The following is a 56,182-nucleotide window of genomic DNA, read 5'->3' as shown; positions in this document are numbered from 1 at the left end:
GCTGGTCCTTCTTCCGCTCGCGGCCCTGGCCGCGGGGTCGCACGACACGGGTGAGGCGTTCGCGCAGGCCCGAGGCGCCCTTGAGCTGGCCTGGCTGATCGCGGCCGGCGCCGCGGGGGAGGCGCTGCGGCAGGCCGAGCGGCGGGCGGACGAGGCCGAGCGCACCCGGGAGGAGACCGCGCGGCGCCGCGCAGACGAGGAGCGGCTGCACATCGCGCGGGAGTTGCACGATTCGCTCACCCACCAGATCTCGATCATCAAGGTGCAGGCCGAGGTCGCCGTCCACGTGGCCCGCAAGCGTGGTGAGCAGGTGCCGGAGGCCCTGCTGGCGATCCGGGAGGCCGGTCGTGAGGCGACCCGGGAACTGCGGGCGACCCTGGAGGCGCTGCGCGAGGAGGATCCGCCCCCGCCGCGCGGCCTCGACCATGTCGCGGAGCTGGTGGAACGGGCCCGGACGGGCGGTTTGCAGGCGACGCTGACGATCGAGGGGCGGCGACACGACGTACCGGCCGCGGTGGAGCGGACCGTCTACCGGATCGTCCAGGAGTCACTGACCAACATCACCCGTCACGCCGCCGCCGCGACGGCGTCGGTCCGGATCGACTACCGTCCCGACACCCTCGCGATACGCGTCGACGACGACGGAAAGGCCAGGTCGGACGCGGCCCCGGTGCCCGGTGTCGGTCTGCTCGGGATGCGCGAACGGGTCACCGCCCTCGGCGGGCACCTGCGGGCGGCACCGCGCGAGGAGGGCGGGTTCACCGTCCAGGCCGAACTTCCCGTGGAGCGGACGCCGTGATCCGGGTCCTGCTCGTCGACGACCAGCCGCTCATTCGCGGCGGATTTCGCGCGCTCCTCGACCTCGAAGACGACATCGAGGTGGTGGCCGAGGCCGCCGACGGGAGGCAAGGGCTCGCCCTGGCCAGGGAGCACCTGCCCGACGTCGCTCTCGTCGACATCCAGATGCCGGTCGTCGACGGCATCGAGGCGACCCGGCTCATCGCCGCGGACCCGGCCCTGGCCGGGGTGCACGTCGTCATCCTGACCAACTACGGCCTGGACGAACACGTCTTCAACGCGCTGCGCGCCGGCGCGGCCGGATTCCTCGTCAAGGACATCGTGCCCGAGGACTTCCTGCACGCCGTGCGCGTCGCCGCCCGCGGCGACGCGCTGCTCGCCCCCTCGATCACCCGCAAGCTCATCAACCGGTACATCACCCAGCCGCTCCACACCGGCACCGGCACGGGGCTGAAAGAGCTCACCAACCGCGAACGCGAGGCCGTCGCCCTGGTCGCGCGGGGTCTGTCCAACGATGAGATCGCCGACCGCATGGTGATCAGCTCGTTGACCGCGAAAACCCACATCAACCGGGCCATGACCAAGCTTCATGCCCGCGACCGCGCCCAACTCGTGGTCCTCGCCTACGAATCGGGCCTGGTGACCCCACGCGACTCCTGACCTTCACGATCACTCGTTGCGCGCGTGCCGTCGCCGGTGCGCGGGCCGTACCGGTGCAGCGCCTCGACCTGCTCGTAGGAGGGCACCTCGCCGATGACCGGTTCGCCCCGGGCCACCGCCAGCGCCGTGGTGACGGCCGCGCCCAAAGCCGCCCGAAACAGCAGCGACCCGTAGCTGACGCGGGCCACCCCCAGTTCGGCGAGCCGTCGCATCGGCACGCCGGGGGAGACGAGCACGTTCAGCGGTACCCCGACCCCGGCCACCAGCGCCTCGATGTCCCGCTCGGCACTCGCGCCCGGTACGAAGACCCCGTCGGCCCCCGCCTCGGCGTAGGCGCGGGTCCTTTCCAGCGCCGGAGTCAGGGCGTCGGGCAGGTCCAGCCAGAACGCGTCGGTACGGGCGTTGAGGAACACCTCGGGAACCCGTCTTTTGACCACCGCGACCAGCTCGGCCTGTGCCCGGAGGTCGGCCAGGCGGTCACCGCGCCCGTCTTCGAGGTTGATTCCCGCCACTCCCAGTCCGGCCAGCTCCGCCACCAGGTCGGCGACCCGCTCGGGCTCCTCGGCGAACCCCGCCTCGATGTCCATCGTCACCGGGACGCCCAGCCTCGTCATCGTCTGTGCCAACCGCAGTGTCTCCTCCCGCGTCGCCCGCCCGGCGTCAGGCTTGCCCGCCGCGGCGGCCACCCCCAGGCTCGTCGTCCCGATCGCGGCGAACCCCGCCTGCACCAGGGCCGCCGCGGAGGCGTGGTCCCACGCGCAGGGAAGCAGCAGTGGCTCGTCCGCGTGGTGCAGCGCCCTGAAGCGCGCGAACGTCATCGGGTCGCCGCCTCGATCGTCCCGGCCGCCAGGGCCAGCGCGACCCGCCTGCCCGGGCAGGCACGCGGCCCCGCACCGAACGTCAGATACTCCGTTTCCCCTCCTACACACGCGAGGTCCCGGCCGGCCGCCGTGACGTCGAGTATCACGAGCCTTCCGTCACCGGGCGCCCGGCGGCGCAGCGTCCGGACCGGAGGATCGTGGCGCAGCGTCTCATCCAGCAGTTCCTCCACCGTCCACGCCTCGGCCGGGTGCGGCCCCACAGGCCCGGCCCCCGCTCCCGCCGGAAACCGTGCCGCTGCGGCGGCCAGGGCGCTGCGGACCAGAGCGACCGTGGGAGCGCAGGCTTGGGCGAGCAGTCCCGCCAGCACGGCCAGCCGTTCAGGAGGCGGGTCACCCAGCAGGCGTGAGAGCTCCACCAGCCCTTTGTCGGCCACGTCCCCGCCCTCCTCCTCGCCAGGCCCGGCCCCGACGCCGGGCAGGTAGGCCGGGGCGATCGCCGCGACGGCCCGCACGGCACTCGGTCCGTCCTCGGCGCGTACGCCCAACGCGATGGCGAGGACCAGCACCGGAACCTGTTCCAGAGGGCAGGGGAGAGGGGCGATGTCCCGCGAGGCGAGCCGGAACGCCTCGGCGCGCAACGCGCCCGGATCCAGTCCTGCCAGTACCGCCACCCCCGCGGCCCGGCGCTCGGCGTGCATGGTCCCCTCGGCGAAGCGGCCGACCGCTCCGCGCAGCCACGCCACGGTCGGCGCGAACGGCGGGCGCGGTACGGGGGCGACGGTGAAACGGGAGTCGGACAGCACGGCCCGTATCTCGGCGGGATGGCTCACGACCAGCGGATCGGACGTCATCGGTTCTCCTTGAGGTGCGGCCTCCCCTCCCGGGTGGTGGACGAAGGAGGGGGGTGGAATCACGATCTCCGCCGGGAACCGCACGGTACGGGCCCTGCGACCCGGCGATCTTCAGAAGGTTAGACGCCGGACGTTTCGGCGCTCACCGAAGCGTCCGGGGGCAGGCGACGGTTCTTGAGCTGAGGGTGCCGGCCTCTCCTCGATCCGCACGCCTTCTGCTGCGAACCGTGTCTTCTTCCGTTCGCCGGATCGAGCACCGCGCACCGGACGGCTGTGGAGGCCGGCAACCACTTCGCGGATCTGGGGACGAACCTGCATTCGTTCTCTCTCGCGGTGCTGGCCGGCATGGTGATCACGTTGATGACCCGGATGCAGCACGCCACCGACGATCTCGGGGTCCGGTTGGTGCCCGCCGTGTTGTTCGGCGCTCTGCTGGCCGGTGGTCAGCTGTTCCACAGCGTGCTGGACTCGATCCTGATGTTCACCGCCCTGATCACCGGCCGGGCTCCGTTCGGTTACCTGGACTGGTTGGCGGCGTTGGGCTGGGCCGTCATGGGCAACCTCATGGGCGGTGTCGGTCTGGTGACCTTCCTGCGGCTGGCGCGGGTGCCGCACCGCCTCGCCGAGGAACGCGGCCACCGCAGCTGACAGCGTGACACGGCCGTTCTGGCCCTCGCAGCGGCCGGCGCCGCGAAGCCGTCGTCTCGCAGCGCATGACGCGGTCGGCGACAACGACGACCCGCTCGGCAACCCCTTCGACTCCCAGCCGATCGCGGAAAAACGCCCCCGCAAGCCGTTCTGGCCCGGTGCCTGGCCGTCGCCTGGCACCGGGCGAAAGCCCGGTGCGCCGAGGCCTCGTCGCCGCTCAGCCGCGCCAGCCGCCCTCGTCCACCCCGCCGGGCACCTCCGCCTGCGGGTCGTAGGGGGTACGGGTGAAGACGAAGGTGTTGAGGTCCAGGTGGCTGAGGGAACCGTCGGCCCTGCGGACCACGCGCAGAATCTCGCCCGCGTAGTAGCCGTCCAGCCCCAGCCAGGTCCCGTCGCCTTGGGCGGTGAACCGCGAGGCCCGGCCCGCGCCGCCGATCGGGGTGAGGGAGAGGCCGCCCTCGGGCAACAGCCGCAGCGCGTACGCGCTGGGCCCCCAGTACCACGGGCCGGTGAGCTCCAGCAGGCCCGCGGTGTCGGCGACGGGCTCCCACTCCTTGGGCAGGCGCGGTTCGTGCTGGTCGAGGATGGCCAGCAGGTCGGTCAGCAGGTTGCGGCTGACGCCCGCGGTGGAGTTGGCGGTGAACAGCACGCCGACCTTGTCGGCAGGGTCGGCCCACACCGTGGCCAGGAAGCCCGGCATGGAGCCGGTGTGACCGGCCAGGCGGCGGCCGCCCGCGCGCGTCAGCTGCAGGCCCAGGCCGTATCCGCCCGTCCAGGCGTCGCCGTCGTCGACGATCGCCGGCTCGCGCATCTCCGCCACGGTGTCCGGAGCGAGCACGTCCCCGGTGTCTCCGGCGACGAACGCCGCCCATCGGGCGAGGTCGGCGGGGGTGGACCACAGCTGCCCGGCCGGGGCCATGGCGACCGCGTCGTGCTCGGGTTCCGGCAGCAGTACGTCCGCCCAGGGGTGCACGGCGTAGCCGGTGGCGTGGGGCGCGCGCGGCCGGGGCGTGGTGTCACGCATGCCCAGGGGCAGCAGGATCTCCTCGTGCACGGCCTGTGCCCAGTTCACGCCGCGGTGGCGGGCCACCAGCTCACCCAGCAGGGCGAAGCCCACGTTGGAGTAGTGGTAGCGGCGTCCCGGCCGGTGCCTGGCCGCCTCGGGCCCGAGCGCGGCGACGAGTTCGGCGGCCGGCACGCCTGCGGTCCGCTCCCACCACTGGCCGGGGGACTCGGCGCTCAGCCCCGAGGTGTGCGACAACAGTTGGGCGACGGTCATCTCGCCGACCCGCAGGTCGGGAAGGTGCTTGGTGACCGGGTCGAGCAGGCCGACCTTCCCCTCGTCGCGCAGGCGCATCACCACGACGGCGACCAGGCTCTTGGTGATCGAGCCGATGCGGTACTGGGTGCCAGGGGTGGGGGCGGCCCCTTCAACCCGGCCCCGCGCGCCGAACCAGGCGAGCTCCCCGTCACGCACCACCGCGGCGGTCAGCGAAGGCAGACGTGCCTGGGACTGCTCGACCGCGATCCTGCGCAGCAGCGCGCGAGCCGTACTCTCCAGAACCGGCGACATCAGATGGCTCCTCACCCGACACGAAACCCAACGCGAAAAAGTGCCCCCAGGTTAATGCCGCCCGATCCGGGAGGGCATCGCCGTCGGCTCGGCGCGATGGGCGACGGTCAGTGACTCTTCCGGTTCCTTGAAACGAGCGGCTACCAGTGGCCCGTCTCCGAACGTCGACCGGGTATCACGACCGGGTGACCGGCTCCCTCCAGGTCTGGTTTTCTCGGCAAGATCGTGTGACGGCACACCGGTTTGGGCCGCTTGCGCGGCATGGAACCGTGGGCGGGGTCGAGCGTGGGGATGCTCATGTGGGTGTTCGCCCTTCCTGAAGCACTTGGTCGGCGTTTTCGGGGTGGGGCGTGTGGTCGTGCCGGAGGAGGAGTGAGGTCGTCAGGAGGAGGAGTCCGGCGATCGCGATCGCGGTGCGGGGGCCGGTGAGGCCGGCCAGCAGGCCCCACGCGCCGGTCATGGCCGCGATGGTGGCTTTACTCGTGATCGACCAGGCGGACAGGGTGCGGGCGACCCGGTCCGGCGGGAGTTGCTGGAGCCGGTAGGTGGCGAATACCGGGTTGAACACGCCCATGCAGGTGATCAGGCCGAGTTCGACGGTGATGACGAGGAGGAGCCCGGTGGGGCCGGGGTGGATGAATGCCAGTCCCAGTGGCCAGCACGCGCGCAGCGTCCCGGCGGTGAGCATGACCTTGTGGTGTCCGAACCGTGCGAGGAGCGGGCGGGCCAGTCGCGAGCCGATGAGGCCGCCGATGCAGGGGAGGCCGAAGGCGACGCCGTACTGCCAGGGGGCGAAGGCGAGGTCGCCGAGCATGAGGACGGCGAGCAACGGTGAGACCGCCATGATCAGGCCGTTGACCAGGACGGTGTTGAAGAACAACGGGCGCAGCGCCGGGCTGGCGAGGATGTGGCGCCATCCTTCCAGCAGGTCACCGGCTCCAGGGCGGGAGGAGGTGGCGGTCCGCGCGGGGCGTGGCTCCCGCCCGCCGATGGCGCGGATCCCGGCGGCCGACAGCAGGAAGCTGACCGCGTTGGCCGCGACACTCGTCACCGGGCCCACCAGCCCGATCGCGGCGGTACCGAGGGGTGGTCCGAGCGCGGTGGCGGTCCAGGCCGTGGCCTCCAGCCGCCCGTTCGCGACGAGCAGGTCCTCGGGGCGGATGAGCGCCTTCAGACACGCTCCGCTCGCGGCGGTGAAGGCGATGTCGGCCGCACCGACGACGACCGCCACGACCAGGAGTTGAGCGAGGCTCAGCCGGTCGAGCACGTAGGCGGCGGGAACGCTCATCAGCGCCGCGAACCGGATCAGGTCCATCGCGATCATCACCGGCCGTTTGCGCCGGAACTCCACCCACGGCCCGAGCGGCACCGCGACCATCGTCCCGACCGCGAGTCCCGCCGCGGCCAGCGCCGACACCTCGGCAGGCCCCGCGTCCAGAGCGAGAATCGCGATCAGGGCGAATGCGTCGAACGCGAGCCACGTGCCGAACGTGCTTGCCGCGTACGCGGCCCAGAACCATCCGAACCGCCACCCCGGCGACCTTCCCACCGCACGCCCTCGCTATCTCCACGAAACAAACAACCATTGTTCGAGAGATCAAAACGTGCAGACGAAAGGCGGGTCAAACAACCAAACGATCGAATCCATACAACTGTGAGTTGTGCCCTAAAGTCAGGTGGCGTGGATCTCGATGCTGTGCGCACATTCGTCGCCGTCGTGGACGCGGGCCGGTTCCAGGACGCCGCCGCGGATCTGTCGATCACCCAGCAGGCCGTCTCCAAGCGCGTCGCCGGACTGGAGAAGGACCTCGCGGTGCGGCTGTTCACCCGCACCGCGCGCGGGGCCCGGCTCACCATCGACGGGCAGGCGTTCCTGCCCCACGCCCGGGAACTGCTGCGCGTCGCCGAGCGCGCGGCCGCCTCCGTGCTGCCCGGCAGCCGTCGGCTGCGCGTCGACGTGATCGCCTCGCGCACCGCGACGTCGGGCCTGATGCGCGACTTCCACCGCGCGCATCCCGAGATCGAACTCGACGTGGTGATGCTGCTCGACGCCGAGACGGCCGTCGCCGCCATTCGGTCGGGAGCGATCGACGCGTCCTTCCGTGCCGTCGCGGTGCCCGGCCGGCCCCTTCCCGAGGACATGGAGTCCGTCCGGGTGCTCGACGAGTCGCTCCAGTTCCTCACCGGACCCGCCCACGCGCTGGCCGACGCCCGGTCGGTGACCGTCGCTCAGCTCGCCGGGCACCGGATCTGGATGCCCGGCATCGTCCCCGGGACCGAGTGGGCCGCCTACTACGACGACCTCGTCGCCGAGTTCGGCCTCACCATCGAGGCGACCGGCCCCAACTTCGGCTCCGACGCGCTCCTCGACACCGTCGCCGACACCCCGGCCCTGGCCACCTTCATCGGCGAACACACCCGCCTGGTCTGGCCCACCGGCCACGGCCTGCGCCGCATCCCGGTGACCGACCCGACGCCCGTCTACCCGCACTCCCTCCTGTGGCACCGCGACAACCCCCACCCGGGGCTGGTCACCCTCCGCGCCCACTTCGCCGCCACAGCGGCCGGCCGCGACGCCGCCGGGACCTGGACGCCGGCCTGGGTGATTCCGCGGCCGGCTTCTCAGCCCTGAGGAGCTGAGCTCGCAGCTCCCCGCCCTGGAACACCGCCGCGTCTGTGATCAGACTGGCCGGGCCGGCGGACGGTGCCTCGGGGGCACGGTGACGACGTACGCGGCGCGGCGCTTCGCGAGGGTCTCGTCCGTCCACGGCGGACGATGGGGAAAGGGGAATATCCACACCTTTCCACTCTTAACGTATAGCGCACCGGGGGGCTTGCCACAAGACCCGGGTCATGCCGCAGAATCGTCGGCCGAAGCCGGAACCTGCGGAAACGGGGGATGCGAAGTGAGTGTGTTGCCGCCGACGTATGAGGGGGCCGGGAAGGCCCCTCGTCCACCTCGGATCGGAGACGATGACGTGAACCCGCTGACCACCAGCGCGTTCGACCTTCCCGCTCACCTCGCTCCCAAGGCCGACCCGGCGCTGATCGCCGGTGACGAACGGCACTTCGTGGCCATCGCACAAAGCCTTGAGCACACGATCGCCGACCTGTCCGGCCGCCTCGACGCCGAGCGCAGGGCGCCCGGCGGCAAAGGCCGGCAGGCGCTGGACCGGGACCTGGAGATCCATCGGCTGTCGGCTCGTCTGCGTACGCTGCGTCGCTTCGGTCTGGACCTGTGTCTTGGACACATGGTCGGCGCGGACGATTCCGAACCCGTGTACATCGGACGGCTCGGCCTCACCGACAGCGCGGGCCGCCGTCTGCTGCTCGACTGGCGATCTCCCGCGGCCGAGCCGTTCTTCGGAGCGACCCACGCCAACCCGATGGGGCTCGCGAGCCGCCGCAGGTACCGCTGGAGCCGCGGCCGGATCAGCGACTACTGGGACGAGGTGTTCACCCCGGAGGGATTCGCAGGACACCACGCGGCCCTTGACGACCAGTCCGCCTTCATCGCCAGCCTGGGCGGTGACCGATCGGCCCGGATGCGAGACGTGCTCGGCACCATCCAGGCCGACCAGGACGCCATCATCCGCGCGGGATCTCGCGGGGCTCTCGTCGTCGACGGCGGTCCGGGGACGGGCAAGACCGTCGTCGCCCTGCACCGCTCGGCCTACCTGCTCTACTCCGATCCCCGCCTCGGTCACCACCGGGGCGGCGTGTTGTTCGTCGGCCCGCACCAGCCCTATCTGGCCTATGTCGCCGACGTCCTGCCCAGTCTCGGAGAGGAGGGCGTGCGAACCTGCACCCTGCGAGACCTCGTCGCCGAGGGAGCCGCCGCGACGGTCGAGACCGATCCGCGGGTGGCCCGTCTGAAGTCGTCCGCGGACCTGCTGAAGGCGATCGAGCCGGCCGTCAGGTTCTACGAGAACCCGCCCGCCAAGGGGATGACGGTCACGACCCACTGGTCCGACATCTGGCTGGGCCCCGACGATTGGGCCGAGGCGTTCGGGGCGGCCGAACCCGGTACCTCGCACAACGAGGCACGCGACCAGATCTGGGAGGAGCTGCTCAGGATCCTGATCGACAAGCACGACGGCGAGGTCTCGGCCGACCTGCTGCGCAGATCGCTGCTGCGAGACGAGGAACTGCTCACGACCTTCAATCGCGCGTGGCCACTGCTGGATGCGGCCGACCTCGTCGGAGACCTGTGGTCGGTGCCGGCCTACCTGCGGATGTGCGCTCCCTGGCTCGGCCTTGAGGACGTCCGGCGACTGCAGCGCGCCGACGCCCAGGCCTGGACGGTGTCGGACCTGCCGTTCCTGGACGCTGCGCGCCAACGCCTCGGCGACCCGGAGACGTCACGACGCAGGCGCCGGCAGGAAGCCGCTCTCGCCGCCCAGCGCGAGCGCATGGCCCAGGTCGTCGACAACCTGATCGAGGCCGACGACGACGGTGAAGGGCTCGTGACGCAGCTGCGCCGCGCGGACCTTCAGCGAAATCTGGTCGACGAGTCCGAGTTGCCCACCTTCGAACCGGACCTGCTCGCCGGCCCGTTCGCGCACATCGTGGTGGACGAGGCCCAGGAACTCACCGACGCGCAGTGGCAGATGTTGCTGCTGCGCTGCCCCTCGCGAAGCTTCACCATCGTCGGGGATCGTGCCCAGGCCAGGGGCGGGTTCACCGAGTCGTGGAGCGAACGGCTTGAGCGTGTCGGGCTCGACCGGATCAACCTGGCCTCCCTGACCATCAACTACCGGACGCCGAAGGAGATCATGGCGGAGGCCGAGCCGGTCATCCGGGCCGTGCTCCCGGACGCCAACGTGCCGACCTCCATCCGCGGCGGCGCTGTCCCCGTCGTCCACGGATCCGTCTCGGAGCTGGACTCGGTCCTTGAGGCCTGGCTCGCCGAGCATGCCGAGGGGATCGCCTGCGTCATCGGTGACCCCACGTTCCGGGCGACCTCTCGCGTCCGGTCGCTGACCCCGGAGTTGTCGAAGGGGCTGGAGTTCGACCTGGTCGTCCTCGTCGACCCGGAGGCGTTCGGCACGGGTGTCGAAGGAGCAGTCGACCGCTATGTCGCGATGACCCGGGCGACCCAGCGGCTCGTCATCCTCTCAACACCCTGATCAGCGCCCTGTCCGGCCGGGGCGCGGGGGATCTCCCGCGCCCCGGCCGGACCCTCCGCCGTGTCCGGCGCGGGGCCGGCGGAGGTCAGGCGTCGGGCTCGGGCACGGCGAGGTCGATCCGGCGAAGGCGGTCCGGCTCCGCGATCACGTCGATCTCGGTGATCCCGTCCTCGGTGATCGTGAAGCCGATTACCAGGCGCAGATGGCCGTACGGGGCCATCGCGAGCCCGATCGCCCCGTCGACCAGGGCGGGTCCGGTGAACCAGGCCCGTTCCATCGCGGCCATCGCTCCCTCGGCCACGGAACGGGACCCGCGGACCACGAAGGGCTCGGGGGTGGGGATGACCGCTCTGTCGGCCCGGAGCACCACGTCGGGATGGAGCAGGGCGACCAGCGCCTCGAAGTCCCCTCCGCGCGTGGCGGCCAGGAAGGCGTCGACGACCCGGCGCCGACGGGTCAGGTCGGTGTCGGGGGCCGCAGGCGCCCCTTTGACCCGGCGGCGGGCGCGGCTCGCGAGCTGTCTGGTCGCTGCCGGCGACCGCTCGAGCATCGGGGCGATCTCCTCGAACGGCACGGCGAACATGTCGTGCAGCACGAAGGCGAGACGTTCGGCCGGTGTCAGCGTGTCGAGCACCACCAGCAGCGCCACCCCGACCGAGTCGGCCATCAACACCTCCCGCTCGGGGTCGGCCCCGGCCTGCCGGCCGATGAGCGTGCCGGCCACCTGTGCGTCGATGGGTTCCTCACGCCGATGCTCGCGCGCGCGCAGCATGTTCAGGCACACCCGCGCCACCACCGTGGTCAGCCACCCGCCGAGGTTCTCCACGTCGCCGGCTCCTGCGCGGCTGACGCGCAGCCAGGCTTCCTGCACGGCGTCGTCGGCCTCGCTGAGCGAGCCGAGCATCCGGTAGCCCACCGACCGCAGATGGGGCCGATGCTCCTCGAAGCGCCCTGCCAGCCATTCGCTTTCGTCCACCGTGTCACATTCCTTCGCCGCCGGGGGTCAAAGCAGTAAATCCGAAAAACACCAGCCGAAAGTACCGGGAGGTCGACTCCCGGCCGAACGAACACTGGAGAAGTCATGACGGCACCCATCCTGGTCACCGGCGGCACAGGCACGCTCGGCGGCCACGTCGTCCCCCTGCTGCGGGAGGTCGGCCGCGAGGTACGGACCCTGAGCCGCCGTGATCACGGCCCCGGCAACGGCGTCGAGCACTTCTCCGCCGACCTGCTCAAGGGCGAGGGGGTCGAGCCCGCGGTGAAGGGCGTCGAGACCGTCCTGCACCTGGCGGGCGGCAGCAAGGGGGACGACAAGGCGACGTGGAACCTGATGGGCGCCGCTTCGAAGGCCGGCGTGCGGCACGTCGTGTACATCTCGGTGATCGGGGCGAACACGATGCCGCTGGGCTGGTTCAAGACCCAGCTGGAGGCGGAGCGGGCGGTGATGGACTCCGGCATTCCGTGGACGATGCTGCGCGCGGCCCAGTTCCACGACCTCGTCCTGAAGATCGCGGAGAAGATGGGCAAGATGCCGGTGGTCCCGGTCCCTGGCGGGCTGCGCTTCCAGCCGGTCGACTCGCGCGAGGTGGCGGCCCGGCTGGTGCAGCTGACGCTGGGGCGGCCGGCCGGCCTGGTCCCCGACCTCGCGGGACCTACGGTGTACGGGATGGGGGAGCTGGTCGGCGGCTACCTGCGGGCGCGCGGCAAGCGCCGGATGATGATGCCGATGCGGATGCCGGGGAAGGCCGGCAGGGCCTATCGGGCCGGGGAGAACCTGTCGCTGGACGGCGCCGATGTGGGCAGGCGGACCTGGGAGGAGTTCCTGGCGGAGCGGGTGCGCTAGCGCGTCGGCGTCTTCGTCCGTGACACGCGCGGCTTTCGGGATGTCCGGCTCCCTGCCACCCGCGCTGCCGGTCGTCCTGCTGGTCGGCCGGGACGCCGGCCGCCTCGGGGCGGCCCGCGTGCACGGAGCGACTGCGGTGACCGGGTCGCTAGGAGTGGGGGATGGAGCCGGTGAGGGGGTCCTCCGTCCGGCGGCGGTGGCGTGCCGCCGGGGGCGGCCGGTGCTCGGGGGCGGCCCGCCGGGCGCTGGCCAGCGCGGCCAGGGCCGTGGTGATCGGGACGGCCGCGATGAGCCCCAGGGTGCCCACCACGCTGCGGACGATCTCGGTGGCGATGACCGGGTTGGTCACCACCTCGCCGATGGGCTGGTCTCCGACGCTGACCAGCAGGAGCAGCGGCAGGGAGGCACCGGCGTAGGCGAGGATGATCGTGTTGATCACCGAGGCGATGTGGGCGCGGCCGACCCGGGCGGCGGCCCGGTACAGCTGGGCGAAGGTGTAGCCGGGGTTGGCGTGCGAGAGTTCGGTGACGGTGGCGGCCTGGGTGACGGTGACGTCGTCCAGCACACCGAGCGAGCCGATGATGATGCTGGCCAGCAGCAGGCCCTCGGTGTTGATCCGGTAGCTGACGTCCAGGTAGAACGAGCTCTCGTCGGTGATCCCGTTGAGCTGGGCGAGGCCGATGGCCGCGTACGACAGCACGCCGGTCAGGCTGAGGCTGACCAGGGTGCCGACCACGGCCATCGAGGTGGGGACGGTGAAGCCGTGGGTGAGATAGAGCACCGCGAGCATGATCGCCGCGGCGCCGACGATGGCGACCAGCAGCGGCTGCTGCCCGGTCAGGATCGCCGGGATGACGAACAGCAGGAGCAGCACGAAGGTGACGGCCAGTCCGATCAGCGCCATCACCCCGCGCCAGCGGCCAAAAGCGATCACCGCCGCGGCGAACGCGACACCGGCCAGCCACAGCGGCGAGGAGCGGTCGTGGTCGGAGATCTGGTACGGCGGCACCTCCAGCTCACCGTCACCGCCGGGGGTGTGGACCAGGATCACGTCGTCGCCCGCGGCGAACCTCTGCGAGCCGGGCCCGCTGGGAAGGCCGCTGGTGACGAAGTGGCCGGCCTCGGGCCCGCTGGTCAGCTCGACCTTGGCGTCGCCGCAGGTGGCGGGGTCGACCGGCCGCTGCTCGCCAGAGGGTTGCCCGTCGGCGGGCGGCTCCTGCGGACACGGGGTGAGGGTGATGGCGGTGATCGTCCCGGTCACCCGTTGCAGGCCGGCCGGTTGCTGCCCGCTGGAGGTGAGCTCTGCGGGCCACATCCAGATCAGGGCGATCAGCGTGGCCAGCGCCAGGGGGACGATGACGGCCAGCGTCGCCCACACCGTGCCACGGGAGCTGGGGGCGGCCGGGCCGTGCGAGTGGTTGGCACCCATGGTCGAAAAAGCTCTCCTCAGGGACGGTAAAGGCGAAAGTACCGCACCTGGGAGGTGACCGTGGCGCCGTGGCGGCTCAACAGAACCGGTGAGGGCCGCGAACGTGAGTGTCCTGCGCGTTTATCCTGATGGACGGCGCTTTCTGGTCATCGCGGAAGGCCGAAGTGGTGGGTGAGCGCAGCGCGCAGCGTGCCGGTGTCCCCGGCGGACCAGGCGACGAAGCAGTCGGGGCGCACGAGCAACGCGGTCGCGGTCGTGCCCTGCAGTGGGCCGGTGACCACGTCGACCCGGTCCCGCCATGGCGCGGTGACCCCGGCGTAGGCGCCCGTGGAGTCCAGCAGCAGCGGCCGGGCGGCACGGGTCAGTTCGGCGAGGCGTTTCGGGCCGTGCTCACCGTGCACGACCACGTCGGGGGCGCAGCGGCCGGCCAACGGGTCGGCGGGGTCGGCGGGGTAGTGGGTGTCCGCGCCGGACATCAGCGCCGCGATGTGCCCGGTCACCTCCGGCTTGCGCAGCAGTTCGGCGAAGAGTTCCCGCAGGCCGGTGATCTCGTCGCCGGGGCCGATGAGCGCCGCCTGTGCCTGGGTGGACATGACGACCCGTTCGGCGACGGGGCGGCGCTCGGTCTCGTAGGTGTCGAGCAGGCCCTGCGGTGCCCAGCCGCGCACCGTGGCCGCGAGCTTCCACCCCAGGTTGACGGCGTCCTGCAGGCCCAGGTTGAGGCCGGGGCCGCCCATCGCGGGGTGCACGTGCGCGGCGTCACCGACCAGCAGCACCCGGCCGGCGCGGTAGCGGGCGGCGATGCGGGTGTTGCCGCCGGTCAGCCGCCGCAGCAGACCGGGACCGTCGGGCGCACCGATGGGGATGTCGGCGCCGAGCACCCGGGCGACGCTGGCGCGTAGCTCCGCCAGGTTCATCGGGGTCTCCTCGCTCGCCGGCGCGTCGGGCCACTCATGCGTGCTCAGGATCGCCGGGCGGCCGGGGAACGGGGCCCAGGCGATGAGGCCGCGCGCGGTGCGGGTGTGCTGGAACGGCGGGACGACACCGTAGCCGGGGACCCGCAGGCCGCCGGTCTCGGGGTCGAGGAAGGAGTCTGGGACGGTCACGGTGGCGGTGCGGGAGATCGACCGGTCGTTGGTGAGGCCGGGGAAGTCGATGCCGGCCAGGCGGCGCACCGTGCTGCGGCCGCCGTCGGCGCCGACGAGGAAACGGGAGGTGAGCCGCCTGCCGTCAGCAAGGCGAACCTCGACCGTGTCGGGGTGTTGGCACAGGTCGACGACCTCGTGACCGCGGCGCAGGTCGACTCCGAGCTCGGCGGCCCGGGTGGCGAGGGCGGCCTCGAGCTGGGCTTGCGGCACGCCGAGCACGTAGTGCGGGTTCTGCGCGAGCATCGTGAGATCGAGCGGGAACGCGCCGAAGGTGAAGGCCGGCTGGGGTAACGGCGGAGTGCTCTCGCCGCTGAGCCGCGCGTAGAGGCCGCGCCGGTCGAGCAGGCGGACGACCTGCCCGACGAGGCCGTTGGCGCGGGACTCGCCGGTGGGCGCGGCGTGGCGTTCGAGGACGACGGGGTGGACGCCGGCGAGGGCCAGTTCGCAGGCGAGCATGAGGCCGTTGGGGCCGGCTCCGGCGATGAGGACATCGATCATGATCGTGTTCCTTTCTGGGCGTGCGTCATCGCCACGGCAGGCGCGGCACGCGGCCGGCCCGCCGCGGGGGTGTGACGCGGCTGGGGAGGTGGGTGAGGAGTGTGGGCTTTAGCGGAGCGGCGCCGGGAGGCCGGCGGCGACCTGGGTGAAGGCGTCGGTGATGAGGCGCTCGATCGGGGTGGGCGGGTCGGCGCTGTCGAGATAGTGCCGCATGGCGACGGCGATGGCGGCGCTGGCCGCGGCCGCGACGAGCCTCGGATACATGTCGGTGGCGAGGTCGGTGCCGGTGCGCTCGGCGACCGCGGCGGCCAGCTCGGCCTCGGCGATCGCGACCGCGCGCAGTCGCTCGCCCTGCAGCGCGGGCTCGGCGAGCATGGTGCGTACGCCGGTCACCCACTGGGTGTGTGCGGGGGAGGGCATCGCCTCGACCTCGGGGCCGCGCGTGAACTGCTCCAGCGCGGCCCCGGTGAGCGCAGCCCACAGCGGCTCATCGGCGGGGCGTTCGCGCAACGCGGCGGCGGTGCGCAGGCTGCGGTCGAGGTGGCGGGAGGCGATCGCCTCGGCCTTGCTGGAGAAGTAGTTGTTGAAGGTGCGCGGGGAGACACCGGCCGCCTCGGCGATGTCCTCGACGCGGACGTTGTCGTAGCCACGCTCCACGGTGAGGTGGATCGCGGCCCAGCCGAGCGCCGCCCGCGTCTCGGCCTTCTTGCGCTCTCGCAGCCCCGTCATACCGCCACACTAGCACTAGTTGCGCGTCACGCAAATATGCGTGACACGCAAAAAAGTTGCCACCGGGTGGCGCGGTGCCGGGGTCCCCGTAGTACTCGCCGAAAATCGGGCGGATATGGTGCTGACCAGCGATGATCCGACCGTCCAGGCGGCACGATCACCGGGCGGTCATGCGGTTTGCGAGTTCGTCGGCGCCGGGTGTCCAGGTACCGCGCCGGGCCTCGATGCCGTCTAGTCGGCGCTGGGTGCCTTTGCCGCCCCTAAATAGCGGGCGCCGAAAAACAACGCTTAGCCGTGCTGGCCCCACCTCGACATCGAGGGTGTACTCGACCCGGAGCACGTTTCCTGGATCGACCCCGACCCATCCGCCTGGCGAACGGCCCGATGTCAGCGGCTTCACCGATCAGAAATCCTCCGCCACGTCGTCAGTTCTGTAAGCCCTCGCACCGGTGGAAGGATTGATGACCATGACCGACGCCAGACGGCTGGGCGCCGACGAGGCCACGTTCATCGCGGCGGTCCGCGCGGAGGATACCGCGCGGTTCGCGCTCCTGACCGAGCGCCACCGGCGTGAGCTGCAGGTGCACTGCTACCGGATGCTCGCGAACTACGAGGATGCCCAGGACATGACGCAGGAGACGTTCCTGCGAGCGTGGAACAAGCGGGAGTCGTTCAAGGGCCACGCGGCCCTGCGGACCTGGCTGTACCGGATCGCGACGAACGCCTGCCTCGACTTCCTGGACAAGCGCAACGACCGCACACCCGTGCCTGCCGAGCTGCCGGGCGCGGACTCGGAAGTGCGCTACCTGCAGCCCTACCCGGACCGGATGCTTCCGGAGGACCCGCAGGAATCGGTAGTGGCGCGGGAGACGATCGAGCTGGCGTTCATCGTCGCCGTCCAGCACCTGCCGCCGCGGCAGCGGGCGGTGTTCATCCTGCGCGACGTCCTCGGCTGGCCGGCGTCGAAAGCCGCCGACACCCTCGAGCTGACCGTCGCATCGGTGACCAGCGCACTGCAGCGGGCCCGTGTGACGATGCGCGAGCAGCTGCCCGACCGCCGCCTCGACTGGCGGAGCCCCACCCAAGAGCTGTCGAATGACGAGCGCGGCGTGGTGAAGTCGTATATCGACGCCCATGAGCGCAACGACCTCGACGGGCTGGTGTCCCTGCTGCGCTACGACCTGCGCTTCGCGATGCCGCCCGAGCCGGGCATCTTGATCATGACGGCCAAGGACGCGGTGGACGGCTGGGTCTCCAATGGGCTCTTCCAGCGCGGCTACGACGACTGGCGCTGTATCACCACGACGGTCAACCGCATGCCTGCCGCCGCGCTGTACCTCCGCACCCCCGACGACCCGGAGTACCGGCTGTTCACCATCGCGGTCCTGCACATCGTCGACGGGAAGATCGCCGAGCTCACCGGATTCGACGCCACCGACAAACCATGGCTGGGCCTGCCCCCGACACTGTAATCAGACGAGTCCCCATCGTCGACGAGTCCAGCGCACGGGCCGCCGTCACCGAAGTCACCGCGAAATGAGCACCCCGACCAGCTGAACACCAACGCGACAACGCGAACACCACCGCCCCGCCGGCGTTGTCGGCGGGGCATCTTCATTCCCGAAAGAACATCGTCACGATCAACGACGCCGTCGTCCTCATCTCCAGCAAGTCGGTCAACAGCTCACTCGCAAAGCAAGGGAAGGGCCCGGGGAAGGTTCCCTCGTGGCCGAGGGTCACGGTGAGCACGCCAGGAAGGATTTCGACCTGGCCTCACGAGCCGAGCATCTGGCCCGCGCTCATCGCCTCGTCTCGTATCGGGTCAGCACCACGCCGCCGGGAAACGTCCGCCTCTCCATCAGGTTCAGGTTCATGCCGAAGATCAGTTTCCGCATCGTGCCAGCCTCTCGTGAGTCGATCTCACACGTACAGACGGGCACGGCGCGGAAACCTAATCGGTGCGCGATCTGCGTCCGCAGGTAGTCCTCGTGTTCCGGACTCGGCACGGCGTACTCGGCTGGGCTCGAGCACTACCCGCCGGATCTCGACTTCACCCTCGTACGGGCAGCGGCATGCAAGCAACCTTAGTTGACTATCCTCAGAATAGTCAACTAAGGTTGCTTGCATGCCGGCAGAAGACGTACCCGTACCCCAGGATCCCGCCGACGCGCTCGCGGCGGTCGCAGCGCTGCGGCGCCTGGCCGACCAGCTCGAGGACGCCGCCGTGGAGCAGGCCATGCGCGCCGGGTGGGGCTGGCCGGAGGTCGCCGAGGCGCTCGGCGTCACCCGCCAGGCGGTCCACAAGAAGCACGCCAAGCGGCTCATCGCCGCCGGCGTGACGCTGAGGAGACGACAGTGAGCACGATCGACCACTACATCAATGACATCATCGTGCGGGGAGCGGCCGAGGCGCGGGAGGAAAACTCCGCCACCACCGAGGCCCACCACCTCCTGCTGGCCATCGCCGCCGTCGAGGGCACCGCCGCGCACCGCGTGCTGACGGCGGCGGGGCTCGGGCGGCAGGCCATCAGGGACGCGCTGGACCGGGAGTTCGAGCACAGCCTCAACGCGGTCGGGGTGTCCCTCGCCTCCTACGACCTTCCGAAACCCTTCTGCGACCCCAAGGATCATCCGAAGCCCGGCGCCTCCGCCCGGCTCGCGCTCGAACGCGGCTTCGCCGCCGCCAAGGGCAAGAAGGACCTGCGTCCTGCCCATCTGCTGCTCGGCGTCCTGAGCGCCGACGTCGGTACCGTGCCGCGCGCGCTCGCCCTGGCCGGCCTCGACCGGGCCGGCCTGATGGATCTCCTCCAGGAGACGCTCGCGCGCGAAAACTGGTAACCAGCACCCCTGTCCCCACGCTCCGGCCCGGTTCGGGCCGCGATGCGCCATGCCCTCGTGCCGGGCTTGCGCCGGCATGTGCTCCGACACGAGGGCATCCGATCACGAAGAGAGGTCATCTCATGACGAAGAGCAACGACATCGTGCTCAACGTCGACGGGCTGCGCATGCGCTACGGTTCGCTCGACGTCCTGCACGACGTCACGTTCCAGGCCCGCCACGGCGAGGTTCTGGCCTTGCTGGGGCCGAACGGCGCGGGCAAGACCACCACGATCGAGATACTGGAGGGCTTCCGCGTCCGGTCGCAGGGCCGGGTCTCGGTGCTCGGCGCCGATCCCGCGCACGGCGACGAGCAGTGGCGGGCCAGGCTCGGGATCGTGCTGCAGTCCTGGCGCGACCACGGCAAATGGCGGGTACGCGAGTTCCTCGCCCACCTCGGCACCTACTACGCCCCCTACGCCGTCCCCGGGATCTCGCGGCCCTGGGACCCCGACGAGCTGATCGAGAAAGTCGGCCTGACCGAGCACGCCGGCAAGAAGCTCAAGACACCGTCGGGCGGCCAGCGGCGCAGGCTCGACGTGGCGATCGGCCTCGTGGGGCGCCCCGAGGTGCTGTTCCTCGACGAGCCGACCACCGGCTTCGACCCGCAGGCCAGGTCCGACTTCCATGCTCTCGTGCGCGACCTGGCCGATGCCCGCGAGACCACCGTCCTGCTCACCACCCACGACCTGGACGAGGCCGAGAAGCTGGCCGACCGCATCCTCGTACTGAACGGCGGCCGGATCGTCGCCGACGGCACCGCCGCCGAGCTGGCACGGCGGATCGCCGGCGAGGACGAGGTGCGCTGGGTGCGCGATGGGCGGCGGTACGTCGAGCGGCCGCCCGACTCGACCGCGTTCGCCCGCGAGCTGTTCGCCCGCTACAGCGACGACGTCCAGGAGCTGGAGGTTCACCGGGCCTCGCTGGAGCAGACGTACCTGGCACTGGTGCGCGAGGCCGAGGAGGTGGCCCGATGAACGCGACCGTACTGCGCGCGGGCTGGTCCCGGGGCCTGATCGAGCTGCGGCAGTCGTTCACCAACGGCGCCGAGCTGTTCTCCCACTTCCTGTGGCCCGCCCTGATGGTGGCCACGCTGTTCTTCATCCGGGACCTGCCGGTCGGCGCTCTCCTGCTCGGCGCCGTGGCCTTACCCGGCATCCTCGGCATGAACGCCGCGACCGGCATGATCGGCATGAGCCAGCAGCTCACCGCCGACCGCGAGGACGGCACGCTGCTGCGTGCCAAGGCGACCCCGCACGGGATGCCCGCCTACCTGATCGGCAAGGTGATCTCGGTGTCCGGCGGCCTGCTCGCCGACCTGGTGATCTTCCTCGTGCCCGCCGTGCTCCTCGTCGAGGGCCTGCGGATCGGCCCGGAATCCTGGCCCGGTCTGGCCTGGGTACTGGCGCTCGGCCTGCTCGCGACCCTGCCCATCGGCGCGGTCCTGGGCTCGATGTTCACCACCGCCCGCGCCCAAGGGCTGGTCCAGCTGCCATTCCTCGCCGTGATCGGCATCTCCGGCATCTTCTACCCGATCACCGCACTGCCCGAGTGGCTGCAGTGGATCGCTCAGATCTTCCCCATCTACTGGATGGGGCTCGGCATGCGCTCAGCCCTGCTGCCGGACGCGGCAGTCGCCGTCGAGATCGGCGCGTCCTGGCGACACCTGGAGACCGCCGGAGTGCTGGGCGCCTGGGCGCTGCTCGGCCTGTTCATGGCGCCGGTCGTGCTGCGGCGGATGGCACGCGGGGAATCCGGCTCGACGGTGGCGGTACGCCGTGAGCGTGCCCTGCAGCGGATCGGGTGAAGGCCATGACCGTCGATCCCTGGCGCCGGACCTGGCCCGGGACGTGATGTTGCCGGCGATCGCGGGACGCCCCACGTCCGTCCCCCGGTCCCCGGCTCGTCCCCCGAGGGCCTGTCCGGCCGGCGCTCGGCCGACTGTCCAGTCCGCCGACCGAGCGTCAGCCAGGGCGCGGACTTGACCGGTGGCAAGCGTCGGCCATACTCGGTCTGTCGGTAAGAGTGCTGCAATGAAGTACATTCCGACGCCGTCGTCCCAGGTCCCGCAGGGTTTGTGCGTCGAGCGGCCAGAGCTCGGTTTCGGCTGGGGCAGCGAGGCGGGGTCTGTGGCCGCATTGGCGTACACGCTGTCATCAGGACTTTGACCTGCGACGATCACGGCAGGGAACCGGACAGAGTTTGGGTTCTGATCGATCAGAACTGTCGCGTGTACCAGATAACAAGATCCTTACTGACAGGCCGTATCAGGCGCCGCCGGGTCAGCGCTTCCATTCCCTGTCGTCCGGCGTGACGGTCTGTTTGAGGAAGACGACGCCGTCGATTCTGCCGAGCCGGGCAGGGTCCAGCGGGAAATAGGCGAAATCGGGGGAGACGCGCGGGACGGGCTTCGTGAGGGTCTCGGCCAGGCTGCGGGCGTCGATGAGAGAGTGGTCCCACGGGAGCTCGGACAAGATGCCCTCGACGGTGTCCGGGGGCGGGGTGTCGTCGCCGAACGCGCCGAAGGCCGAGGCCAGGAAGGCGTACCGGTCGCCCAGGTGCGCCTCGGTGATCGCCCCCGCGCTCCACCACTCCAGCTGCTGGTCGCCGAGCGACATGAGGCTCTTGTCGCGCTGCAGGTGAAGGTTGTGGGCGAAGACCAGGGCCGGGCCACTCTCGGCGACGGCGCGCAGGTTGGCGGCCATCATCGCATCCCGCAGACCCGACAGCCTGGCTATCCGGGCCGGGGAGGTGTCGGCCATCCAGTGGTGGTAGCGCAGCAGGCCGACGGCGGTGCGCCCGTACAGCGCCGCCCGTTCCCTGTCGTGCCGGCTCAGCCCGGGTGCCTGGATGTCGAGCAGCGCCACCAGGTCGTCGGCGAGCAGCCGCAGCCGCCGGGCGTCGGCGGACTGGCCGATCGACTGGGACGGGTCCATCACCGTGGCCTCGTTCGTCCACCGCTCGTCCGGGCCCAGCAGCGCCTCCAGGGTTTCCACGCTGCAGGGGAGCGGGCCCTCCAGGAGGGCGTACAGGGCGCTGAGCGCCTGGCGCGGGCTCTCGGCCCAGTACTCCAGCGGGCCGTCGAAGCCGAAGAACCGAAGCTTTTCCTCGTGCTGCTCGTTGTGGGCGCGCATCCAGCGCACGAGTTCGCGGTTGGCCGCGAAGGCGCCGAAGTTGTGGCTGAAGCCGCGTTCCATGACGTCGTCGAGCATGCCCGCGCCCGTGGTGACGTAGTCGTCCACCACAAGGCCCTTAAGGCAGTCGCTCTCGATGGCGAACGACCGATATCCCTCGTGCTCGGCCAGATGCCGGAAGATCTCGTTGCGCAGCTCGCCCAGCTCCCCCACGAAGTGCCTGGCCTCGCCCAGGCCGAGCAGCAGGGGCTGGGCGGCGAGCGAGCGCAGGAACGCCGAGACGCCCGCGCCGTCGAGCGGCCGGGCCGTGTCCTTGATATCCATACCTTAAACGGTATCGTTGAACACTCGGTGTAAACTTTTGCGGGAATTACCCGCTGTTGTCGCGATGGACCTTCAAACGATGGTGTATTCATGAGGCCGGTGGACCTGGCGCGAGAGCACGGTCTGTCCACCCAGGCGATCAGAAACTACGAGGAGGCCGGCATCCTGCCCGCCGCCGGACGCAGCGTCCACGGCTATCGCACCTACACGCCGTTGCACGCCCAAGCCCTGCGCGCGTTCCTCGCCCTGGTGCGCGGGCACGGCCACCAGCGGGCCACGTCGATCATGCGGGCGGTCAACCGGGGTGCCACCGAGGAGGCGCTGCGGGTCATCGACGACAGCCACGGCCAGCTCCTGGAGGACCGCCGCACCCTGCAGGCCGTCGAGGCGGCCCTGGGTGACCTGGCGCCTGTGCCGCCGGAGCACGGCGACACCTTCATCGGCCCCCTGGCCAGGAGGCTCGGCATCCGCCCCGCCACCTTGCGCAAATGGGAGAACGCCGGCCTGGTCAAGCCGCGCCGTGACGCGCGGACGGGCTACCGGGTCTACAGCCCGGCCGACGTGCGCGACGTCCGGCTGGTCCACCAGCTGCGGCGGGGCGGCTACCTGCTGGAGCAGATCGCCCCGCTGATCGCCCAGGTCCGCTCCGCCGGAGGCGTCGCCCCGCTGGAGTCGACTCTGCGCGACTGGCGCGCCCGCCTGTCGGCCCGGGGCCGCGCCATGCTCAAGGGCGCCGCCGGCCTGGACGCCTATCTGCAGGCCCTCGACGCCTGAGGGCGGCTTGGGGGGGTCAGCTCGTGTCACGGAGGATCAGCTGCAGCCGCAGCGCCATCTCGCGGGCGGCGCCGGGCTGGTCGAGGCGTTGGATGAGAAGTTCCATCGCGGCACGGCCGGACTCCTCCAAGGGCTGACGCACGGTGGTGAGTTCCAGGGCCTCGGCCAGGTCGCTGTCGTCGAAGCCGACCACCGCCAGGTCCTCGGGGACGGTGAGACCGAGGTCGCGGGCGGCCCTCAGCGTTCCCGCCGCGAGGGTGTCGTCGGCGGCGAAGACGGCCGAAGGGCGATCCGGCGCCGACAACAGCTCCTTGGCGGCGGCACGGGCCGGTGCGACGCCGTGTCCGGCCAGCCGCACGTCGCCGTCGAGGAGAAGGTGGCCCGCTTCGGCCAGGGCCGAGCGGTAGCCGGCAAGGCGCTGCTGTGACGGCGAGAGGTACAGGCTGGATCTCTGCGTCTCGCCGAGGAAGCCGAACCGTCGGTGACCACGGCTGATCAGGTGTTCGGCCACCAGCCGGCCGCCGGTGCTGTCGTCGGTGTGCACGGAGTCGAAGCGGGGGTGGCGGACGTCTATCAGCACCGTCGGCAGCCGCATACCGCTCAGGCGGTCGGCCACCGCTTCGTCCAGGGTGAGACTGACGACGATGAGCCCGTCCAGACGTCCGGTGATGGGCAGGCTGGCGAGCAGGGGGGAGGAGCTCTGCGCGGCCGACTCCTGGTCGAACAGGACGGTTTCCAGGGGCCGGTGGCCCACGGCCCGCAGGATGCCGTTCAGGCGCCGGGCGACCGACGGATAGGAGGTGAACGGCGCGATGACGCCGATGCGCCCCACGCCGCGCCGCGCCTTGGCGATCGCGTCCTGCTTGGGCACGAAGCCGAGCGCGTCCGCGGCCTGGAGGACCTTGCGCCTGGTCTCCTGGCTGACCCGCGCCGGGGAGTTGAGGGCGAGTGAGACGGTGGAGATGCTGACGCCCGCCGCGGTGGCGACGTCGTAGATGGTCGTTCTGGCCGCCACGAGTCGCTCCTTCCGTAAGACGCGCTCTCACCGTCGGCAGGAATCGTATCAAGCATCCGAAGGCGTCGAAGTGCTTCGATAGAAGCATTTGACATTTTCGCCGACGACCCCGTCTCATGTGAGGAAACGGATGCGCGGCCGGTGCCCGGGCGGCGCAGGACAGGTCCGCGTGATGTTGAGGGTCTTGGCGAGCAAGCGCATCGACGACAAAGGAGAGGGCATGAGCCGTTCGTACGTGGTGACGGGAGGGGGCCGCGGCATCGGCAGGGCCGTCGTCGAGCGCCTGCTCGGCGAGGGCGCCACCGTGGTCGCCGTCGAGCGCGATCCGGCGGCCCTGACCTGGCTGGAGGGCCATTTCGCCGGCGCACGCCTGGTGGGTGTGGTCGGTGACGCGGCCGACGAGACCGTGGCGCGGCGAGCCGCCGACGCCGCGCAGGCCGCGGGCACCCTCGCCGGTTGGGTCAACAACGCCGCCGTGTTCGGGGACGCCTCCCTGCACTCGGCCACGACCGCACAGGTGCTGGAGCTCATCGCGGCCAACCTCGACACCGCCGTCGTCGGCTGCGCCACCGCGATCCGCCGCTTTCTCGCGGCCCGCACGCCGGGGGCGATCGTCAACCTCTCCTCACACCAGGCGCGCCGGGCGGTCCCCGGCTGCCTGCCGTACGTGACGGCCAAGGCGGCCGTCGAGGGGATGACCCGTGCGCTCGCGGTCGAGTACGGGCCGCTCGGCATCCGCGTCAACGTCGTGGCGCCGGGTTCGGTGGACACCGAACGCTACGCGCGCTTCCTCGCCTCCCGGGGATCCGCGGCGGCCGCCCGCATCCAGCGGGAGATGGCGCTGTTGCACCCGCTGGGCAGGGTGGCGCGCTCCGCGGAGGTCGCGGCCGCGATCGTCTACCTGCTCTCGGCCGACGCCGGCTTCATCACCGGCGCGACCGTGCCCGTCGACGGCGGCCGGTCGGTGCTCGCACACGATCCCGAGTCATGATTTTCGGCGAACGGCGGCCGTCGCGCGGGCCCACGCCGGCCACCGGTGATGAAGGGCTCCTCGTCGCCCGACCGCTGGGCGCTCAGCGACCACCGCCCCGATGCGGTGATCCGGTTTCGTGGACGACGTCGATCACGCCGAGGCAGAACAGGCCCTTTCACCAGGAATGATATGAACGCTTCCGGCAAGGTAGGGCCGGGTTCATGGACGGGGAACGGCAGGATGGCGCTGCCTGGCGCGCCGAGGTGGAAAGAGGATTCGTCGCCGAGGTGGAGTCGGGACGGCTGGAGCTTCCGCTGCCCGGTGCCGGTGGAGGGGTATGTGAGAAGGCCCGGTTTCCACCAGGGAGGCGCGGGCGTCGCCGCGTGCTGATACGGAGGGGCCAAAGGCGTGGCCGAGACGTTGCTGGCCGCCGCGGCCGAGCGGGAGGTCGGCCCGCACGCCCTGGCCCACCTGGGCGCGGTCGACGTGGCGCTGCGGACCGCGAAGGCCGCCCTGGAGGAGGCGGCCGACGAGATCGACGCCGACCCCCGCGACCTCAAGAACGCGGGCAGGACGCGCTCCCTGCGCCTCAAGACGCTGGTGGAGGCCGTGGCCACCGACGTCATGGGACGGGTGGGCAGAGCGCTGGGCGCCGGGCCGCTCGGCCACGACGCCGCGCACGGGCGCCGGGTCGCCGACCTCACGGTCTACCTGCGCCAGCATCACGCCGAACGCGACCTCGCCGCGCTGGGAGCGATCGTCGCCGAGCAGGGAGCCGGATGGTGAGCGCCGAACGAACCGACGGCGCCGAGCGGGATGTTCGGGGCGATCTTTCCCCCGATCCCATCGACGCCCCGGGCACCTCCGAGTCCGAGTGGCGCGCCTGGCCGGGACTCGGCGCGCTCCCGGCGATCGCCTACGACAACTGGCGCAGCGCGGTGGTGGTCGCCGCCCACCCCGACGACGAGGTGCTGGGCCTGGGCGGGCTGCTGTCACTGCTGGCGGCCTCGGGCGTGCGGCTGGGCATGCCGGACACCGGCCTCGCGGCCCGCGAGGCCGAACTCACCCAGGCGCTGAAGGAGGCCTCGGCCGGCTTCCAGGTGTGCCTGGCCCCGTGGGAGGCGGACGCGCACTCCGACCACGAGGCAGCCGGCAGGGCCGCGGCCGCGGCGGGGCTGCGCCCCTACTTCCACCCGATCTGGGCCTGGCACTGGGCCAGGCCCGGTGACGTGCACCGCGCCCTGGATCCGGCCACCGTCTGGGTCGCCACCACCGACGCCGACACCCTGGTCCCGCCCTGCTGGCTCAGCCGCCAGCTCAGGCACGCCGCCCAGGGCTGGGAGGCCGTCGTCGGCACCGTGACGGTCACCGACTGGTCCGGCTACCCGCCGCCCTTCCACCTCGCCTACGCCCAAAGGTACGCCGCGACGCAGACGAGCCTGACGCGCGAGAGCACGACACCGACGAGCGGCAAGAACGCCGCCGGCGCGAAGAGGGGCGACGGCGCGCGGTGGCATCCGCACGTGCACGGCGCCAACCTCGGCGTCACCGCCGCCGCCTACCTGGCCGTCGGCGGGTTCGGCCCGGTGGCGACCGGTGAGGACCAGGCCCTGGTCGGTGCCCTGGAGGCGGCCGGTCGGCGGGTCCTGCGCACCACCGGGGTGAGTGTGGTGACCTCGGCGCGCCGCGACCCGCGGGCGCCGGGCGGCTTCGGCCACTTCCTCGCCCGGCTCGAAGCCGACACCGTCTCACAGCAGTAGGCGTACCGCGGCCAGCAGCGTGAGCCCCAGCGTGATCCACTCGAAGAGGGTGCGGTCGATGCGGCTGATGACCGCGCGCCCGGCCGCGGCCCCGGCCAGGACCGCCGGGGTGCCCAGCGCGGCGAAGACGAGGCCGGAGGGGGTGATGAGGCCCAGCGCGACGCTGAAGGGCATCTTGAAGGCGTTGATCGTCAGGAAGAACCAGGCGCTGGTGCCCAAGAAGCCCAGCATCGGCAGGCCCGCCGCCAGAAGGTAGACGGCCATGATGGGGCCGGCCGCGTTCGCCGTCATGGTGGCGAAACCCGCGAAGACGCCCGTCAGGGCGGCCACCGGGCGGCGGTGGGCGAGTGAGTCCTGCGGCGCCCGGCGCCGGTTCCACAGGTGCACCGCGATGATCACCAGCAGGATCGCCCCGATGAGCCGTCTCATCTGCGTGTCGTCGACCCAGTGCACCACCACCGCCCCGGCGACCACGCCCAGGGCGACCCATGGGAACAGCCTGATCAGCCTCGGCCAGTCGGCGTGACGCCGGTAGGAGGCCACCGCGACCAGGTCTCCGACGAGCAGAAGCGGCAACAGTGTGCCCGTGGACTGCTTGGTCGGCAGCACGAGCGCGAACAGGGCGATCGCCACCATCCCGGTACCGGAGACACCGGTCTTGGAGAAGCCCACCAGGAACAGGGCGGCCAGCAGGACCACCCACTGGACGACGTCGAGGGAGGGCATCAGCCTCGCCGACGGGAGGAAAGGGGATATGAAGTCACAGATGACCGTACAACGGGCGGCAACCGAGGGCGGCAGAAGGGGGCGCTGAGCGAGATATCCAATGGTCACAGCGGCGCGGACGGCTCCGGTGATCGAACTGCCCGCGCGCAGTGCCGGACACCCCCGAGGCCGGGCCGGCCGCGGTCACGGCCGTCTTCGCGTCCGGCCCCCCGCCTTTCGCGTACGCCGTGGCGAACCCTTCCCCGCCCAGCGCGCTCCGACCGCGGCGAATGAGCTCGCGGACCTGCGGATCGGTGTGCTCGGACGTTCCCCGCAACCCAGACCGTAGCGCTCGCCGGGCCCGAGCGGGCCGTCGGACGAGCGCCTCTCAGCGCCTCTCAGCGCGTCTGTCAGCCACGGTCGGGCCGGATGGCGATGTCGAACACCTGCCGGTCGGCGGGAAAGAGGCCGTAGTTGTAGTTGACGGCGCCGGTGAGCAGGTTGATGCCGTAGAACCCGTAGCGCCCGCCGACCCTCAGCGCGGCGAAGGCGCTGTTGGAGACGGTGACGCCGTTGCGCAGGGAGCTGTGGACGTCCAAGCCCGCCGCGCCGGTCGCGGCCACCCGCAGGTTGCCGATGGCCACCAGCACGCCCGTGTTGGCGGGGGACTGCAGCAACACCCGGGCGGCCGTGGTGTCCACGACGAAGAGCGTCGCGGCGGTGGCCGGGCTGAGGTCGTTGTTGGTGTATCCGGCGCCCGAGACGCCGGTCGCGGCCACTGCGGCGACGGCCGGCGGCAGGGACGGGCCGCTGGGGGAACCGGCCTGCGAGGCGGTGAGCGCGCCGGCCCCGGGCCCGGGCCGCGGGCGGGTCAGCGGATCGTCGGCCACGGTCTGCCCCGCCGCCGGAACGCCCCGCGGATCGTCGAGGTTGTGGCGCAGATTCTGCCCGGTATCGCTGATCACCCGCAGCCGGTCGGTGGCGGGGTCGAAGTCGACGCCGAAGTCGGCGCCGCTCAGCGGCACGCTCAGCTGCGAGACCTTGACCGCCCTGGCCCGCCCGCTGAGCGTGTAGACGCCGCCCTGGTCACCCACGCCGTACAGCCTGCCGTCGCGCACCCGGTAGTCGACGCCGACCAGGGCGGTGTCGCCGACGAGCCCGCGGACCCTGCCAAGGTCGCGGGTACGGCCGGGGGAGCGGATCTCGAACCCCACCAGACGCCGGTCGGCGGTCAGCCCGATGACGTCGAGGCCGCGCCTGGCCGTCCCCGACGCAGCGCCGGTCACAGCGCCGGTCACAGCGCCCGTCACAGTGTCTGGCGCACGGCCTGCGGCAGGGCCTGTCGCAGCTCCTGTCGCACCTCCTGTCGCAGGGCCCGCCACCGTGCTCAGCGCCACCACGGCGGCGACGAGTGTCCTTCGCATGTGCCTCTCCTTCGCGGCCTGCTGCCAGGGCGCAGGCCTGTTCGGCGACCAGGTCGTCACAGATCGCGAAGACTTCATCACACGTCGCGACGGCGCGCACGTGAAAGGCGCGGCCCGCCACCGGCGTGTCGGGGATCGGCGGGCAAACCACCCCGCCCGCCCCCGGACGAGCCTGCCGAAACCCGCGAAACCCCGCCCCCGTGCTTCACCGGCCTCTCCCGTGGATCCGGCGGCCCCCGACCGCTTCCTCCCGGCCGGCCTCGCGCGGCCCTGTCAGGACGGGGAAACAGGCCGCGAAGGCTGCCCTACACTTGCGCGAGCGGATCCAGCCGATCCAGCGCGAAGGAGGTGGCGTGCAGCCGGAGCAACGGGCAGTCGCGGGCGTATCGATCTCGGCCGTGCTCGAGCGCATCACCTACGCCAACGAGGAGACGGGCTACACCATCGCCCGGGTGGCCACCGACCGCTCCGGTGCCGATCTGCTGACCGTGGTCGGGCCGCTGCTGGGCGCCCAGCCGGGCGAGTCGCTGCGGCTGACCGGGCGCTGGGCCTCCCACCCCAAGTACGGCAAGCAGTTCGAGGTGTGGTCCTACGCCACCGTGCTGCCCGCCACCATCCAGGGCATCCGCCGCTATCTGGGCTCCGGGCTGATCAAGGGCATCGGGCCGAAGATGGCCGAGCGGATCGTCGACCACTTCGGCGTCGACACCCTGGAGGTCATCGAGACCACCCCCGAGCGGCTGGTGGAGGTTCCCGGGCTCGGCCCCAAGCGGACCAAGATGATCGGCGTCGCCTGGGAGGAACAGAAGATCATCAAAGAGGTGATGATCTTTCTGCAGGGGGTCGGCGTGTCCACCTCCATCGCGGTCCGCATCTTCAAGCAGTACGGCGACAAGTCCATCACCGTCGTCAAAAGCGAGCCCTACCGGCTGGCCGACGACGTGTGGGGCATCGGTTTCAAGACCGCCGACACCATCGCCCAGGCCGTGGGCATCCCGCACGACAGCCCCGAGCGCGTCAAGGCGGGTCTGCGCTACACCCTGTCGCAGGCCGCCGACGACGGCCACTGCTACCTGCCGGCGCCCAACCTCATCGGCGACGCGGTGAAGATCTTGGAGGTTCCCGCCGAACTCACCGCCCGCTGCCTGGAGGAGCTGGTCGCCGAGGAGGGCGTGGTCCGCGAGGAGGTCCCGGTCGGTGACACCGGCGTCCCCGCGGTCTACCTGGTGCCCTTCCACCGCGCCGAGCTGTCCCTGGCCGGCGCGCTGCGTTCCCTGCTGGCCTGCGAGCACGATCGGCTGAGCGCCTTCGCCGGCGTCGACTGGGACGCGGCGCTGAGGTGGCTGCGTACCAAGACCGGCGCCGATCTCGCCGAGGAGCAGGCCCAGTCGGTACGGCTGGCGCTGACCGAGAAGGTCGCGGTGCTGACCGGTGGCCCCGGCTGCGGCAAGAGCTTCACCGTGCGCTCCATCGTCACCCTGGCCCGCGCCAAGAAGGCCAAGGTGATCTTGGCCGCGCCCACCGGCAGGGCGGCCAAGCGCCTGGCGGAGCTGACCGGCCACGAGGCCACCACCGTGCACCGGCTGCTGCAGCTGCGTCCCGGCGGGGAGGCCACCTTCGACCGCGACAATCCCCTGGACGCCGACCTGGTCGTGGTCGACGAGGCCTCGATGCTGGACCTGCTGCTGGCCAACAAGCTGGTCAAGGCCGTGGCGCCGGGCACGCACCTGCTCTTCGTCGGAGACGTCGACCAGCTGCCCTCGGTCGGCGCCGGCGAGGTGCTGCGCGACCTGCTCGCCGCCGAGCAGGAGATCCCCCGGGTGCGGCTGACCCACATCTTCCGCCAGGCCCAGGAGTCGGGGGTGGTCGTCAACGCCCACCGCATCAACACCGGCCTGCCCCCGGCGCTGGAGGGTATGAAGGACTTCTTCCTGTTTCCCTGCGAGGAGCCCGAGGAGATCGCGGCGCTGACCGTGGACGTGGTCGCCAACCGCATCCCGCGCCGGTTCGGCCTCAACCCGCGCCGCGACGTACAGGTCCTGTCACCGATGCACCGGGGCCCGGCCGGGGCCGGCAACCTCAACAACGCGCTGCAGGAGGCGCTCACCCCCGTTCGGGAGGGCATGCCCGAGCGCCGCTACGGAGGGCGGGTCTTCCGGGTCGGCGACAAGGTCACCCAGCTGCGCAACAACTATGAGAAAGGCGCGGCGGGGGTGTTCAACGGCACCGTGGGCACGGTGGTCGACATCAGGCCCGACGAGCACAAGCTGACCGTGCTGACCGACGAGGACGAGAACGTCGAGTACGCCTTCGACGAGCTGGACGAGCTGACCCACGCCTACGCGGTGTCGATCCACCGCTCCCAGGGCAGCGAGTACCCGGCGGTGGTCATCCCGCTGTCGACCAGCGCGTGGATGATGCTGCAGCGTAACCTCCTCTACACCGCGATCACCCGGGCCAAGAAGCTCGTCGTCATCGTCGGCTCGCGCCGCGCGCTCGCCCAGGCGGTACGCACCCGGGGCGCCGGGCGGCGCCACACCAGCCTCACCCACCGCCTGCGCGCTCGCTGAGTATCTCCTGCGGCCGCGGCGCCGCGGCGCCCGCCCAGGCGGTGAGGCCCAGCAGGCGTTCCAGGGCCTCGCCCCCGGCGCGAGTGACGGCCACGGCGCGCCCGGAGCCGATGCGGGTGACCCAGCCGCGCTCCAGCATGGTCGCACACAGCACGGCCCCGGCGCTGCCGGCCAGGTGGGGGCGGCGTTCGGTCCAGTCCAGGCAGGGCCGGGCCGGTGGGCGGCGCCCGCCGCCGGGTAGCGGTGCCCCCAGCTCGACGGCGAACCACGACAATCCCTCGTCGCTGAGCGCGAACCCGGCGTCCTGGTGCAGCAGGCCGCGCGCGGTGAGCGCGTCGGTGATCGTCACGCCGAGCCGCCCGGCCAGGTGGTCGTAGCAGGTGCGGGCCGCGGCCAGTGCGCGGGCCGCGCTCACGGCGCGCAGCGTCGCGGGCCGGGCGGCGCCCCCGGGGCCGGTGTGGGCCGCGTGGGAGGCCAGATCCTCGATGAGCTGGGCCACCCGCGGCCCGGCCAGGCGCACGTAGCGCCGGCGTCCCCGGCGCTGTTCGGCCAGCAGCCCACCGGCGACGAGCCGCGACAGGTGCTCGCTGGCGGTGGAGGCGGCGACCCCGGCGTGAGCGGCCAGCTCCCCGGCGCTCCAGTCGCGCCCGTCCAGCAGGGCCAGGCAGAACGTGGCGCGGGTGGCGTCGGCGAGCAGGGCGGCCAGCGCGGCCAGCGGCACCGGGCCGCCCGGCGTCATGGTGGGCGTCATGCCTCCATCATCGGCCGGCACCACTTCGGCGCCGACCGAAGCTGGCCGAAGCCGGCCGAAGTCTTCGCGAAAGCCTTCGGCGCTCTAGTGGCGGCCGCCGGCGCTCACTCCTGCTCCTGGGGAAGCCGAAAGACCCGGTCCAGGGCGGTCACCCGCAGCAGATGGCGCAGGTAGGGGGTGAGGGCGACGATGCGCATGGTGATGTCGTGCTCGCCCGCGGAGTTGTAGACGTTGATCAGCGCCGCCACCCCCGAGGAGTCGATGAACTCCAGACCCGACAGGTCCAGATCGAGGTTGCGCACCTGTCCCGACAGCAGCTCTCGCGCGAAACCGAAGAGCTCAGGGGCCGTGTCGTAGTCGAGGTCACCGCTGAGGACGAGCAGGGTGGTGTCCGGAGCGGTGGTGCGCACCTCGGTACGGAACGGAGTCTTGTCGAACATCAAACGTCAGGTCTCCTGATCGGGGCCGGGGACAGGTGCCGCCTCGGCTGCCTGGACCAGCATGTGACGGGCACGGGGGAAGTCTCGCAGCTCGTCGTGGAAAACGCGCAATCCCACCGTCACGGCCTCGGCGGGGACGCCGCGTGCCGCGAGCACGGAACCGGTCCAGCCGATGAAGCCGGTGAACAGCTGCGCGTCGTCGATGTACAGGGCCGCGGCCAGGAAGTCGAGCAGATGGCCCAGGTCGGCGGCGGTGGCGTCGACCTGGTGCAGGTCGTAGGCCGCCATCGGCGGGTAGGCGCGGGCCAGGGCCTGCAGGGCGCGGGTGAGCAGCTCGGCGCGCCGGCGCGTCAGGTGGGTGTACTCCTCGTCGGCCAGATGGGCCGGCACGGCGGCCTGGCGGGGCGGGCCGGTCAGGTCGCCGCGCTCCAGCAGGTCGGCCGCGGCGTCGGCGCTGGGCGCCCAGGCGTCGGCGCCCAGCAGGCGGGCGTAGCGGCCGTCGGCGCCGAAGCCGGCTCCGCCGGCCATGACCGGCACGCCGACGGCCTGGCAGGCGGTGAGCGTGGCGTGCGCCCGGGGCAGCCGGGTGGCCAGCGCGCAGCCCAGCGCGACCGCGTCGGGCCCGCTCTGGTGCAGGTGGGTGATCAGGTGCGGGCCCGGCACGCTGGCGCCCAGGAAGTCGACCCGCCAGCCGCGCAGGCGCAAGACCTCGGCCAGCAGGCGGGTGGGCAGCGCGTGGTACTCGCCGTCGGCGCAGGCGACGGTGAGGCGCCCGCGGGTGGGCTCGGGCCGGACGCGGGCGGCGATCGCGGCCACGGCGCGCTCGCTGACGGCGGTGGCGCCGTGCTCGCGGGCGATGGACCACTCGTTGGCCGCCCACAGCTCGCCGACGCGCCGCTGGGCGGGAGCGATGAGATCGAGCAGCAGCCGCTCGGCGTCCACGCCCTGCTCCAGCAGGTCGAGCACCAGGTCGATGGCGGCGAACTCGTCGGCGCGCCCGATGTGCTGCAGGTATCGATCGAGGGCCTCGTGCGGGCCCGCCCCCCGCGGCGCGGCCGCGCCCGGGGTATCCGTCGTGCTCAGGGTGCTCATCGAGCCGGCCTCGCCTGCACCGCCAGCAGCGCCCGGTCGTCTTGGACGTCGCCGCCCAGCCAGTCGGTGCTGATCTGCTCCAGCCGCTCGACCAGTGCCGCGACCGGCATGCCCGCGCAGCCGGCCAGGGCGGCCTTCAGCCGCTGGGCGCCGTACATCTCCCTGCCGGTGGGGCCGCCGAAGGCCTCGGTGATGCCGTCGCTGTAGAACAGGCACACCTCGCCGGGGGCCAGGTCGACACCGGCCGGGGCCAAGGCGGCCTCGGCGAACGCGCCGAGCATGGGTCCGTGGGCCGCGCACTCCTGCACGGTGCCGTCCAGGCGCAGGATCAGCGGCGCCGGGTGCCCGGCGACCGCCAGGTTCACGTGAACGTGCCCGCCCGGGGCGGCGCTGAGCGCGCCCAGCACGAGGGTGGCGTAGGAGTTGGGTATGGGCGAGCCCCGCAGGGAGCGGTTGAGCAGGGCGACCAGATGCTCGGGGCGCTCTTCCAGCAGCAGCAGTGTGCGCAGGCAGTGGCGGATGTGCCCGGCCAGGACGGCGGCGCGGGCGCCCTTGCCGCAGACGTCGCCCAGCACCACCAGCGGATCGCCGGACTCGCCGGGCTCGGGCAGGTAGACGTCGTAGAAGTCGCCGCCGATGAGCCCGGCCTGGCGGGCGGCGCGCAGCGATCCGGCCAGCTCCGCCCCGGCCAGCGCCGGCAGCGGCGGGGGCAGCAGGTCGCTGCTGAGGATCGCGTTGGTGGCGCTTTGCTCCTGGTAGAGGGCGGCGGCGGAGATGGCCGCCCCGGCCCGGGCGGCGAAGATCCGCACCAGGGTCTCGGCGTCCTCGTCGAAGGGCGGCCCGTCTTCGTGACGGGCGAGCACGAGCGCTCCGGCGGGTACCCCGTTGCCGGGCAGCGGGGTGACCAGCAGGTGCCCGGCCGCCCCGAACCTGTCGGGCAGCAGCCAGCCGGGCACCTGCCCCGGATCCAGCCAGCGGCTGGGCACGGGCGGGAAACCCGCCAGTGCCTCGGCCAGGCCGGGCACCTGCGCGGTGTCGGCGACGGCGACGTTGCCCTCCTGCAGGAACCGGTCGGTGCTGGTCAGGCGGAGCCAGCCGGCGTGGCGGCGCCCCGAGGGCGGCAGCACGACCATGGCGGCATCGGCCAGGAAGGGGGTGGCCAGCTCGATCGCGGTGCGGGCGCAGCGGCGCATGTTGAGCGAGGCCGACAGCCTGCGGCCCGCCTCGATGAGGAAGTCGGTGCGCCGGCGCTCGGCCAGCAGCGCGTCGGTCCTGGCGGCCTCGGCGGTGACGTCGCGCAGGTACCAGGCCCGGTGGCTGAGGCCGAAGACCTCGCGACGTACCCGGATCCGGCGCCGCCCGTGATCGCTCTCGCGGCTCTCACCGTCGGGGTGCTCACCCTCGAACAGGGGCGCGGCCGGGCCCTGGCGCAGAAGGCGGCCCACGGCGATCTCCGGTGCCATCTCGGCCGCGGCGGCGTTCAGCATCACCACGACACCGTCGGCGCCGCACAACACGACCCCCTCGCCGCTGGCCTCCACGATGGCGCGCAGCACCTCTTCACCCGGTGGACGCGAAAGATCGCGCTCACCGGTGTCGGTGTCGCGGTCGAGGTCGGCCGCGGCGGTGAGTGCGTGGACGGGGTCGCGCAACGGGGGAGGTCTTGTCATCACCCTGGGCTTCCGTGTGGAGAGGGATCGATCAGACTATCTTCCCGCCGCGCCGTCGGGACGGGGCGGGGAACCGGTGCGTGAGGCCGGAAGGTCCTTTGCTGCCCATGCCCCCCACAGGGCCGTTGATGCGGCCGGCGCGTGAGGGTTTACGACTGGAAACCGCACCCGCGGCCGACCACCCCGCCGGAGCAGCGCTTTCACGTCAGGGCCGGTGACGTGGGCACTTTGCCGTCACCTGACTCTCAGTTGGCATTTTTCTGACCTTACGAAGAGTCCGAAACGTTACCAAACCCATCGCAACCATGCCGAGTCACCATGCATCTCCTATTAGTGTTTTTAAGAGCAGTTTGCTGTAGTGGGGGAGAGACATTGTGCTGACCATGGGACACCGACGCCTCAGGACGCCAGTGGCCGCTCTGGCTTTGGCGACCACGACGGTGCTGGTCACCGCCTGTTCCACGGGGTCGAGCCCGAAGGATCCCGCCGGTCCCGGCGCCGGATCGGGCGCCGTGGCCGCCACCGCTCCGGCCGCGACCGAGATAAAGATCAGCCCCGCCCAGGGCAGCAAGACCGTACGCCCCGACAAGAAGGTCGTCGTCGCCGCCTCCAGCGGCGCGCTGGAGGAGGTCACTGTGCAAAGCGGCGACCGGGTGCTGGAAGGCGACTTCAACGCCGAACGCACCAGGTGGGTCTCCAGCACGCCCATGGAACCGGCCAGCGACTACACCGTGTCGGCGCGGGCGGTCGACGGCACCACCGCCGCCAGCTCCTTCAGGACGCTCAAGCCCAAGCATGAGCTCGAGGTGGCGGACGTGACCCCGGCGATCAAGGGGGAGAAGGTCGGCGTGGGGGCGCCGATCATCGTCACCTTCAACCAGCAGATCGCCAACAAGGCCGGGGTGGAGAAGGCCCTGAAGGTCACCTCACAAAAGCCGGCCCAGGGCGCATGGCGGTGGATCAACGACACGACCGTGATCTACCGGACCGCGAAGTTCTGGCAGCCCCACCAGAAGGTGACCTTCACCGCCCGCCTCAAAGGCGTACAGGGCGGCAAGGACATGTACGGCGTCAAGGACATGACCAAGGTCATCCAGATCGGCGCGGCCCAGATCTCCACCATCGACACCCGCAAGCACAAGATGATCGTCAAACGGGACGGCAAGGTCGTGCAGACCATGCTGATCAGCGCCGGCAACGCCAGCACCCGCGAGTACACCACCACCAGCGGCGTCCACCTGACGATGGGCAAGGCCAACCCCGAACGCATGATCTCCCCGGGCCGCAAGAAGGGCGACCCCGGCTACTACGACCTGATGATCAACCACGCGGTGCGGTTCTCCAACAGCGGCGAGTACGTGCACGCGCTGAACAACGTCTGGGCCCAGGGGCGCCAGAACGTCAGCCACGGATGCATCAACGCCCGCCCCGACCAGGCCAAATGGTTCTACAACCAGGTTCAGCGCGGCGACGTGATCACCATCAAGGGCACCAACCGCGAGATGGAGTGGAACAACGGCTGGGGCTTTTGGCAGCTGTCGTTCAAGGAATGGCGCAGCGGCAGCGCCCTGGCCTGAGCCCTCAACCTTCGAAGCCCTCCCGAGCCCCCCGGGGAGGGCTTCGGGGGTGTGATGGCCGCATGAGCTCACGGGCTCCCCGGCGCGGCGGAAAACAGGACGCGCCGGGCCCGGCGGGCGCGGTAGCGTGTGCGCCGGACACGGTGAAGGCACGATGAAGGCGGCCAAGACCGCCGATGACGACGTTCTCGGGGGAGGACCGGGTGAGACTCCAGGGGCAGGTGCTCATCTTCGACGCCGACGACACGCTGTGGGAGAACAACGTGCTGTTCGAGCGAGTCGTGGAGGACTTCCTCGACTGGCTGGCGCACCCGACCCTGGAGCGCGCGCAGATCCGCGCCGTCCTCGACGACATCCAGGCGGCCAACGCCGTCACCCACGGCTATGGCAGCACGATGTTCCTGCGCAGCCTCGGCGAGTGCTTCGAGCGGCTGCGCGAACGCCCGGCGACCGCGGCCGAGCGCCGCCACATCGACGAGCTGGCCCTGGCCCTCCTGCAGCGCCGCCTGGAGCTGGTCGCGGGCGTCACCGAGACGCTCACCGCGCTCGGCGAGCGCCACGAACTGCTCCTGCTCACCAAGGGCGACCTGCAAGAGCAGCGGCGAAAACTGGAGGCCTCACAGCTGGCCCACCACTTTCGCGACGTGCACATCGTGGCCGAAAAAGACGTCACCACCTATCGGTGGCTGGCCCGCGAGCACGCCCTGGCGCCCGCGACGACCTGGATGATCGGCAACTCCCCGAAGTCGGACATCCTTCCCGCCCGGCAGGCGGGCCTGAACGCCGTCTTCATCCCCAACGACCACACCTGGGCGCTGGAGCACAGCGAGCTGGACCCCGGCGACGAGCGGGTGCTGCGGCTGGACAGGTTCTCCGAACTGCTGGACCACTTCTGAGACCCCCGGGGGCCGCCAGGAGAGGCCGCCGGCCTACAGCAGGGTGAGCTGGGCCTGCCGGGGCAACGCCAGCGGCAGAGGCTGCTCGGGCCGGGTCGGCCCCATCCCGTAGCGGGCGGCCAGCTGCAGGATCTGGCCGGTCAGGCGGCGCACATAGCCGGGTTCGGCGTCGGCGCCGCGGCCGTACAGCTCGGCGTAACGGGGCTCAAGCGCCGGATGGTGCTCTCGAAGCCAGGTCAGATACCACTCGCGCGCCCCGGAGGGCAGGCGCAGCACCTGAGGGACACAGCTGACGGCCCCGGCGTCGGCGATACGGCGCACGGTGGCCGACAGCTGGTCGGGGGAGTCGGTCAGCAGCGGCAGGATCGGCGCCATCGCCACCCCGCACGCCACCCCGCGCTCGTTCAGCTCCGCCACCAGCTCCAGGCGTTTTTGCGCGCCGACAGCACCGGGCTCCACCGTGCGGCGGATCCGGTCGTCGACGAACGCGATCGAGACCACCACCCCGGCCCCCGGTGTGGCGGCCAGCAGGTCGGCGTCGCGCAGGATCAACCGGCTCTTGGTGTGGACGGTGAACGGCGCCCCGGCCTCACGCAACGCGGTGACCAGGCCCGGCATCAGCCGGTAGACCTCCTCCACCTGCTGGTAGCAGTCGCCTCCCATCCCCACGGTGATGTGCTCGCCGTCCCAGCGTGACCTCAGCTCCGCGCGCAACCGCCGCACGATGTTGGTGCGCACCACGATCCGCGCGTCGAAGTCACCTTCGGCGTCCAGCCCCAGGTAGCGGTGTCCCCGGCGCGCCGAGCAGTAACGGCACGCCTGGGCGCACCCCCGATACGGACTGACCGCCCAGCCCTCGGGCGTAACGTCCAGCGCGGTGCGCGCCTGCACCTCGTAACAGGTCAGGGCCCCGTGGACCCTGGTCAGCGCGGAGCGCTCGATCCGCGGCCTGGCGTCGGGCGGCGCGGCGAGCAGGGGAGGCGCGTCCCATCGCATACGGCTCAGTGGAACACGCTTTCGATGCCGCTCGCAAGCCGGGCAGGTCGTGGCGCCGGACGGTCCCGCCCCGGGAGACCACCCATCTGTGATCAGCGAAAAATGGTATGTTTGGCCCGATTTACGGGGGAGTGGTGACAATGGCGTGGTTAATCCTGGCCGGGGCGATCATCGCCGAGATCGTGGCGACCACCGCCCTCAAACTGAGCGACGGATTCACCCACAAAGGCTGGTCGGTCCTCGTCGTCGCCGGCTACGCCGCCGCCTTCATCCTGCTGGCCCAGGCACTCAAGCTCCAGATGGAGGTCGGCACCGCCTACGCCGTCTGGGCCGGAGCCGGCACCGCCGCCATCGCCGCCATCGGCGTCCTCTTCCTCGGCGAGACGATCAACCTCGCCAAGATCGCCGGAATCGCCCTGATCATCGGCGGCGTCGTGGTCCTCAACCTGGCCGGAGGCACCCACTGACCCCCGCACGCCCCGCCCCCCAATATCCCCTCGCCCCCCACCCGGCCACTGTCCTAACCTGACCGGATGCTGAAGCCCGTCCTGCCCATCCGGACCGACCGCCTGACCCTGCGCGCCTACACCCCCGCCGACCTCGACGCCCTGCACGCCATCCACCGCCTGCCCCAGGTCGCCCGCTACCTGTACTGGGAGCCACGCGACCTCGAACAGACCCGCCAGGCACTGGAAAAGAAGATCAGCGAGACGGCGCTGCTGGAAGAAGGACAATCCCTCACCCTGGCGGTGGAACTGACCGCCACCGGCGAACTCCTCGGCGACGCCCTGCTCATCTGGCACAGCCGCTCACAACGCGCCGGCGAGATCGGCTACGTCCTGCACCCCGACCACCACGGCAAGGGCTACGCCACCGAGGCCGCCCGGGTCATGCTCGAACTCGGCTTCGAACACCTGAACCTGCACCGCATCGTCGGACGCCTCGACGCCCGCAACGAGGCCTCGGCCCGGGTGCTGGAGAAACTCGGCATGCGCCGCGAGGCCCACTTCCTCGACAACGAGATCGTCAAAGGCGTATGGACCAGCGAGATCGTCTACGCCATCCTGCGCCGCGAGTGGCGCCCCCACCACTGACACCGCCCGCCCCCGGTTGAACGACGGCGACGCACACGGCACGATGTCTGCGATGACCATCCTGCATCTCGCCCTGGCCTCCGACTGGGAGGCCGCCCGCCAGGCGGGGGAGTACCGCGTCTCCACCCTCGGCCGCACCCTCGACGACGTCGGCTTCATCCACGCCTGCGCCGGCCACGAACAGCTACGCGGCGTCGCAGAACGCTTCTACCGCGACGTCACCGACCCCCTCGTGCTGCTCAGCGTCGACCCCACCGGACTCGACGTCCGCATGGAGGTCCCCGACGACACCCCCGAGGCCTTCCCCCACATCTATGGGCCCCTCCCTCTCAGCGCGGTGACCTCCGTCCTGCCCTTCACCCCGCCCGGTCCCGGCCCCGCCAGTAGGGTCCCTGCATGACCGACGTATCCGGACCGACGATCCGCACCCTCGACTCCATGGTCGTCTACACCAACCCGTGGATCAGCGTGCGCGAGGATCGTATCGAACGCCCCGACGGCTCCCACGGCATCTACGGCGTCGTGGACATCCCCGACTTCGCCATCATCATCCCCATGGAGAACGACGGCTTCCACCTCGTGGAGGAATACCGCTACCCGGTCAGACGGCGCACCTGGAACTTCCCCCAGGGCGGGGTCAAGGACAGTCCCTCGCCCCTGTTCACCGCCCACACCGAACTCACCCAGGAAACCGGTCTGCGAGCCACCTCGATGACCCATCTGGGACGCCTGGACAACGCCCACGGCACCTCAGGCCAAAATTACGACATCTTCCTCGCCACGGGCCTGACCGCCGGCGCCCACGAGCGCGAGCACACCGAACAGGACATGCGCCAGACCTGGGTCCCCCACGCCGAACTGGAACGGATGATCTTGTGCGGCGCCATCACCGACAGCAACTCGATCGCCGCCTACGCCATGCTCCTGCTGCGCGGCGTGACCCGGCAGACCTGACAGGGCGGCCCCGCGCCTTCGGCGCTCTCAAGCCGCATCACCGTCAAATCCGGTGATCTCACCCCACACACGCGGACCTCACGGCGGTACGCTCACCCCATGTCGAACCTGATCGTCATCCTCCTCCTGACGGCGGTCATCGTGGCGGCGCTCATCGCCCTGATCGTCTTCGCGGTGCGAGCGGCACAGCGCCCCAGAAACGCCCTGGTCGGTGGGGGAGTAGGCCCCGAGCTCATCGAACGGCTCCTGGAACTCAAGGCGGCCGGCCAGTTCGACCAGGCCGTCTTCCTGGTACGCGGCGAAACCGGCATGAGCCACCGCACCGCCGCCCGCTTCGTCAGAAGACTCAAGCCGGCACCTCCGCCCTGACCCCACCGCCTGCCCCGGCACAGGAGGCCGCCCACACGGCCGACAGCGCACGCCCCGCGAGGGCCCTCACCCGACGCTTCCGGCCGCCCAGTTCCGTACGGCCGGAACGTACCCGGCCGGCTTGTCGCCGACCTTGACACCGGGACTGACCAGCCGGCCCTGATAGCCGGGCATGAACATCTGGTAGACCGACGAGGGCGGCACGCGACTCGCCTCGTCGAGCCGGGCGCGCAGTTCGGCCGGCAGCTCGAAATCCAGTGCGGTCACGGTGACGTCGAGCTGGTCGGCGCCACTCGCCCCGACGATCGCGGAGGCGCCCCCGGGCTGGGTGGCGACCCAGTTGACCGCGACCTGAGCCATCGTCACCTCCAACGTGGCGGCGACCTCCTCCAGGCCGGCCAGGAGGTGAGGTCACCGAGCTGGGGCCGCTGGTCCTCCAGCACGCGATCGGCTTCGAAACGGGCCACGGCCAGCAGCAACTCCTCCCGCCCACCCGGAAAACAGTGAAACAGCTGGCTCTTGCTCGTCGCCGTCCTGGCCAGGATGTCGTCAAGGGTCGTGCCCACCACGCCGTACTCGCCGATGTCGGCGGCCGCGCCCTCGAGAGTGCGCTGCCGCGTCGCGGCCCCCTTGCGGGTCAGCGAACGCATGGCACCCCCCAGATCAGACTTTCCAGTCACTGTAGTGCGGACGCTCCGGCGACATACGAGGAGCGCGACCCCAAGGACCCGGCGGGCATGGTCGGCGCGGGCCGCTTGGGCGGCGAGATCCTGACCTCAGACCAGGCCCTGACCCGACGGCGCCAGGTCGCCTCCAAGGCCATCCGCCGCACCCCTCGCCGTCGACGAAGGTCTTTCACACATCACCAAATAAAACCAATAAACGACCCAATTTATTATAGATCAATATAAATTTGGATAAACCAGGGAGATCTATGCGCCGATATCAAGAAGATATGTGCCAATATCGAGACGGGTCGAAAAACACAGAAGGAAGAGATGGTCAATGGTGGCCACCGAAGACAACGCCGCCACTGCCGGCGAGTGCTTCACGGCCGCCGTCGGCGGCACCGGACAACGCCTGCTCCAACAGCACCCAAACCAGGCGTTCCCCCAACCCCTTTCCGGCGCGAAACCTCCCGCCCACGACACGGAAGCCCCCGTGACCGACAGATGGCTGCTCGCCGTGAGCGAACCAGGCATCGGCCGACTCGCCCTGCAGGCACGCGAACGACTCAACCTGCTGTGCGACGCCGGCTCCCACATCGGCACCTCACTGAGCGTGACCCGAACCGCCGAAGAACTGACCGAAGTCGCCGTCCCCCGCTTCGCCGACTACGTCGGCGTCGACCTGTACGACCGCGTGCCACGCGGACAGGAACCCACCGGCATCAACGACGGACTACGCCGAGTCGCCTTCCTGGGCGTACGCAAACACTCCTGCCTGCACCCGGTCAACGCACTCATCCAACTGCTCGCCTCCACACCACAGGCCCGCAGCGTGGCCGCCGGACAACCGGTACTCGAACCGGCGCTACCCACCAACCTCGGCTGGATAGCACAAGATCCCGAACGCTGCCGGAAAGCCTGCGAACACGGCATCCACTCCCTCGTCGCGGTACCGATGCGGGCCCGCGGCATCACCCTGGGGGTGGTGAGCTTCTACCGTTGCAGGACCAGGAAGACATTCGAGGAAGACGACCTCTCGCTGGCCGAGGACCTGGTCAACCGCACGGCGCTGTGCGTGGACAACGCCCGCCTCTACACCCGCGAGCGCATGATCTCCACAGAGTTGGAGCAGACCACCGTGTCACTGCGAGACGCGCTCGACCGCCAACGGCGCTTCACCGCCGACGCCTCCCACGAACTACGCACCCCCCTCGCAGGACTACGGGTCCAACTGGAGGAAGCCCGGCTCCACCCCGGCGAGACCGACCTCACCGACCTACTCGGCCACGCGCTGAACGACGTGGACCGACTGCAGGCCATCATCACCGACCTGCTCTCACTGGCCCGGACCGGAACGGCCCCGCTCACCGCCCTGGAGCCCGTCGACCTCGCCGAACTCGTCGAAGCCGAAGTCACACGCCGGATCGGCGACCATCACCCGACACAGCTCGACCTCGCCCCCAAAGTGCTGGCCAGCGCCGTCCCCATACAAATCTGCCGGGTGCTGAACAACCTGCTCGACAACGCCCAACGGCACGCCGCCCACCACATCACCGTAGAGGTACGCCGCACCGGCGACACCGCCGAACTCAGCGTCACCGACGACGGCCCCGGAGTCCCCCCGGCCGAACGTGAACACGTCTTCCAGCCCTTCACCCGGCTGGACAGCGCCCGCAGCCGCGACCGCGGCGGCACCGGACTCGGCCTGGCCATCGCCCGCGCCATCGCCCGCGACCACCACGGCACCCTCCACGTCGAGGACGCCTTTCCGAACGGGGCACGCTTCACCCTCCACCTCCCAGCCACCACCTCGTGAAACGACCGACTCGCCAACGCACCCATCGAGCACACAGAAAAGTCAGCCACAAAGAACCGGCAGCAATTCACCGGCCCGACAAGAAAACCCGCGCACAAAGGATTTGTTCATTGTGAGGACGTTGTGGGCGTGAGCCGAACGGCGAATGTCTTGAACACCGCGGGACAACACGCCGGCGAGATCATGGAGCGCCTCCTGGACGGGACGCTCACGGAGGACGAGATGCGCACTCCGATCTTGAATTCGTGGCGACGCTGTCAAGCCGCCGGACTGCCCCCCGGCGGCTTCCGAACACGCCTGCTCGACGACCTCGACTACGACAACATCCTGATACGCGCGGCCCGGCCCGTACTCGACCGACTGCAAACGACCATCGCCGGCACCTCCTCAGGGGTGTTCCTGAGCGACTCCTCCGGAGTGCTGTTCCTACGCGCCCTGGGCGACACCTCAATGCGGGCGGCAGCCGACGCCACCGGCGTCATTCCGGGCTTCAGCTACGCCGAGTCCGACATAGGCACCAACGCCGTCGGCTCCACGCTGCTGGAACGGCGAACCTACCAGGTCTCAGGCAACGAGCACCTGTGGGAAAAACTCCACAAGTTCGCCGCCGTGGGAACACCCGTGCTCAACCCCCTCAGCGGACGCGTGGAAGGAGTCATGTGCATCGCCTCCCTCGACGAGCGGGCGAACACGCAGATGACGGCCATGGCCCAGCGATCAGCCCACGACATCGAGCAAAGACTGCTCGAATTCAGCGCCGAACGCGAACGGGCCCTGCTGAAAAGATTCCTCGGCGCGGCACGGGAAAGCGGAAACACACACGCCTCGCCGGGGTCCATGCCCTCAGACCTGTGCCATCGCGACCGGACCGCCCTGGAAGACGCCGCTGTCAGCCTGGTAGCGCAAGGCCGGGAAGCCACGGCGAAGATAGCCCTCTCCGACGGCCGGACCGCCACGGTCACCGCACACCTGGTGACCGACTCCACCGACCTGACCGGCATCGCCGTACAAGCGCGACTCTCAGAGGAAACCCCGCGAAATCGGCGATAGCGGCCGCCATCCCCTCGGGCCGCAGCCGACGCGGCAGCGGGGGAGCGGCGACGCCGAGCCGATGAAGACGACCCGCCCAAAACGGCTGATCACCCAGGAACGGGCGGACAACCTGCGGGACACCCGCGCGCAGCGCCGCCAGGCCCGTACGGCCCCGCGACGCGGGCCTCGACCGCCGACAAGGCGCGCCAGGTCACCCGATTGAACACCGCAGGCACCCGTGCAGGCAGGCTGGGGGAGGGGAAGGCGGCCCTGCCACACCCCCGAACCGGGGGAGTCGCCCGATCCAGGACGGGTTGCCGGCCGTGAGCATCTTCACAACAGCGCCGAGCTACCCACATTCGTCCACCGAAGCGGGTAACTGCTCTGACGACCCAGGGGAGAGCCATCCGGGCGCCGATTTCGTGGACGACCGCCACCGCCGTCAAACAGCCAAAGAAAGACATCCAACAGAACAGAACAAATAAGACAAATCGACCATGGGGCAGAGCGCTCGAGATAACCATGATCACAAAGCGGGTCGACCTGGACGCGACCCCCGGTCACATCCACCGGGCGGCTACCGGGCAGAACGGCTGCGACGGAACCGGTCCCGGGCGGCACGCATCGACGAAACCGCGCCATTTCTTGATCGCTTTAGGCGACCCGGAAGATCGTGGATCTTGCTCAACGGAACGATCAAGCGGGGGTGATCATGCACAGAAGGAGACTCCGGCGCCATGACGCACCCGTGAGGGAGTCGCCCCGTTCTTCGCGCTCCCGCGCGACGGGGAGCATCCGACGGTAACAACCTTCACGCCGCACCAAATAGGTCCTATCAGCACAAAGCATCGTATACCAGACAGAAGCTCAATTCTGTCTGGTATAAAATATGGCCGTTTAGACCCCTATGGATGCCTAACAGGCTGGCGATGATTCGGCTCCGCGGTAGCGACACCTCGGTTCTCGCCGCAGGTGTCCCTCCGGGCGCGTGTTCGCGCTCGACCGCCCGCACGTGCTGACCGGCGGCCTGAGCGCGCTGCCGGTCACCTGGTGACCGCGATGCCCAGCCCCTGGTCGGTGCGGCAGGCGCTCGCCCTGGCCGATCGTCTGCGTGCGGTCCTGGCCCCAGGCGGTGAGGGGGTGATCTTTCAGAAGGTCTGCCCGGTGGCGGGGTTCACAGGTGCATGACGCTGCTGTGGTGGTCGATGTGGTCGGCGGTGTCGTCGTCGAACCACAGGCCGCCGGTGGCGAGGTAGCGGAAGCGGTGGATTCCGGGGGGCAGGATGATCGAGATGGTGCGGGTGCCGTTGCGGCGGCGGCGCATCTCGTGGCGGCCGGGTTGCCAGTCGTTGAAGTCGCCGACGACGCTGACGACGCCGAGGGGGTGGTCGGCGGGCAGGGCGAAGGTGACGCGGGTCTTGCGGCCGAACAGTTGGGTGCGTTTGAGCATGTGCGTCCTTTCCGGGGCTTTCCGGGGCTTTCCGGGGGTGGGGATGAGGTCAGCTTCCCGGTTGGCGTGGTGATTCGGTAGAGGGGTGTGCAGGCCGTAACACACTGTTCACGCTGGTTTCGTGTTGTTCGCCACCTGGGTGATTCGCGGAGATCGGCTACGTGTGACCTGCTGAAGGACGCGGGGTCTCACCGGCGGGTGCTGGCCGGGGTCTCCCCTGCCATGACTCCGCGCGGTGTGAGCGGGCCGGAGGCGAGGCGGTAAAGCCATTCCGTCAACGCAGATCAGTCGAATCCGGTAAAAACATCTTCGGGACTTCCGTGAGGCCGGGCGGCGGGGCTTTTCTCGGCGGCCCTGCGGCGGGCGGGCGTTCGTCTACCGTGGGGGAATGAACATGATCGGCGAGGTGGCCGGTGGGCTACTCCCCCGCAGCCGCGACCGGCTGTGGCGTCGGTAGCCGGTGGCGGCATGTGGGAGGCGGGGTGTTTCGGCGGGCGGGGATGTGGCACTGGTGGCGGGTGAGCGGCCGTTGACGACGGCCAGGATGCGAAAGGGGTGTCGCCGGGATCATGCGGCCTGCTGATCTGAATCGTCTCAGCGTGGGCGAGTCGGCCGATCGTTATGTGGAGTTGGTGCGGGCCAAGACCCTGACCGGCGCGTTGTCGGCGTCGACGGCGGAGGTGTACGCGCGTGATGTGGCCACTTTCGTGGATCTGGCGGGTGAGGAGACGGTACTGGACGATCTGACCGGTGAGGATGTCGACGCCGTCCTGCTGGCGTTCGCCCGTAAGCCCGACGGGCGAAGGCGTTCGCGGCCCGAGGAGGCGGCGGGCTCCACCTCTCAGCCGGTCTCCTCCGCCTCGCAGTCGGCCTCCTCTCAGGCGCGGTTTCGGCGGTCGATCTCGGCGTTGTTCAAGCACGCGGTGCTGGCGGGGTGGGTGCAGGTCAATCCGATGGCGACGGCGACGGTGACGGCCAAGGAGCGCGGCGGGCTGCGGCCGCAGCGGCGGGCGCTCACCCGCGAGCAGGCGCGAGGGCTGATCGGCGCGGCGCGTGAGCTGGGAGACGGGGCCGAGGCCGCAGCACCGCAGGAGGTGCCTGCGGCGAGGGCGGGGCGGGTGCGCCGGCGTGACCAGCACACCGAGTTGCGTGACGGGCTGATCGTGTTGATGCTCTCGACGATGGGGCCGCGGGTGTCGGAGCTGGTCCGGGCCAACGTGGAGGATTTCTACACCAACGACGGGGTGCGTTACTGGCGGATCTTCGGCAAGGGCGGCAAGACGAGGGATGTGCCGCTGCCGGGCGACGTCGCGCTGGTGCTGGAGGCCTATCTGTTGCACGGGCGGATGGCTTCCGCCGACAAGGCGTTGCTGCTGTCGTGGCGGGGGCGGCGGCTGGCGCGGGGGGATGTGCAGGCGGTGATCGACCGGGTGCAGCGCAGGGTGGATCCCGATCGCCGTCGTTCGGTGACCCCGCACGGGTTGCGTCACACCACGGCCACCCATCTGCTGGCCGACGCGGTGGACATGGACGCGGTGCGGCGGGTTCTGGGCCACAGTGATCTGGCGACGCTGGGGCGTTACCGCGATGAGCTGCCCGGGGAGTTGGAGGTGGCGATGCGCTCGCATCCGTTGCTGCGCGGTCCCTCGTCGAGCTGAGCGGCAGGCGGCCCGCCTCGGTCTCTGCGTCGTGTGAGGGGGGGCAGGCGGCGCGGTGTTCGACGGCGCGCGGTCAAAGGCGCGAAGGTTCGATCGGGTACGGTGCGGCCGGGCGCCTGCCGAAGGTTCTTACCCGAGCAGGCGATGGTCCCGGCCGCTGTTGTTCAGGCCAGCAACTCCCCTACCAGCTGCCGCATGGAGCGGGCGAACCTGCCGGGGTCGGTGTGGGGGGTGAGGCGGCGCACCATGTCGGCGTCGAACATGCCCAGCAGGGTGTGGGCCACGAAGTCGGCGTCCAGGTCGGGGCGAGTCTGGGTGATCAGGGTTTCCAGGTGGGTGTGCCAGCGCACGTAGGTGGGGTCGGCGTGGCGGTCGGGGGCGCAGGAGCGTTCGTGGGCGGCCAGCAGGGCGAGGTTGTCGGCGGCCAGCCGGCACAGGGCATCCAGGAAGGCGACGATGCGCTCGAAGGGAGGCGCGCCCGGTCCCAGGGGTGGCGGTCCCGACTCCAGTGCCTCGCGCAGTTGCGCGGCCCGTTCCTGCAGCAGGGCCTGCATCAGCCCGGTGCGATTGCCGAAGCGTCGAAAGACGGTGCCCTTGCCGACTTGGGCGTGCGCGGCGACCTGGTCCAAGGAGATGTGGGCGCTGTCGCGGGTGTCGTGGGCGGCCAGTAGTTCTTCCGTGGCGCGCAGGATGGCGCGGCGGTTGCGGGCGGCGTCGGCGCGCTCGCTCACCGTTTCTCCCCTCGGTTTTTCTTTGCACAATCGGACTGTCGGTCCGTATATTAGCCCACAGCTAACCGGACCAGCGGTCCGATTGGTTCGGTGCGCCGAGACCTCCCGCACACCGCCCTCTCCCCACAGGAGCCTTTCTCGTGCACGCTCTCCTCGTCGACCCCTCCGCCCCATGCGGGCTGCGCCTGGGGGAGGCCGCCGACCCCGAACCCGACCCCGGCCAGGTGCTCGTGCAGGTGTACCACGCCTCCCTCAACCCCGGAGAGCTGGGCATGCTCGCCCAACTGCCCACCGGCCACGTGGGAGGCTACGACGCCGCCGGGGTCGTCGTGCGCCCCGCCGCCGACGGCACCGGCCCCGCGGCGGGCACCCGTGTGCTGGCCTTCGGGCCCGGCGCCTGGGCCGAGTTGCTGGCGGTCCGTGTCGCCGACGTCGCTCCCCTGCCCGACGCGGCCGCCCTGGCCGAAGCCGCGGCGCTGCCCATGGCGGGCATGACGGCCCTGCGAACCCTGCGCGCCGCCGGTTCCCTCCTGGGCCGGCGGGTGCTGATCACCGGCGCCACCGGTGCCGTGGGCCGCTACGGGGTGCAACTGGCCTTTCTGTCCGGCGCCCACGTCGTCGCCTCGGTTCGCGACGGCGCCCAGGCCCCCGCTCTCGCCGCGCTCGGCGCCCACGAGGTCGTCGTCGGCCTCACCGGCCTGCGGCAGGTGAGCGAGCCGTTCGACGTGGTGCTGGAGACGGTCGGCGGGCCGCACCTGGTGGCCGCGTGGGCGCTGCTCGCCCCCGGCGCCATCTTGCACAGCATCGGGTGGGCAGGCGCCGAGCCGGCCGTCTTCCCTGCCGGTTCCACCTTCTTTCCCGGTCAGGCCCGCACCTTGAGCTCCTTCGGCGACGCCGCCGCGGTCGGGGCCGACCTGAGCCTGCTCGCCGGCCTGCTCGCCTCGGGCGCGCTGTCGGCGCAGGTCGGCTGGCGTGGGTCCTGGGAGCGGGCCGAGGAGGCCATAGGGGTGGTCCGCGAGCGGAAGGTCGCCGGCAAGGTCGTCGTCGACATCACCGGGGCCCACGCCGACGAACCTGGCGCGGGCCCCGGTGCGACCCCGGCACGAGCGTGAGGACGCAAAATCTTCATGAAGGAGCGGTGAAGGCGGGCGCGCCGGGGCGCGCCCGTTGACCCGGCCACCTCCTCCGCGTTTTCGTGCCCTCATACCGGCGGCGCGAAGGGCCCGCATGCTCAGCGGGTGGCCGCGGTGGTGGCCTGCCGGTCGAACTGGGTGCGATACAGCTGCGCGTAGCGGCCTCCGGCGGCCAGCAGGCCGGCGTGCGTGCCGCGCTCGACGATCCGCCCATCCTCGACCACCAAGATCAGGTCAGCGGTGCGGATCGTCGACAGCCGGTGGGCGATGACCAGCGCGGTCCGTCCGGCCAGCGCCTCGGTCAGCGCTTCGGCGACCGCGGCCTCACTGGTGGAGTCCAGGTGGGCGGTGGCCTCGTCCAGCACCACCACCCGGGGGCGGGCCAGCAGCAGCCGGGCGATGGTCAGCCGCTGGCGCTCCCCGCCCGAGAGCCGGTAGCCGCGCTCGCCGACCACGGTGTCCAGCCCATCGGGCAGCGCCGAGACCAGATCGGCCAGCCGGGCGCGCCGCAGCACCTGCCACAGCTCCTCGGTCGTGGCCTCGGGGCGGGCCAGCAGCAGGTTGGCGCGGATGGAGTCGTGAAACAGGTGCCCGTCCTGGGTCACAACGCCCAAGGTCTGACGGATCGAGGCTGCCGACAAGTCGCGTACATCCACCCCCGACAACCGCACCGCGCCGCTGTCGACGTCGTACAGGCGGGCCAGCAGCTGCGCGATCGTCGACTTGCCCGCTCCCGAGGAGCCCACCAGCGCGACCATCTGCCCGGCCTCGGCGCGAAAGGACACCTCCTGCAGCACCGTCGCACCGCCGCGCGCATCCAAGGTGGCGACCTCCTCCAGGGAGGCCAGCGACACCTTCTCGGCCGAAGGGTAGGCGAAGCCGACGTGGTCGAACTCCACCGTCACCGGCCCTTCCGGCACCGCCCGGGCGTCGGGCCTGTCGGTGATCAGTGGCCGCAGGTCCAAGATCTCGAAGACCCGCTCGAAGCTGACCAGGGCGCTCATCACCTCCACCCGCGCCCCGGCCAGCGCCGTCAGCGGCGCGTACAGGCGGGTCAGCAGCAACGCCAGCGCCACCAGCGCGCCCGGCTCCAGGTCACCGCGCAACGCGTAGAAGCCTCCCGCTCCGTACACCAGGGCGAGCGCCAGCGCCGAGACCAGGGTGAGGGCGGTGACGAACACCGACTGCACCATCGCGGTGCGCACCCCGATGTCACGTACCCGCCGCGCCCGCGCCAGGAACTCGGCCGACTCCTGGGCGGGGCGGCCGAACAGCTTGACGAGGGTGGCGCCGGGGGCGGAGAAACGCTCGGTCATCTGGGTGCTCATCGCCGCATTGTGGTCGGCGGCCTCGCGTTCCATCCGGGCCAGCCGGCTGCCCACGCGCCGGGCCGGCACAACGAACACCGGCAGCAGCACCAGTGCCAGCGCGGTCAGCTGCCAGGAGATGCCGGCCATCACCACCAGGGTCAAGGTGAGCGTCACCAGGTTGCCCGCCACGCCCGACAGGGTGTCGCTGAAGGCGCGCTGGGCGCCGATGACGTCGTTGTTCAACCGGCTGACCAGCGCGCCGGTACGGGTGCGGGTGAAGAAGGCCACAGGCATACGCTGCACGTGGTCGAAGACGGCGCCGCGCAACCGCAGGATCAGTCCTTCACCGATGCTCGCCGACATCCACCGCGTCAGCAGGCCCAGCGCCGCCTCGGCCAGCGCGATCACCGCGATCACCGCGGCCAGCCGGACCACGACGCCCGCCGCGGCACCGCCGACGATCGCGTCGACGACCCGGCCGGCCAGCACCGGCGTGGCCACCGCCAGCACCGCCGACACCACACTCAGCAGCAGGAACCACGCCAGCAGAAAACGGTGCGGGCGGGCGAAGGCCGCGATACGCCGCAGCGTGGCCACCGAGAAGGGCCGCCGGTCCTGCTGGGCGTGCATCGTGGCGTACAGCGAATGCCAGGCCGCCATCTCCATGCTCATGGTGCGTCACCGTGCTTTCCGTGCTCGTCGGGTGAAAGACGGGCGGCCTCGCCGCCGCCCGGCGGCGGGGGGCGAAAAGCCCGGCGGGCGCCGCCTCTGCGAGGCTAGAAGCTGAAGTTAACTTCAGGTCAAGGGTGGGGTGTCCCGGCCAGGGCCCTCCCCCTCCCCCGCCCCCGGGCACTGCGCCTGCCCTTCGCGCACCCGTGGCCGTGCCCCGGCGGGGCGGGCGCCACCTCGCCCCCATAGGCTGAAGGCCGTATTCCCCTGTCCGGACGCCCCCTCGTCTCGACGTCTTCCCCTTCTGAGAGGTGTACGCGCCGTGCCGACCGCACTCCGCCTGTTCCGTTACGTGGCGATCGCCGAAGCGTGCTCGTGGGCCGGCCTGCTCATCGGCATGTACTTCAAGTACGTCGCCGCCACCGGAGACCTCGGTGTGAAGATCTTCGGCCCGGTGCACGGCGCCTTGTTCGTCCTGTACCTGGCCGCGGTGTTGTACGCGGCCCGCCAGGACGGCTGGAGCCGGGGCACGGTCATCGTCGGCCTGGTGTGCTCGGTGCCGCCGCTGGCCACCTTGTGGTTCGAGCGGCGTGTGCTGGCCCGCCGCGGCGAACCGCTCGCCGCCTGACCAGCGCCCTGCGGCTTCACAGGTCCAACACGGCGCGGGTGGCCGCCCGGCAGCGCCGCGGATCGGTCAGCAGGTCGGCGCAGTCGCCGAACTGGTCGATCGAGCCCACCGCGGGCAGCGCCCGCACGCGGGCGTCGGTGATGGCCGCGCTCAGAGCGTCGGCGAACCGGCCGGCGCCGATCACCTGGAAGGGCCGCCGGTGATAGGGGCGCAGGCTCCCCTCCAGCGCCGCGGCGCCCCCCATCCGGTTGTGCCAGGCGGCCACCCGCCGATACACCGCCCCCAGGTGCTCTTCTCGTTCACGCCAGGCGGTGGCCGCCACCGCCGCCGACAACGCCTCCCCCAGCTCCGCCGTCCCCGGCAGGCGGGCGAACGCGCTGCCCAGCCACTTGGCGTACGGCGGGTAGCGCCGCCGCATCAGCACGACCAGCCGCATCAGGTCGCGCGCCAGGTCCGCGCTGACCAGCGCCGAGCCCAGGTCGTCGCCGACCTCCCCGCACCGCCCGGGGAAGGCCTCCTGCTGGGCCAGGCGCCTCCACTGCCCGGCCAGCACGTAGCGTTCCAGATCGGGCGGATACCAGCGCAGCGCGGCGCGGGAGCGCCCCATGACCTCCAGGCCGTCGTGGAAGACCTCCCCGCTGGTGACCTCCGCCAGCCGCTGCCAGGGAGTCGACAGCCAGTCCAGCACGCTCACCCCGCCCAGCGGGTCGAATCCCAGCCGGTCGGTGAACCAGGTCCGCGGATCGCTCACCTGCACCCCGTGACGCTCACCGCCCACGGCGGTGCGATAGCCGCCGAAGTCCGCGGGCAGGCCCTCGCCGACGGCGCGCCGCACCTCCTCGGCGCGGTGGGCGGCCACGAACACCACCACCCTGGGCCCCCAGTCATGGTCGGTGGAGCGTTCGGTGTCGAACGCCAAAACCTCCGACCCGGCGCCGATCAGCGCGGCACTGTGCGGCACGTCGGCCACGATCGGTCCCACGACCTGGGCGTAGAAAGCACGCGAAAGCTCCAGGCCAGGTATGAAACTGGACATCATTTCGTCCACTCTGCCTGGCGTGACCGCGCCCCGCACCAGGTTTTCCTCCCAGGGCGCCCGCCCCGAGACCACACGGGACCGCGCGAGGGCCCCACCTTCGTCACCTGCTCGCGCGACTCCTTGCCCGGGACGGAAAACTCAGGCGTCCTGAAGGGCAGCGGCCGCCAGCGGGCGCCCGCGCAACCCCAGCCGCTCGTACAGGGCGATGGCGGCGTGGTTGCCGGTGTCGACCATCAACGCAACCCGCTCGTGCGCGGCCGCCAGCTCCCCCAGCACGAACCGGCACACCCTGCCGCCATGGCCGTGGCCGCGCACGGCCGGCGCGGTGGCGACCCCGGCGACGAAACCCACCTGCGCGCACGACCAGGCGTCGGCGGCCACCGCCACCAGATGGCCGTCCTGGCCGCGCACCCCCGCCCAGCGCCGCACCCCCGCCACGCCCGGCGCCGCCCAGGAGCCGGGAGCCGCCCGCGCCAGCAGGGCGGCGACCTGCCCCTCCTCGGCCTCCCCCAGCCACCCCACCCGCCCCGCTTCCGCCTCCGGCCGGGGCCAGGTGAGCGCGGACGCGGCCGCCTCCATCCACTCGAACACCCCCAGCGGGCGCAGCCGCGCCGATCGGGCGACCAGCCGCTCCATCAGTTTTCGCTCCCCCACCACCCGGTAGGAGGGGCCGACCTCGGCCGCCAGCGGCTCCAGCAGGGCGGCGACCGCATCGGCCTGCCCGTACACCGTGAGGCGATCACGGCGGTTGAGGTCGGGGCAGGCCACCGCCACCGCCTCCCCCAGCGCCCACGCCCGCACCCCCGGCCCCATCGCCTGCGCCCCCCACAACACGAGCGCATCCCCCGAGCAGGCCTGCGCCAACTGTGCGACGTCGCGCAACCGCACCGGCACGCCGCTCAGAGGATCGCCCCCGGCCGGTAGGCGGCCGCCTGCGGGTAGCGGGCCACGACCCGCTCCACCCGCTCCACGACCGCCTCCACCTGGGCCGAGGCCGCCCCGGTGAAGGAGATCGGCTCGCCCAGCAACGCCTCCAGCTGTGCCCGCTCCAGCGGGAAACGCTCGTCTGCTCCCAGCCGGGCGATCAGCTCGTTGCCGCCGGAGCCCTCGCGCATCGCCAGTGCCGACGCCACCGCGTGTTCCTTGATCAGCTCATGGGCGCTTTCGCGGCCCATCCCGGCCCGTACCGCGGCCATCAGCATCTTCGTCGTCGCCAGGAACGGCAGGTAGCGATCCAGCTCGGCGGCGATCACCGCGGGGAAGGCGCCGAACTCCTCCAGCACCGTCAGCATGGTCTCCACCAGCCCGTCGAACGCGAAGAACGCGTCCGGCAGCGCCACCCGGCGCACCACCGAACACGACACATCCCCCTCGTTCCACTGGTCACCGGCCAGTTCCCCGGCCATCGACGCATACCCCCGCACAACGACCGCCAGTCCGTTGACCCGCTCACACGAGCGGGTGTTCATCTTGTGCGGCATCGCCGAGGAGCCGACCTGCCCCTCGGCGAACCCCTCGGTGACCAGCTCGTGCCCGGCCATCAGCCGGATCGTCTTGGCCAGCGAGGAGGGGGCCGCCGCCAGCTGCACCAGCGCGCTGAGCACCTCGTAGTCCAGCGACCGCGGATACACCTGCCCCACGCTGGTCAGCCGGTGGGCGAACCCCAGGTGGGCGGCCACCTCCTCCTCCAGCGCCGCCAGCTTGGCCGCATCCCCGCCCAGCAGGTCCAGCATGTCCTGGGCGGTGCCGACCGGCCCCTTGACGCCGCGCAGCGGATAGCGGCCGATCAGCTCCTCCAGCCGGGCGAACGCCACCAGCAGCTCGTCGGCGGCCGAGGCGAACCGCTTGCCCAGCGTCGTCGACTGCGCGGCCACGTTGTGCGAACGCCCGGCCATCACCAGCTGCGAGTGCCGCGTCGCCAGGCCCGCCAGCGCGGCCAGCATCGCCACGCACCGGTCCCGCACCAGCACCAGGCTGTCGCGGATCTGCAGCTGCTCGACGTTCTCGGTCAGATCCCGCGACGTCATGCCCTTGTGCACCTGCTCGTGGCCGGCCAGCGCGTTGAACTCCTCGATGCGGGCCTTGACGTCGTGGCGGGTGACGCGCTCACGGGCGGCGATCGACTCCAGGTCGACCTGCTCGACCACCTTCTCGTAATCCCGCAACACCGCGGGGGAAACCTCCACCCCCAGCCGCGCCTGCGCGGCCAGCACGGCCAGCCACAGGCGCCGCTCGGCCACCACCTTGTACTCGGAAGACCACAGGCCGGCCAGCTGCGCGGAGGCATAGCGGGCGGCAAGAACATTGGGGATACGCGGCTTGGCAGTCACGTTGGGTCAGTATATTCCGCCGCCCGCACCCACCCGGCCCCCGGGCGCCACACCTGCGCAGACCAAGGTGAAACCGGGTGAAAGGGGGGCAGGCCGGTGGGTCCCGCGCGGGACCCACCCCGCGAGCCCCCCACGAAACAGCGGGAACCCCGGCCGGGGCCGCCCCCGCAGGCCAGGGGGAGGACAAGAGACGCGC

The 56,182-nt window shown here is 71.1% G+C and carries 53 protein-coding genes (1 of these 53 cut by a window edge); 28 read left to right on the top strand and 25 right to left on the bottom strand.

Going from position 1 to position 56,182, the window contains the following annotated elements:
- Positions 1–799 carry the 3' portion of a histidine kinase gene (locus ABZ664_RS35140; protein ID WP_362520167.1) on the top strand. It extends 329 nt beyond the left edge of the window, so only the last 799 of its 1,128 coding nucleotides appear in the window; its start codon lies off the left edge, out of view; it ends in the stop codon at positions 797–799.
- Positions 796–1,458: a response regulator transcription factor gene (locus ABZ664_RS35135; RefSeq protein WP_362520164.1), complete on the top strand. Its 663-nt coding sequence runs from the start codon at positions 796–798 to the stop codon at positions 1,456–1,458. Before ABZ664_RS35140 ends, ABZ664_RS35135 begins: the two co-directional genes overlap by 4 nt.
- Here the strand turns inward: ABZ664_RS35135 and ABZ664_RS35130 are convergent.
- Positions 1,422–2,276 carry an isocitrate lyase/phosphoenolpyruvate mutase family protein gene (locus ABZ664_RS35130; RefSeq protein ID WP_362520161.1) on the bottom strand — a complete coding sequence of 285 codons (855 nt, stop codon included), beginning with the start codon at positions 2,274–2,276 and terminating at the stop codon, positions 1,422–1,424. The genes ABZ664_RS35135 and ABZ664_RS35130 overlap by 37 nt on opposite strands.
- Positions 2,273–3,130 (bottom strand): hypothetical protein, encoded by an 858-nt coding sequence (locus tag ABZ664_RS35125; protein ID WP_362520158.1) that lies wholly within the window; start codon positions 3,128–3,130, stop codon positions 2,273–2,275. The genes ABZ664_RS35130 and ABZ664_RS35125 overlap by 4 nt, the downstream gene beginning before the upstream one ends.
- Positions 3,131–3,403: 273 nt before the next feature.
- Here ABZ664_RS35125 and ABZ664_RS35120 point away from each other — a divergent pair, with 273 nt between their 5' ends.
- Positions 3,404–3,778 (top strand): formate/nitrite transporter family protein, encoded by a 375-nt coding sequence (locus ABZ664_RS35120; protein WP_362520155.1) that lies wholly within the window; start codon positions 3,404–3,406, stop codon positions 3,776–3,778.
- A gap of 217 nt (positions 3,779–3,995) precedes the next feature.
- Here ABZ664_RS35120 and ABZ664_RS35115 read toward each other — a convergent pair whose 3' ends face one another.
- Positions 3,996–5,351 carry a serine hydrolase domain-containing protein gene (locus ABZ664_RS35115; RefSeq protein ID WP_362520152.1) on the bottom strand — a complete coding sequence of 452 codons (1,356 nt, stop codon included), beginning with the start codon at positions 5,349–5,351 and terminating at the stop codon, positions 3,996–3,998.
- Positions 5,352–5,646: 295 nt separating this feature from the next.
- Positions 5,647–6,900 (bottom strand): MFS transporter, encoded by a 1,254-nt coding sequence (locus ABZ664_RS35110; protein WP_362520148.1) that lies wholly within the window; start codon positions 6,898–6,900, stop codon positions 5,647–5,649.
- A gap of 132 nt (positions 6,901–7,032) precedes the next feature.
- Between ABZ664_RS35110 and ABZ664_RS35105 the strand changes: the two genes are divergently transcribed.
- Both ABZ664_RS35105 and helR read left to right on the top strand, forming a co-directional pair.
- The gene (locus ABZ664_RS35105) at positions 7,033–7,983 is read left to right on the top strand and encodes a LysR family transcriptional regulator (RefSeq protein ID WP_362520145.1); all 951 of its coding nucleotides are present in this window, start codon (positions 7,033–7,035) and stop codon (positions 7,981–7,983) included.
- Positions 7,984–8,329: 346 nt separating this feature from the next.
- Positions 8,330–10,480, top strand: a complete 2,151-nt coding sequence (gene helR / locus ABZ664_RS35100) for an RNA polymerase recycling motor ATPase HelR (protein WP_362520142.1) — start codon at positions 8,330–8,332, stop codon at positions 10,478–10,480.
- Between the two features lie 85 nt (positions 10,481–10,565).
- Here helR and ABZ664_RS35095 read toward each other — a convergent pair whose 3' ends face one another.
- On the bottom strand, positions 10,566–11,456 hold the full coding sequence (locus ABZ664_RS35095; protein ID WP_362520139.1) for a sigma-70 family RNA polymerase sigma factor: 891 nt from the start codon (positions 11,454–11,456) through the stop codon (positions 10,566–10,568).
- Positions 11,457–11,561: 105 nt separating this feature from the next.
- Between ABZ664_RS35095 and ABZ664_RS35090 the strand changes: the two genes are divergently transcribed.
- Complete coding sequence (locus ABZ664_RS35090; protein ID WP_362520136.1) at positions 11,562–12,323, top strand: NAD(P)H-binding protein; 762 nt, start codon at positions 11,562–11,564, stop codon at positions 12,321–12,323.
- Positions 12,324–12,471: 148 nt separating this feature from the next.
- On the opposite strand, the gene ABZ664_RS35085 is transcribed toward ABZ664_RS35090, so the two are convergent.
- The 3 genes from ABZ664_RS35085 to ABZ664_RS35075 all read right to left on the bottom strand — a co-directional run bounded on the left by ABZ664_RS35085 (position 12,472) and on the right by ABZ664_RS35075 (position 16,127).
- Positions 12,472–13,752, bottom strand: coding sequence for a YibE/F family protein (locus ABZ664_RS35085; RefSeq protein ID WP_362520134.1), 1,281 nt, complete (start codon positions 13,750–13,752; stop codon positions 12,472–12,474).
- 146 nt (positions 13,753–13,898) lie between these two features.
- Positions 13,899–15,398, bottom strand: coding sequence for an FAD-dependent monooxygenase (locus ABZ664_RS35080; protein WP_362520132.1), 1,500 nt, complete (start codon positions 15,396–15,398; stop codon positions 13,899–13,901).
- Positions 15,399–15,506: 108 nt separating this feature from the next.
- On the bottom strand, positions 15,507–16,127 hold the full coding sequence (locus ABZ664_RS35075; RefSeq protein WP_362520130.1) for a TetR family transcriptional regulator: 621 nt from the start codon (positions 16,125–16,127) through the stop codon (positions 15,507–15,509).
- Positions 16,128–16,594: 467 nt separating this feature from the next.
- Here ABZ664_RS35075 and ABZ664_RS35070 point away from each other — a divergent pair, with 467 nt between their 5' ends.
- The 5 genes from ABZ664_RS35070 (at position 16,595) to ABZ664_RS35050 (ending at position 20,811) form a co-directional block, all read left to right on the top strand.
- Positions 16,595–17,599, top strand: a complete 1,005-nt coding sequence (locus ABZ664_RS35070) for an RNA polymerase subunit sigma-70 (protein WP_362520128.1) — start codon at positions 16,595–16,597, stop codon at positions 17,597–17,599.
- Positions 17,600–18,252: 653 nt separating this feature from the next.
- Positions 18,253–18,486: a hypothetical protein gene (locus ABZ664_RS35065; protein WP_362520126.1), complete on the top strand. Its 234-nt coding sequence runs from the start codon at positions 18,253–18,255 to the stop codon at positions 18,484–18,486.
- The gene (locus tag ABZ664_RS35060) at positions 18,483–18,965 is read left to right on the top strand and encodes a Clp protease N-terminal domain-containing protein (protein ID WP_362520124.1); all 483 of its coding nucleotides are present in this window, start codon (positions 18,483–18,485) and stop codon (positions 18,963–18,965) included. Before ABZ664_RS35065 ends, ABZ664_RS35060 begins: the two co-directional genes overlap by 4 nt.
- 122 nt (positions 18,966–19,087) lie before the next feature.
- Positions 19,088–19,981 (top strand): ABC transporter ATP-binding protein, encoded by an 894-nt coding sequence (locus ABZ664_RS35055; protein ID WP_362520122.1) that lies wholly within the window; start codon positions 19,088–19,090, stop codon positions 19,979–19,981.
- Positions 19,978–20,811, top strand: coding sequence for an ABC transporter permease (locus ABZ664_RS35050; protein ID WP_362520119.1), 834 nt, complete (start codon positions 19,978–19,980; stop codon positions 20,809–20,811). The genes ABZ664_RS35055 and ABZ664_RS35050 overlap by 4 nt, the downstream gene beginning before the upstream one ends.
- Positions 20,812–21,286: 475 nt before the next feature.
- Here ABZ664_RS35050 and ABZ664_RS35045 read toward each other — a convergent pair whose 3' ends face one another.
- Positions 21,287–22,462 (bottom strand): erythromycin esterase family protein, encoded by a 1,176-nt coding sequence (locus ABZ664_RS35045; RefSeq protein ID WP_362520117.1) that lies wholly within the window; start codon positions 22,460–22,462, stop codon positions 21,287–21,289.
- A 90-nt stretch (positions 22,463–22,552) separates the two neighbouring features.
- Here ABZ664_RS35045 and ABZ664_RS35040 point away from each other — a divergent pair, with 90 nt between their 5' ends.
- Positions 22,553–23,236, top strand: a complete 684-nt coding sequence (locus ABZ664_RS35040; protein ID WP_362520114.1) for a TioE family transcriptional regulator — start codon at positions 22,553–22,555, stop codon at positions 23,234–23,236.
- A 16-nt stretch (positions 23,237–23,252) separates the two neighbouring features.
- On the opposite strand, the gene ABZ664_RS35035 is transcribed toward ABZ664_RS35040, so the two are convergent.
- Positions 23,253–24,251, bottom strand: coding sequence for a LacI family DNA-binding transcriptional regulator (locus ABZ664_RS35035; RefSeq protein ID WP_362520111.1), 999 nt, complete (start codon positions 24,249–24,251; stop codon positions 23,253–23,255).
- Positions 24,252–24,471: 220 nt separating this feature from the next.
- Between ABZ664_RS35035 and ABZ664_RS35030 the strand changes: the two genes are divergently transcribed.
- From ABZ664_RS35030 to ABZ664_RS35020, 3 genes are all read left to right on the top strand, one after another.
- Positions 24,472–25,242, top strand: coding sequence for an SDR family oxidoreductase (locus ABZ664_RS35030; protein ID WP_362520108.1), 771 nt, complete (start codon positions 24,472–24,474; stop codon positions 25,240–25,242).
- Positions 25,243–25,632: 390 nt separating this feature from the next.
- Positions 25,633–26,010: a hypothetical protein gene (locus tag ABZ664_RS35025; RefSeq protein WP_362520105.1), complete on the top strand. Its 378-nt coding sequence runs from the start codon at positions 25,633–25,635 to the stop codon at positions 26,008–26,010.
- Entirely contained in the window at positions 26,007–26,984 is a 978-nt protein-coding gene (locus ABZ664_RS35020) for a hypothetical protein (RefSeq protein ID WP_362520102.1), read from the top strand. Before ABZ664_RS35025 ends, ABZ664_RS35020 begins: the two co-directional genes overlap by 4 nt.
- Here the strand turns inward: ABZ664_RS35020 and ABZ664_RS35015 are convergent.
- Together ABZ664_RS35015 and ABZ664_RS35010 are read right to left on the bottom strand one after the other, a co-directional pair.
- Positions 26,973–27,710: a sulfite exporter TauE/SafE family protein gene (locus ABZ664_RS35015; protein WP_362520099.1), complete on the bottom strand. Its 738-nt coding sequence runs from the start codon at positions 27,708–27,710 to the stop codon at positions 26,973–26,975. The two genes, ABZ664_RS35020 and ABZ664_RS35015, sit on opposite strands and share 12 nt — an antisense overlap.
- A gap of 389 nt (positions 27,711–28,099) precedes the next feature.
- Positions 28,100–28,987: a DUF4394 domain-containing protein gene (locus tag ABZ664_RS35010; RefSeq protein ID WP_362520096.1), complete on the bottom strand. Its 888-nt coding sequence runs from the start codon at positions 28,985–28,987 to the stop codon at positions 28,100–28,102.
- 479 nt (positions 28,988–29,466) lie between these two features.
- On the opposite strand from ABZ664_RS35010, the gene ABZ664_RS35005 reads away from it, so the two are divergent.
- Entirely contained in the window at positions 29,467–31,683 is a 2,217-nt protein-coding gene (locus ABZ664_RS35005; RefSeq protein WP_362520093.1) for an ATP-dependent RecD-like DNA helicase, read from the top strand.
- Here ABZ664_RS35005 and ABZ664_RS35000 read toward each other — a convergent pair.
- The 4 genes from ABZ664_RS35000 to ABZ664_RS34985 all read right to left on the bottom strand — a co-directional run bounded on the left by ABZ664_RS35000 (position 31,658) and on the right by ABZ664_RS34985 (position 35,636).
- Positions 31,658–32,434: a winged helix-turn-helix domain-containing protein gene (locus ABZ664_RS35000; protein WP_362520090.1), complete on the bottom strand. Its 777-nt coding sequence runs from the start codon at positions 32,432–32,434 to the stop codon at positions 31,658–31,660. The genes ABZ664_RS35005 and ABZ664_RS35000 overlap by 26 nt on opposite strands.
- 104 nt (positions 32,435–32,538) lie before the next feature.
- Positions 32,539–32,874 (bottom strand): STAS domain-containing protein, encoded by a 336-nt coding sequence (locus ABZ664_RS34995; RefSeq protein WP_362520087.1) that lies wholly within the window; start codon positions 32,872–32,874, stop codon positions 32,539–32,541.
- Between the two features lie 6 nt (positions 32,875–32,880).
- Positions 32,881–33,966, bottom strand: a complete 1,086-nt coding sequence (locus tag ABZ664_RS34990; protein ID WP_362520084.1) for a cobalamin B12-binding domain-containing protein — start codon at positions 33,964–33,966, stop codon at positions 32,881–32,883.
- Positions 33,963–35,636, bottom strand: coding sequence for a SpoIIE family protein phosphatase (locus ABZ664_RS34985; RefSeq protein WP_362520081.1), 1,674 nt, complete (start codon positions 35,634–35,636; stop codon positions 33,963–33,965). Before ABZ664_RS34985 ends, ABZ664_RS34990 begins: the two co-directional genes overlap by 4 nt.
- Positions 35,637–36,046: 410 nt before the next feature.
- Between ABZ664_RS34985 and ABZ664_RS34980 the strand changes: the two genes are divergently transcribed.
- Both ABZ664_RS34980 and ABZ664_RS34975 read left to right on the top strand, forming a co-directional pair.
- Entirely contained in the window at positions 36,047–37,213 is a 1,167-nt protein-coding gene (locus ABZ664_RS34980) for an Ig-like domain-containing protein (protein ID WP_362520075.1), read from the top strand.
- Between the two features lie 176 nt (positions 37,214–37,389).
- The gene (locus ABZ664_RS34975) at positions 37,390–38,109 is read left to right on the top strand and encodes an HAD family hydrolase (RefSeq protein ID WP_362520072.1); all 720 of its coding nucleotides are present in this window, start codon (positions 37,390–37,392) and stop codon (positions 38,107–38,109) included.
- A gap of 33 nt (positions 38,110–38,142) precedes the next feature.
- Here the strand turns inward: ABZ664_RS34975 and ABZ664_RS34970 are convergent, their stop codons facing one another.
- A complete protein-coding gene (locus ABZ664_RS34970; RefSeq protein WP_362520069.1) occupies positions 38,143–39,105 on the bottom strand; it encodes a radical SAM protein in 963 nt (320 codons plus the stop codon).
- Positions 39,106–39,245: 140 nt separating this feature from the next.
- Between ABZ664_RS34970 and ABZ664_RS34965 the strand changes: the two genes are divergently transcribed.
- The 5 genes from ABZ664_RS34965 (at position 39,246) to ABZ664_RS34945 (ending at position 41,522) form a co-directional block, all read left to right on the top strand.
- Positions 39,246–39,572, top strand: a complete 327-nt coding sequence (locus ABZ664_RS34965) for a multidrug efflux SMR transporter (protein WP_362520065.1) — start codon at positions 39,246–39,248, stop codon at positions 39,570–39,572.
- Positions 39,573–39,638: 66 nt separating this feature from the next.
- Positions 39,639–40,199 carry a GNAT family N-acetyltransferase gene (locus ABZ664_RS34960; RefSeq protein ID WP_362520062.1) on the top strand — a complete coding sequence of 187 codons (561 nt, stop codon included), beginning with the start codon at positions 39,639–39,641 and terminating at the stop codon, positions 40,197–40,199.
- Between the two features lie 52 nt (positions 40,200–40,251).
- Positions 40,252–40,599, top strand: coding sequence for a DUF952 domain-containing protein (locus ABZ664_RS34955; protein ID WP_362520059.1), 348 nt, complete (start codon positions 40,252–40,254; stop codon positions 40,597–40,599).
- Complete coding sequence (locus tag ABZ664_RS34950; RefSeq protein WP_362520056.1) at positions 40,596–41,153, top strand: NUDIX hydrolase; 558 nt, start codon at positions 40,596–40,598, stop codon at positions 41,151–41,153. Before ABZ664_RS34955 ends, ABZ664_RS34950 begins: the two co-directional genes overlap by 4 nt.
- A 99-nt stretch (positions 41,154–41,252) precedes the next feature.
- Positions 41,253–41,522 (top strand): hypothetical protein, encoded by a 270-nt coding sequence (locus ABZ664_RS34945; protein ID WP_350949716.1) that lies wholly within the window; start codon positions 41,253–41,255, stop codon positions 41,520–41,522.
- 66 nt (positions 41,523–41,588) lie between these two features.
- On the opposite strand, the gene ABZ664_RS34940 is transcribed toward ABZ664_RS34945, so the two are convergent.
- Both ABZ664_RS34940 and ABZ664_RS34935 read right to left on the bottom strand, forming a co-directional pair.
- Positions 41,589–41,882 (bottom strand): aldo/keto reductase, encoded by a 294-nt coding sequence (locus ABZ664_RS34940; protein ID WP_362520051.1) that lies wholly within the window; start codon positions 41,880–41,882, stop codon positions 41,589–41,591.
- 2 nt (positions 41,883–41,884) lie between these two features.
- Complete coding sequence (locus tag ABZ664_RS34935; RefSeq protein ID WP_362520045.1) at positions 41,885–42,172, bottom strand: TetR family transcriptional regulator; 288 nt, start codon at positions 42,170–42,172, stop codon at positions 41,885–41,887.
- A 355-nt stretch (positions 42,173–42,527) separates the two neighbouring features.
- On the opposite strand from ABZ664_RS34935, the gene ABZ664_RS34930 reads away from it, so the two are divergent.
- Together ABZ664_RS34930 and ABZ664_RS34925 are read left to right on the top strand one after the other, a co-directional pair.
- Entirely contained in the window at positions 42,528–44,006 is a 1,479-nt protein-coding gene (locus ABZ664_RS34930) for a GAF domain-containing sensor histidine kinase (protein ID WP_362520042.1), read from the top strand.
- Positions 44,007–44,135: 129 nt separating this feature from the next.
- On the top strand, positions 44,136–45,056 hold the full coding sequence (locus ABZ664_RS34925; RefSeq protein WP_362520040.1) for a GAF domain-containing protein: 921 nt from the start codon (positions 44,136–44,138) through the stop codon (positions 45,054–45,056).
- Positions 45,057–46,212: 1,156 nt separating this feature from the next.
- Here the strand turns inward: ABZ664_RS34925 and ABZ664_RS34920 are convergent.
- Positions 46,213–46,488: an isoamylase early set domain-containing protein gene (locus tag ABZ664_RS34920; protein ID WP_362520037.1), complete on the bottom strand. Its 276-nt coding sequence runs from the start codon at positions 46,486–46,488 to the stop codon at positions 46,213–46,215.
- 599 nt (positions 46,489–47,087) lie between these two features.
- Here ABZ664_RS34920 and ABZ664_RS34915 point away from each other — a divergent pair.
- Positions 47,088–48,146 (top strand): tyrosine-type recombinase/integrase, encoded by a 1,059-nt coding sequence (locus tag ABZ664_RS34915; RefSeq protein WP_362520034.1) that lies wholly within the window; start codon positions 47,088–47,090, stop codon positions 48,144–48,146.
- Between the two features lie 164 nt (positions 48,147–48,310).
- On the opposite strand, the gene ABZ664_RS34910 is transcribed toward ABZ664_RS34915, so the two are convergent.
- On the bottom strand, positions 48,311–48,877 hold the full coding sequence (locus ABZ664_RS34910) for a helix-turn-helix domain-containing protein (protein WP_362520031.1): 567 nt from the start codon (positions 48,875–48,877) through the stop codon (positions 48,311–48,313).
- A gap of 140 nt (positions 48,878–49,017) precedes the next feature.
- Between ABZ664_RS34910 and ABZ664_RS34905 the strand changes: the two genes are divergently transcribed.
- Positions 49,018–49,989: a zinc-binding dehydrogenase gene (locus tag ABZ664_RS34905; protein WP_362520028.1), complete on the top strand. Its 972-nt coding sequence runs from the start codon at positions 49,018–49,020 to the stop codon at positions 49,987–49,989.
- A 119-nt stretch (positions 49,990–50,108) separates the two neighbouring features.
- On the opposite strand, the gene ABZ664_RS34900 is transcribed toward ABZ664_RS34905, so the two are convergent.
- Complete coding sequence (locus ABZ664_RS34900) at positions 50,109–51,992, bottom strand: ABC transporter ATP-binding protein (protein ID WP_362520025.1); 1,884 nt, start codon at positions 51,990–51,992, stop codon at positions 50,109–50,111.
- 319 nt (positions 51,993–52,311) lie between these two features.
- Here ABZ664_RS34900 and ABZ664_RS34895 point away from each other — a divergent pair, with 319 nt between their 5' ends.
- A complete protein-coding gene (locus tag ABZ664_RS34895; protein ID WP_362520022.1) occupies positions 52,312–52,617 on the top strand; it encodes a DUF3817 domain-containing protein in 306 nt (101 codons plus the stop codon).
- 16 nt (positions 52,618–52,633) lie between these two features.
- On the opposite strand, the gene ABZ664_RS34890 is transcribed toward ABZ664_RS34895, so the two are convergent.
- From ABZ664_RS34890 to purB, 3 genes are all read right to left on the bottom strand, one after another.
- On the bottom strand, positions 52,634–53,656 hold the full coding sequence (locus ABZ664_RS34890; protein ID WP_362520019.1) for a DUF4037 domain-containing protein: 1,023 nt from the start codon (positions 53,654–53,656) through the stop codon (positions 52,634–52,636).
- A gap of 138 nt (positions 53,657–53,794) precedes the next feature.
- Positions 53,795–54,550, bottom strand: a complete 756-nt coding sequence (locus tag ABZ664_RS34885) for a GNAT family N-acetyltransferase (RefSeq protein ID WP_362520016.1) — start codon at positions 54,548–54,550, stop codon at positions 53,795–53,797.
- Between the two features lie 5 nt (positions 54,551–54,555).
- Entirely contained in the window at positions 54,556–55,986 is a 1,431-nt protein-coding gene (gene purB / locus ABZ664_RS34880) for an adenylosuccinate lyase (protein WP_362520013.1), read from the bottom strand.
- Positions 55,987–56,182: the final 196 nt, after the last annotated feature.

It is taken from the genome of Streptosporangium sp. NPDC006930, assembly GCF_040635605.1.
Taxonomy (GTDB): domain Bacteria; phylum Actinomycetota; class Actinomycetes; order Streptosporangiales; family Streptosporangiaceae; genus Streptosporangium.
This window is presented reverse-complemented; position numbering and strand designations above follow the sequence as displayed.

Excerpts from the sequence above, each read along its gene's own strand:
- ABZ664_RS35130 (WP_362520161.1), bottom strand. The coding sequence starts at position 2,276 with ATGACGTTCGCGCGCTTCAGGGCGCTGCACCACGCGGACGAGCCACTG.
- ABZ664_RS35125 (WP_362520158.1), bottom strand. The coding sequence starts at position 3,130 with ATGACGTCCGATCCGCTGGTCGTGAGCCATCCCGCCGAGATACGGGCC.
- ABZ664_RS35115 (WP_362520152.1), bottom strand. The coding sequence starts at position 5,351 with ATGTCGCCGGTTCTGGAGAGTACGGCTCGCGCGCTGCTGCGCAGGATC.
- ABZ664_RS35090 (WP_362520136.1), top strand. The coding sequence starts at position 11,562 with ATGACGGCACCCATCCTGGTCACCGGCGGCACAGGCACGCTCGGCGGC.
- ABZ664_RS35085 (WP_362520134.1), bottom strand. The coding sequence starts at position 13,752 with ATGGGTGCCAACCACTCGCACGGCCCGGCCGCCCCCAGCTCCCGTGGC.
- ABZ664_RS35080 (WP_362520132.1), bottom strand. The coding sequence starts at position 15,398 with ATGATCGATGTCCTCATCGCCGGAGCCGGCCCCAACGGCCTCATGCTC.
- ABZ664_RS35075 (WP_362520130.1), bottom strand. The coding sequence starts at position 16,127 with ATGACGGGGCTGCGAGAGCGCAAGAAGGCCGAGACGCGGGCGGCGCTC.
- ABZ664_RS35070 (WP_362520128.1), top strand. The coding sequence starts at position 16,595 with ATGACCGACGCCAGACGGCTGGGCGCCGACGAGGCCACGTTCATCGCG.
- ABZ664_RS35065 (WP_362520126.1), top strand. The coding sequence starts at position 18,253 with ATGCCGGCAGAAGACGTACCCGTACCCCAGGATCCCGCCGACGCGCTC.
- ABZ664_RS35055 (WP_362520122.1), top strand. The coding sequence starts at position 19,088 with ATGACGAAGAGCAACGACATCGTGCTCAACGTCGACGGGCTGCGCATG.
- ABZ664_RS35050 (WP_362520119.1), top strand. The coding sequence starts at position 19,978 with ATGAACGCGACCGTACTGCGCGCGGGCTGGTCCCGGGGCCTGATCGAG.
- ABZ664_RS35045 (WP_362520117.1), bottom strand. The coding sequence starts at position 22,462 with ATGGATATCAAGGACACGGCCCGGCCGCTCGACGGCGCGGGCGTCTCG.
- ABZ664_RS35040 (WP_362520114.1), top strand. The coding sequence starts at position 22,553 with ATGAGGCCGGTGGACCTGGCGCGAGAGCACGGTCTGTCCACCCAGGCG.
- ABZ664_RS35030 (WP_362520108.1), top strand. The coding sequence starts at position 24,472 with ATGAGCCGTTCGTACGTGGTGACGGGAGGGGGCCGCGGCATCGGCAGG.
- ABZ664_RS35015 (WP_362520099.1), bottom strand. The coding sequence starts at position 27,710 with ATGCCCTCCCTCGACGTCGTCCAGTGGGTGGTCCTGCTGGCCGCCCTG.
- ABZ664_RS35000 (WP_362520090.1), bottom strand. The coding sequence starts at position 32,434 with ATGACGCCCACCATGACGCCGGGCGGCCCGGTGCCGCTGGCCGCGCTG.
- ABZ664_RS34995 (WP_362520087.1), bottom strand. The coding sequence starts at position 32,874 with ATGTTCGACAAGACTCCGTTCCGTACCGAGGTGCGCACCACCGCTCCG.
- ABZ664_RS34990 (WP_362520084.1), bottom strand. The coding sequence starts at position 33,966 with ATGAGCACCCTGAGCACGACGGATACCCCGGGCGCGGCCGCGCCGCGG.
- ABZ664_RS34985 (WP_362520081.1), bottom strand. The coding sequence starts at position 35,636 with ATGACAAGACCTCCCCCGTTGCGCGACCCCGTCCACGCACTCACCGCC.
- ABZ664_RS34975 (WP_362520072.1), top strand. The coding sequence starts at position 37,390 with ATGACGACGTTCTCGGGGGAGGACCGGGTGAGACTCCAGGGGCAGGTG.
- ABZ664_RS34970 (WP_362520069.1), bottom strand. The coding sequence starts at position 39,105 with ATGCGATGGGACGCGCCTCCCCTGCTCGCCGCGCCGCCCGACGCCAGG.
- ABZ664_RS34965 (WP_362520065.1), top strand. The coding sequence starts at position 39,246 with ATGGCGTGGTTAATCCTGGCCGGGGCGATCATCGCCGAGATCGTGGCG.
- ABZ664_RS34960 (WP_362520062.1), top strand. The coding sequence starts at position 39,639 with ATGCTGAAGCCCGTCCTGCCCATCCGGACCGACCGCCTGACCCTGCGC.
- ABZ664_RS34955 (WP_362520059.1), top strand. The coding sequence starts at position 40,252 with ATGACCATCCTGCATCTCGCCCTGGCCTCCGACTGGGAGGCCGCCCGC.
- ABZ664_RS34950 (WP_362520056.1), top strand. The coding sequence starts at position 40,596 with ATGACCGACGTATCCGGACCGACGATCCGCACCCTCGACTCCATGGTC.
- ABZ664_RS34945 (WP_350949716.1), top strand. The coding sequence starts at position 41,253 with ATGTCGAACCTGATCGTCATCCTCCTCCTGACGGCGGTCATCGTGGCG.
- ABZ664_RS34940 (WP_362520051.1), bottom strand. The coding sequence starts at position 41,882 with ATGGCTCAGGTCGCGGTCAACTGGGTCGCCACCCAGCCCGGGGGCGCC.
- ABZ664_RS34935 (WP_362520045.1), bottom strand. The coding sequence starts at position 42,172 with ATGCGTTCGCTGACCCGCAAGGGGGCCGCGACGCGGCAGCGCACTCTC.
- ABZ664_RS34930 (WP_362520042.1), top strand. The coding sequence starts at position 42,528 with ATGGTGGCCACCGAAGACAACGCCGCCACTGCCGGCGAGTGCTTCACG.
- ABZ664_RS34920 (WP_362520037.1), bottom strand. The coding sequence starts at position 46,488 with ATGCTCAAACGCACCCAACTGTTCGGCCGCAAGACCCGCGTCACCTTC.
- ABZ664_RS34900 (WP_362520025.1), bottom strand. The coding sequence starts at position 51,992 with ATGAGCATGGAGATGGCGGCCTGGCATTCGCTGTACGCCACGATGCAC.
- ABZ664_RS34890 (WP_362520019.1), bottom strand. The coding sequence starts at position 53,656 with ATGATGTCCAGTTTCATACCTGGCCTGGAGCTTTCGCGTGCTTTCTAC.